The sequence below is a fragment of the Kiloniella spongiae genome (genome assembly GCF_001026905.1).
GTDB lineage: Bacteria > Pseudomonadota > Alphaproteobacteria > Kiloniellales > Kiloniellaceae > Kiloniella > Kiloniella spongiae.
Window position 1 is genome coordinate 1 of sequence record NZ_LAQL01000020.1, and the last position, 52049, is coordinate 52049.

The window sequence follows — 52049 nt, forward strand, 5'->3', positions numbered from 1 at the left end:
AACGGATTAAAGGGCGCTCATCGCGAAAAATCCAGATGAAGTATCCTGAACTTGGAAAACGATATTGGGGACGACGTTTCAGGGCACGTGGGTACTTTTCTACAACAACCGGCAATGTAACGGATGATGTGATACTGCAATATCTGGAGCTACACTCCTCACGTAAACCTACCGACATCAGTCGGTAGTGGTTTAGTTTTATACACTAGTTACAATCATATGTAATACTTATGGAAACACAACACCTCTGGGTAGTATAATAAGGATAGGGGGTGTTATGCAGATACGTATAAAGGCACAGGTCCTAGCCACAGAATGGCTCTGGACTTACAACAACGAACGCCCCGACATGGGGATCGGCGGTATCACGCCAGCAATGAAACTAAAAATGGCTGCCTAGATTCTACTGCAGAATCCCATTAAAAATGGGGGTATTACCTTATGAAGAGAGAAATAATTATCGACTTTTCACACAGTCTGGGTCGAGTGCGGAAATTCATCCTTGATCGGACTCACAAATATTTTGTACTGAGCTTCATGCTGGATTTAACATTGAATAATGAAAATATGCGATATTTAGGTGTTATAAAAATCATTTCTAAAAACAACTAGAATGGATTAGGTATCGTCACCTAGAATACGTGAGATACCATATCGCTTGATCTTCATTGATGGAACAACAAGAGGAAAAAATCTGACGCGATTGCGTGGTCGAGGCCTTGTAGGAGATCGTGTGTTTGGTGTGGCTCTATTTGAAAATGGAATACTTGGACCTTTATCTTAAATTTAGCCAGTGATGCGTTGATTACTACGAAGGTAGTTACTGGACCAATGAGTCGGACATTGTCATAATACTCGACAATCTTTGCCTTCCACAAAAGTTCGAAAACAGCAGAAATTCTGAAACAGACAGGATGTTGGCTCCTTATTCCTATAACATTGGTAAGGCAACGATCTCTCCTCTGCATATTTGATTGTCAGGCATTTCAATTTGAATATTTTGCCCAATATCCCAGTATCCACGATCAATAAAAGACAGACCAACGTTGGTTTCAAGTCTCGGTGACCAAATGCATGATGTTATCTGTCCTACTTGATGACCTCCGACTGTGACGGGCCATGGTACAGAGCATGTTGGGGCGCGAGGACCATCAAACTGAAGGCCACGAATGCTTCGATCAACACCTTTGGCGTCAATAACTTGCAAAGCCCTTTGACCAATAAAATCAATGCTGCCGTCGAGTGTGCAGAACTTCTCGAGGCCAAGCTCAAGAGGATTATTTTCACGAGTCATTTCATTGCCGTATGAAAAAAGTCCCCCTTCAATTCGCTCAATCAGATTGGGGCAACCTGGTGTAATGTTGAAGGTCTGGCCAGCTTCCCAGATAGTGTCCCAAAGATCATGACCGAGTAATCCATCGTCGAGGTAAATCTCAAACCCGCCTTGCCGTGAATAGCCAGAACGCGCAATAACCTGTTGGGTACCTTTGAATTCAAAACGTGCGTACTTAAAGAAACCTACGTCGCGAATGCCCTCACCAAACACGCTGACCATAAGATCTTCAGCTTTGGGTCCTTGAACAGCAAGCGGGGATACATCTGGTTCGGCAATTTCGACGTCCAGGTTAGCACCTATAGCTAGCCCCATTGCATAAAGCAGGACGTCGCTATCGGCAATGGAAAGCCAGAATTGATCATCTGCTATCTTGAGCATTACCGGATCGTTGATCATACCGCCTTGCTGATCGACGATTGGGATGTAGTAACAATCACCGACCTTGGCTTTTGCGATGCTGCGGGGTGTCATCGATTGAACAAGGCGCTCTGCATCTAGCCCTGTAATTTGGACTTGCCGTTGGCATGACACATCCCAAACTTGAACGTGTTCGCGTAAGTGCCAGTAATCTTCTTCGATAGTTGATTGAAAAGCCTTAGGCAAAAGCATGTGATTGACCACCGAGAAGCCCCGGACACCGACTTGTTCAACCCGATCTGTATATGGAGTACGACGAATGCGTCGGGACATGTTGAGGCCGTCTGTCATTTTGAGAATTCCTGTGCTTAGCTTGAAGCCCAAGTTGAGTAACTATTTGGACTCAAGATGATGGGCATGTGATATTTACCGTACGGATCAGGCATCCGAAATCGTAAAACAATATCAAAAATGATTTGATTATTTTCCGTTGGCAGGTTTCGGGTTAACCAATAAGGTGCCGTTGCAAAAACAAGTTCATATATCATGGCTGGATCACTATCCGCGATATCTACTTCTTGAGATAGGCGTCCAGCTGAGTCCATTCGGGTTGTAAAAAGTGGAGCTTTTTCGCCAAGGCGTGTCAGCGTTACAAGGATATCACTCGCGTGAGTGCCATCTACCCCGTTAAGTGTATGCGAACTGATAAATGCCATTATTCGATCGAAGCCTTATCTCTTTTATCAGAGGTCGCAGCAACTATCGGACTGATTACACCACGACATTTAACATTGATACATGCCGTTTTTCCACTTGCTATAGCGCGTTCCAACGCCCCTGGTAATTCAGCGCGTTTGGTGACCAGTTCGCTATGGCCGCCAAGGCCCTCGAACATGGCGTGAAAGGGAATGTCGCGGAAATCTGTGGCGTAATGCTGTCCATTATTGAAAAGTCGTTCCTGCTGCTGGCTAATACAATCAAGCCCGCCGTTGTTATCAATAACGACAATGATTGGAATGTTTTCCTGAAAGCAAGCCTCAATTGACAAACCACCAGATAAGAACGCTCCATCGCCGGTAACCAGAACGGCCGTTTTATCTGGATTGATATTCTTGGCTGCAAGGGCGAAAGAAACCCCAACGCCCAGTAAACTGTAGTTTCCAGGGTGTAATATGCCTCCCAGAGTGCGGCCGCGCGCAGCGGAAATATTAGTGGCGATCTCATTCCAAAAATGTGTATTGCCGCCGTCAAAAACCAACCAATCGTCATCTTTCATCGCAGCCTGTACATCAAGCGCTAGTTGCAGCGGATGCATTTTGCGACCTTGTGCTTCGTCCTCTGCAGTCTCGACGGCAATGTGATCTGACCATTCTTTGACCCAATCTGCACGTCGCTGTCGCTGTAGATCCAACCAATCTTCCCAAGTTTTATCAACGCGGGTTAGAGCGTCCAGAAATGCGCCTGGATCAGATAAAAGCTGTAAATCGGCCCCAATATTGTACTCAAGTTCTTCATGGCTACCGTTGACGCAGACGAGTTTAGTATTGGATTGGATAAACGGCGGGTTGCCAAAATTCATCTGATTGTCCAGGCGACAGCCTACCATCAAAACCAGATCTGCTTCGTGAATTGCAGGCTTCGAGGGATGATATTGGTGAAAATCAGCCAAGCCCATATAAGCATCACACTTTTCACCTAACATTTTTGTGTGATATGGCACGTTGAAGATAGGCATACGAAGTTTAGTGCCTGCGGCTCCCAGCTTGGCTTCGCCGCCTGACCACCAGATGCCATGGCCTCCGATTATAACTGGTCGTTTCGCCGCTCTGACTAATGACAAAACATCATCTAACCGTGTGGGGTCAGGCCAAGCACGGGGGGTAAGACGATCCGAACGGTCGAAAGGGCGTTCGTCGCGACCTGCCGCCTCGTCATAGGACGAGAACATGATATCAACTGGTAGTGCCAGATGCACTGGACCAGGATACCCAGTGGTAGCGGCATGCCAAGCTCGATCAACAAATTCACTTATGCGGGCGCCGTCAGTGATCTGCACAGAATATTTGGTGAGTGGGGCGGCGATGGCTACATCGTCGATCTCTTTGAACCCGCCTGCACCTTGCCGTTTAATCGTAGAGGAGCCTGTGATGAAAATCACTGGACTACGCTCACCCCAAGCTTCCAACATGGCTGGCACTGCATTGGCAAATCCCTCGGGACCCACCAGACAAACTGATGGTTTGCGGGTGATCCGGGTATGGCCATCTGCTAGATGACCGGCGATCTGTTCGTGGGGGCAGTTGATCACCGGCATTTCGCATTCCATGAACCCCTCAAGTGCGGGATTACAAAATCCCCCCGCCAGTGTGAAGGAATGCTCAACACCTTTTTCCTTAAGTGCCCGGGCCAATATCGCACCACCGCGAATCTTTGTTTGAATAGTCATGTGTGAATTTGCCTCCTGAGGGCGTGGAATTTAACTGGTTGCGGTTTTAAGCAAGGGCTGCTGCAACTGTTCAACAGCTGAGGTGTTGTTTGATAAAATATCAGGCGAAACAGCGGTAATGTCGTTCAATCCGGTTTGAGCAAGTGTAAGGCTGGTGTCCTCGGCAAAGATCTTTATTAGAGAGTTTAGTCCTTTAGCACCATCTGCACCCATAGCAAAAAGCATGGGGCGTCCTATCATTACAAAATCTGCGCCCATTGCTAGAGCTTTGACAATGTCTTCGCCATTTCTGACACCACTGTCAAACAACAGTGGGTAATCGGCTCCAACAGCATTACGAATTTTTGGTAGAGCGTCGATGGCAGCGGGAGCACTATCAAGTTGTCGTCCACCATGGTTTGAGACGTAAATTGCATCAGCACCTGCTTGTTTAATGCGTATAGCATCTCGTGCAGATGTAACCCCTTTTATTACCAAGTTTCCTGTCCAGGAAGCTCGTAATTTCTCTAAAAAATTCCAATTTGCGCCGGCACGACTTGCATTGCGGTCAAAGTGGGTTCCGTTTTTTCCAAGCTTAAAGTTTTTCGGAGATGGTGCACCGTGCCAAATTGATGTAAGTGACCATCTTGGATGTGTCGCAAAATCCCAAAGAAGTCTTGGGCCGAGACGAAAGGGCATCGTAAATCCGTTCCGTAGATCGCGCAGACGCCGCGATACCTGTGGTACATCTACGGTAAGAACCAAGGTCTTATAGCCTTCTGTACGGGCTCGTTCGACCAATTCGAGTGATAGTTCCATCGACCCGCCAACATAGAGCTGGAACCAGGCGTTTTCCCCAGCCCAATCCCGCATTTCTTTGATTGTGCTTGAAGCTGCTGATGACAGACAGATCGGAATGTTATAGTTGGTCGCGGCCTGTGCCAAGGCTGAATCTGTGTCTGGCCAGGCCAGATTACACATGCCCATTGGAGCAATCCCAAATGGTAAATTATATTTTTGCCCCAGGAACGTTTTACTCAGATTTCGACGGTCAACATTTTCCATAACCCGCTGTTGTAATGTTATCTCATCAAACCTGGACTGGTTGCGGGTTGCGGCAACTTCACGACCAGAAGCGCCTTCGATAAAATCAAAGATAACTTTTGGCTGTCGTTGCCCGGCTATACGCACTGCATCTTCAGTGCAGAAGATGCGTTTACTAGCGCTAAAGGATGTGTCACTGTCGTGCAAAATCTTATCCTTGTGATAACTCGGGTAATACAAAAGCAATGTATCTTAAATAGATTTTTGAACTCAAATCGAAATAAGTGAGCAATTCATTCGAAAAATCTATGGAAACAACTTGTTCCATAACTTTTCCGAAAATCTAGATTAAGACGCAATCTGATTGTCTATAGTAAAGAAAGTTTTGGCTTTTTAAGCGCTCGCAGGCTCGATATTGATCTCTTCAAATTGCATTGATTCCAATTGCTCAATAGCAATATGACAACAGATAGAATGGCCATTTTCTTTTTGTTGCCAAGGCGGATTTTCTGTATCGCAGATTTTTCCAAGTTTACGTGGGCAGCGCCGTTGGAAAGGGCAGCCCTGTGTAGGTGGGGCGAGTTCAACAACATCATCTGTTGTCAGTTTTGGACGAATATCTGGATCAGGTTCGAGAACAGCGTTTAATAATACTTCGGTATAGGGGTGTGAAGGGGTAGAGTAAACGTCTGCGGCCGGTCCGATTTCGCACAACCGCCCTTGATAGAGTACAGCTACCCGATCTGACAGTGCGCGTACGACTGCGAGATCGTGCGAGACAAATACATAAGTGGTTCCTTGCTTTTGTTTTAGCTCATTAAGCAAATTCAAAACCGCAGCTTGTACAGATACATCGAGTGCTGAGGTGACTTCGTCACACAGAATCAGATCTGGTTCCGCAGCAAAAGCGCGTGCAATAGCCACACGTTGTTTTTCACCACCTGATAGTTGACTGGGCAGGCGATCAAGGTAATGAGCCCCAAGTCGTACGAGCTCTAATAATTCTGTGCTTCGCTCCAACAGCGCTTGACCTGTTAAACTAAAATAGAGTTTTAGCGGTTGTTCTAGAATTTCAGCAATTGTATGACGAGGATTCAAACTGTCGTCAGGGTTTTGAAAAACAAGCTGGATCCGGCGTAGATGGTTGGGGCAGCGCTGTTCAACCTCCCGAGGGAGGTTTTCGCCGTCGCCAAACACTATGCTACCGTTTGCGGGAGGCAACAAGCCTGCCACTGTTTTTAGTATTGTGGATTTGCCACTGCCGCTTTCTCCGACCAATCCCAATGTTTCGCCCTTTGTGAGAGTAATCGATATATTGTCAACGGTTGCAGGGCTTATATCCTTCTTACCACATAGCCTGTTAATTAGACTCTGTTTGGAGTATCGGATCGACAAATTGTCAAGATAAATTGCTGGTTCTGCATTCGGATCAGCATTACACACTTTTTTTCCGTCAGGTGTCATCGACAACCGGTTCGATAGATTGGCATGATGGCAGCGGACCAATGCGTTGCCGGGTCCTGAGGCAAGTGATGGACGGGTGCTTCTGCAAATCTCACTAGCAATCCCGCAGCGTTCGACAAAGGCGCAGCCGTTGCCAGCACCACCGGGTGCAGGGGGGCGTCCTTTTAAGGCAGAGGGTAAATGTGGGTCGCTCAATTTCGGGATTGAAGCTAGCAAACCGCGTGCGTAAGGATGCGATGGTGCTTTAAGAACTTGTCGGGTTGTGCCTTCCAGTACAACCTCACCGGCATACATGACCATTACTCGGTCACAGACCTGTGCAATCGCCCCAAGATCGTGGCTGACATAAAGCATAGCCATGCCAGTGTCGGCAGCCAAATCGCGTAGCAATTCCAGGATATGCGCTTGTGTGGTCACATCAAGGCCGGTAGTGGGTTCATCCAGCAGTAAAGCATCAGGTTCCCCAGCCAGTGCCATGGCGATGGCAACGCGCTGCTGTTGCCCCCCTGATAATTCGTGCGGAAAACGGACAACAACTGTTTCCGGATCAGGTAAACGTACTTGCGTGAGCAACTCAAGAACCCGGCGGTGATATTGTTCTGATTTCAGCTTGCTATGAAGCCGTAGTGCCTCTGTCAGTTGTTGGCCGATGCGCAAGGTCGGTGTTAGTGATTGACCCGAATTTTGAGGAACTAGACCGAGTTTACCTCCGCGTATCTTTTCCAATTCTGTTCGCCCCAGGGTAAACATATTTTGATCTTTGAAATGACAAGTTCCTTCCAGAATACGAAGACCGCGTTTGAGATATCCCATGGCGGCTAGAGCTAAGGTGCTTTTACCAGAGCCACTTTCGCCGACGAGTCCAACGGTTTCGCCACGTTTCACCGTGAGGTTAATGTTTCTGAGAACTGGTAACGTATGCCCTGAACGCCCTGTGAAGCCAATCGAAATATCGCGAATTTCTATAATTGAAGATTTATTCATTCTACACTGTCGCTTTCTGAGCTCGATCAATACCAAGTGATTTTGCTAAGGCATCAGCTGTTAGATTGATCCCAATAATTAACGAAGACAGTGCGATGACTGGCCCAAGGACCCCCCAAGGCGCAAAGGACATGAACCCCCGTGCATCGGATATCATCAACCCCCAGTCCGGCGTTGGCGGAGAAACGCCAAAGCCAAGGAAGGAAAGTGATGAAAATGCAAGTAACATCCAGGACCAACGCATGGCGCCCTCTACCATAAGGCTATCGAGAACATTTGGTAGTAGCTCACGTCGCATGATTGTTGCTCGACTGTTCCCTCGGGCTCGTGCAGCTGAAACAAAGTCGCGGGCCACAACGTCCTGGGTTGCCGCGCGTGCAATCCGGATAACTGGAATGCCATAGATGAAAGCTAAGGTTGGGACGAGAACCAGAATGCTCGTACCGAAGGTCACGATCAGCAACAGCATTTTCAAAATCCATGGCAAAGATAGAAATGCATCCACAAGACGCATCATGACCTCATCCAAGCGTCCACCGACAAGGCCAAAAAAGATGCCAACCATCCCCCCCCAGATTACTGCAACAGGTGTTGCAATTCCGGTCACTAACATCGCCTCGCGTCCGCCCTGAATTGTACGGCTAAAGACATCCCGGCCGAGGTGATCTGTGCCTAACCAATGATTAATCCCAGGGTCAGCCAGCATCATGGTCGAATTCATTTCTTTGAAGTCGTAGGGCGCTATATAAGGGCTGATCAGGGCAAGGATAATGTGGAACACAACAAGAAACAGTCCAACGGCACCTGATGGCCGTGAAAGAACATCGCGTAATATGCTGGAAAAGTGATCCAGTGTGGAATTTTGTGGAATAGCAGTCGCGGATACAGTCACGGCAGTTACTTCCTTGTATATAGTGTCCGCAAACGCGGATTAGCAATCATTGTGAGCATGTCAGCCGAAAGGTTTACGAAGACGTAGACAGTGGCCACAATTAGGGCGAGGGCCTGCACAACAGGAAGATCGCGATCAGATATTGAGTCAATCATCATTCGACCTAATCCAGGATAATTGAACACAACCTCAACGACAACGACACCGCCCAAAAGCCAAGCTATGGTTAATGCAATGATGTTTATTGCAGGTAATAGTGCATTGGGTAATGCGTGTAGAAACACCATGCGCCAATATGGGACACCTTTCAGTGTGGCCATTTGAATATAATCGCTACCCATGACTTCAATAACAGAAGAGCGAACCATGCGTAGAATATGAGCGGTCATTACCATGGAAAGCACAACAACTGGCAGGATGATTTCGGGGAAAAACTCGCTAATCGGAGCACTAGCGGATGTCAGCACAATGCCGGGTAACCAGCCTAACCAAGCAGAGAAAACAAGAATTAAAACGGTTGATGAGACAAATTCAGGAATGGTCATCGCAAAAATTACTGAGGTCGATATAAGTAGATCAATTGGTTTGTCGCGCCAAAGACCGGTTACAATTCCTAGAATGATCGCTAGAGGAACACCTATAGAAAGAGCGCAAACGGCCAACAATAATGAATTACCTAAACGAGCGCCGACTAAAGATGCAATACTATCCTTGCCGTTTGCAGATATACCGAGATCGCCCTGTAGGGCATTCCAGGCCCAATCGAAATAACGCTCAACGGCAGGCCGGTTGAGGCCAAGATCTTCGCGGCAACTTTCAAGGATTAAGCCTTTCGCTTCGCGTTCCAGAAAAGCGGTACAAGCGTCACCGGGTAAGATTTCTACACCGGCGAAGATGATCATTGAAACGACCACTACGGTCACAAACCCTAAAAAGAGGCGTCGAAAAAGTATTTGCAACATGAGAACTGCTACCTTGGAAGTATTAAGTAGTGCCCTGCCTACAAAGAGTAAGGGCAGGGCGCCGTAATCTTTTATTTACTCAACAGTTATTAAGTTCCAACGCACAGCATCGTTTTTTACATTGTCCAAGTTCGAGACGCGAGAGGACACGCCCACGAACCGGGTCACGTGATAAGGAATCAGCGTTCCTGCATTCTCCCACAGATACTCTTGAGCAGCCACATAAAGCGCGCGTCGTTTCTCAAACTCTAGTTCGCGTCGAGCATCGGACAACATTTTATCAAACACCTCATCCTTGAAATAAGATTCATTCCATTTTGCTGTGCTCAGATAAACTTCGTGCAGAACTTGATCCGCTGGGCGTTCGTTCCAACGAGTGGCGTAGATGTCTTTCTTCATCCAAACCTCGTTCCAAAACCCGTCGGTAGGGGTTTGGACAACATTGACCCGGATGCCAGCTTTTTCAGCTTGCGCTTGATAGGCAACAGCTAATATAGGCCAGGTCGGCTCCAGAGTTGCGACATGGACGTTGATTTCCAAACCATCGGGATATCCTGCTTCCGCTAAAAGGGCTTTTGCGCCTTCAATATTCTGTGGACAGGATATACTTGCACGATACTGATCGTTTGGTTCAACTGGTGTATCACAAGAAACAACACCTCCACCGCCAAGAACCAAATCAACAAGAGCGCGACGATCTGCAACCAACCGCAGTGCTTTACGCACACGAGGATCGCTGTATGGTTCCACATCAGTACGGAATACCAGACCTTGCCAGTTTCCTGTGGGAATCTCTTGAATTGTAAACTTGTCGCTACCTGAGATCATAACCCTTTGTTGAGGGGTAATACCACGCTCCATATCAATCTGCCCTCCCAAGAGAGCTTGTAGTCTTGCCTGGCCATCAGGTATCGCAATGATTTCCATACGTGCGACACCAGGCGCACCTTCCCAATAGTTCTCATTTGCTGCAAGGATAGTGGTTCCCTCCGCATCAAATTTTTCAACTTTGAACGGCCCAGTTCCTATGCCGCTGGTTGCAATGGTATCTCCAGAATTCTCTGGGATCATCCGCAGTCGGTAATCCATAAGTTGGAGTGGCATGTCCGCGAATGGAGTGTTTAAAATGATTTTTACCGTTTGAGCGTCAATTGCTTCAAGGGATTGGATCATTTTTACGGCTGAGCGTGCGGGTGAATCAGCCTCGGGATCCAAAACACGGTTTAGAGAGTATAAGACGTCCATTGCATCAAAGGAGCTGCCATCGTGGAATGTCACGCCTTTGCGTAACTTGAAAGTCCAAACGGTGGCATCTTCATTCGTTGACCAATCCACAGCCAAATCCGGTGATGGCTTTCCATCCAAACCTGGTCGAACCAATCGATTCATGATTTTTTCAGTGATTTGAAAGACCCGAGCGTTTGAGATTGGATCAAGGTTTGACTTTGCCCCATATCCATACTCATAAGCTTGGCGAAATGTTCCACTAGACTCTGCAAACGCAACTGATGTGGTTAGCAGGGCTGCTGCACCTATCGCACTAATTATTTTCTTCATGATTTACCTCCCGTTGGTAAAAGTTGCCCGGTTTTTTATTGGGCTTCTTCGTGTACACGGAAAAAATCAGACTGATGTCGGGATTTAATTATCCAATTTGAACAGCGGCACTTTGACAAGTGTCATGACTGAGTCCATGTCTCCGCTTCCAGTATTCTGAGGATATTGCCTAGTGACAAATACATATTATTACATCATTCATGCAAAAAGTGGATGAATTCGATTGTTACTTTAATTAACAGCTATGAGATTCCTTATAATATTTGGTCATAAGAAGTGCGGATTGATATTGTTCTGGTGAAGAATTTTGTGTTAAAATGAGCCGATCAGTTGTGAAAGTTTTTCACAACTGTGATTCTTTTAGAAAGTTGGTCTGCTAGGAATTCTACAAATTCTAACGCATAACGCGACAAATGCTCTCGGCCCAACGTGACGATTGCGACATTATATGTCAAATCTTGTAAAATAGGACGGAATGCGACGCCTCCGATTCTAACAGCTTGTTCCGCGGAAAATGGATCAGCGATTGCAAGAACCCCTGTTTCTCGTACTAATGACGCCGCGGCCGGCATGTTCGTGGCAGAAAGCCTGGATGATTGTTGCAATCGTTCGGACAATTTGCTGTCGATCGACATCATGTCGTCAGGAAAAGCGCCTCCGAACGTAACAAATGTTTCTTTGCTCGCCAGCTCTTCCAGGTCAACGGGACCTGCCTTACCGATAAGTGGATGATCCTCTGGCATCAGGCAGACATAAGGAACTGTTCGCTGATATAAGGTCTCGACCCCTTCGTAAGGAGGTTGTCGCCCGACCACTCCGAGATCAAGTTGGCGCAATTGAATCGCATTTAAAATTGCGGGTGTATTGCGTGAATGAATCATAAATCGAATATCGTCGTAACGTTTATATAACGCGTTTACGGCCTTTGGCAGTTCAAGGCTTGCGATAGACTGAATAGTTCCGATGGAAATTACACCACCACTAGCTGTTCTGATCGAATCAGCTAAGTCCTGGAGCCTGTCGATACCAATAAACATTCCCTCAACACCATGATAAAAAGTGCTCGCTTCAATCGTGGGTGTTAGGCCCCGGCCTATCCGTAAAAATAAGGAGAATCCTACTGACCGTTCCAGATCAGCAATTAACCGGCTGACGCTGGGTTGCGAGATATGCATCATTTCGGCTGCTTCTGTGATGGACCCATATCTCATAGTTGCCCTAAAGGCTTCAAGCTGGCGTAAATTCATCTGGGGTACTTTCCATTCAAAACGTATCATCAAGCTTAACAGAATGCGCATCAAACTCAACCATGTAGTAAATGAATGGTGCTTACATATTTGGTTTTCGGATGAATTGCGAGTGAAATTGAATTTGTCCACCTGATGGGATCTTAATAACTTGGTTTATGAAAGTGAGAACCGTCAAATGCCCGCATTGAATTTCCCAGAGTCTGCCTGGATGAATGGCGAGTTGCGCATGTTAGAGGACATGTGCCGTAAATTTTACGAGCGTGAATGTGCCCCGCATTATGAAGAATGGGAAGCGCAAGGAGCTTTCAGTCGTGAACTTTGGGAAAAAGCGGGTGAGATGGGGTTTTTGGGGGCAGAAGTTCCTGAGGAGTTTGGAGGTTTGGGCGGCAGTTTTGCTCATGATGCAGTGATTGCTTATCAAGGCAATCTGGCGGGGATTGATGGCTGGGGCGGCGGGTTGCATAACTCAATCGTGATCCCTTACATCATTCATTATGGATCGGACGAACAAAAACACAATCTCTTACCCCGGATGATATCCGGAGAGCTGATCGGCGCGATTGCAATGACTGAGCCTGGGGCGGGATCGGATTTGCAAAACATCAGAACTACAGCGGTTAAGGATGGTAATTTTTATAGGATTTCCGGGTCTAAGACCTTCATAACTAATGGTGCCTTGGCGAATATGATTATCGTTGCTGCCAAGACCGATCCCAAGGCTGGAGGGAAGGGAATCTCTTTATATTTGGTCGAAACTGACCAGGTCGATGGATTTCGACGGGGCCGTAATCTAGACAAACTTGGCATGAAATCAAATGACACTTCAGAGTTGTTTTTCGATGACATGCGAGTGCCTGTGTCGGCGCTTCTTGGTCAGGAAGAAGGGCAAGGTTTTGTGCAAATGATGGAGCAGTTGCCACAGGAACGACTTCTGATCGGTGTTTATGCCGTAGCTCGAATAGAGCGAGCTCTTCGCGTTACGCTGGGTTATGTCAAGGAGCGTACAGCCTTTGGCAAAAAGATCGCGGATTTTCAAAACACGCAGTTCGTGTTGGCTGAATGCGTAACGGAGGCGACTATTGCCAAGACTTTTCTCGATGCTTGCATCGTCGAGCATCTCGATGGACGACTTACCACGGAAAAGGCCTCAATGGCAAAATATTGGCTGACCGACTTACAAGGGGCGATTATTGATCGTTGCCTGCAACTTTTTGGCGGTTACGGCGTTATGGCTGAGTATCCGATAGAACGTATGTATCGTGACAATCGAATAGAACGAATTTATGCGGGTACAAACGAGATCATGAAGGTGGTTATAGCGCGTGACCTTTTAAAGGATTGATCATGGATACCACAGAGATGCTACTTGAAACCCATGTCGGCAGTGTTGCCAAGTTAACAATGAATCGGCCTGGCGCACGTAACAGTCTGTCTCTGGAAATGCTGGAATGTATGTTTCGGGCAATACAGGATCTTAGCGTTAACAGCAACATACATGTTATCATACTTGCAGCCAACGGCCCTGGGTTTTGTGCAGGCCATGATCTAAAAGAACTAAAGATGATGCGTACGCAACCTGACAAAGGGCGTACATTTTATGAAGAGACGATGGACAAATGTGCGCGCCTGATGCAGGCCATTGTTACTTGTCCAAAGCCTGTGATTGCTCAAGTTCATGGAATCGCGACTGCCGCTGGTTGTCAATTAGTGGCGAGCTGTGATCTGGCGATCGCGACAGATACTGCCCGCTTTGCCACTCCGGGGGTGAATATAGGACTGTTTTGTTCAACACCCATGGTGGCACTTTCGCGTAATGTAGGGCGCAAATCGTCGATGAAAATGTTGTTGACCGGGGATCTGATCAGCGCGGATGAGGCACGGGCGATCGGTTTGATCAACGATATTGTTCCTGAGAACCGCCTGGCAGTGGAAACCGAGGCTTTGGCCCAACAAATCGCAGGTAAAGCCCCGACTACACTCAAAATTGGGAAAGAGGCATTTTATAAACAAATCGAAATGACGTTGTCGGAAGCCTATCATTATACTTCTGAGGTGATGGTGACCAATATGTTGGAATCCGATGCAGAGGAAGGCATCGCGGCGTTTATTGAAAAGCGCACGCCTAACTGGCAACCTCTTAAGGGAGAATGACAATGAAAGATCACTGTTGTGGGCCGGGTTATGCATCACCTGCGGAGGCCATGATGGCCCCACGGGAGAAGTTGCTTTATACTATTGCGATTTACACAGGTACCGGTATTCAAAAGCCTGATTATCTGGCAACGATCGACAATGACCCTGACAGTCCGAGCTATTCTCAAGTTATTTCACGTTGCGAGATGTCTGGGATTGGGGATGAATTGCATCATATGGGGTGGAATGCCTGTTCGTCGTGCTTTGACGATGCTTCAATTAGCCGAAAATATTTACTCGTACCGGGTGTGAGGACTTCCAATATTCACGTTATTGATTGTGCCACTGATCCCCAAAACCCATCGTTATACAAAGTGATCAAGGGATCAGAGATCAAGGCGAAAACTAATCTCTCAGCACCTCACACGATCCATTGTTTGGGGGCGGAGATTATTATCTCGATGCTTGGCGATGCCAAGGGGGAGGCGCCCGGTGGATATTTACATCTGAACAAAGACTTTGATATTATCGGTCGCTGGGAAAGCTCTATGGGTGACATCCCCTTCGGATATGATTTCTGGTATCAGCCACGCCACAACGTAATGGTGTCGTCTGAATGGGCTGCGCCAAATACCTTCATGCCAGGCTTTGACCTTGAAGAGGTTGGTCATTTGAAATATGGACGACGCATCCATTTATGGGACTTTAAGAAGAAAGAACCCAAACAGACCTTTTATTTGGGAGAAGATGGACTGATCCCACTGGAGGTTCGCTTCCATCATAACCCCGACAGCACGCACGGATTTTGTGGTGCAGCACTCAGCGCCAACATCATCCATTGGTGGAAGGATACTGATGGCGAATGGAAATGGGAAAAGGTTGTGGATGTGGATAACGAGCCGCATCCTGATTGGCCTATTCCTGTACCGGGCGTGATCTCGGTAATCTTACTCTCCATGGATGATCGATTTCTTTATCTGTGTAACTGGTTGCATGGCGATATCCGACAATACGATATTTCCGATCCACATAATCCAGTATTGACTGGTCAAGTCTGGATGGGTGGACTTCTGGGGTGTGCGCCTGAGGTTAATGGTGTGAAGATCACTGGCGGACCCCAGATGATTCAACTGAGTCTCGATGGTACGCGGCTTTACGTTACAACTAGTTTGTTCAGCACTTGGGATAACCAGTTTTATCCTGAGATCCGCACCAATGGGGGCTGCATGCTGATGGTTAACTGCGATACAGAACAGGGCGGTATGAAAATTGACCCTGATTTTCTCGTTGATTTTGGCAAAGAACCCAATGGTCCGTCGCGTTGCCATGAAACCCGCTATCCTGGGGGAGACTGTACGAGCGATATCTGGATATGAATACGTACACTGTTACTATATCCAATCGCGATAATGCGACTTATAAGGTTGCAGCACATCGACCGTTGCTGAGCTCACTTTGTGCGCAAGGTGTTGATTTGCCTTATGGCTGCAAATATGGCGGCTGCATTACCTGTGCTGGCAAGTTGATTGCAGGTAACGTTGAGCAACACCGCCAAGTGGCCCTTAATAACCGTCAACTAGAGAACGGCTACGTTATTCTTTGCGTGGCTGTACCTATATCTGACATCACACTCGAGATCGGGGTGGAAAGTCACGATAAACTCTATCGTAATCCTTTTCTTGATCCTCTTGAACCTCATGAACTCAAGGCGAATATCGCCACACCCAAAGAGATTTGATATGGACCACACACAACCTTATTCTGAAGAATATCTGCAAGATATCCTCAAATCCGTTAAAACTATCGCAATGGTGGGCGCGAGCCCTGACAAAACCAAATTCAGCTATGGTGTCCTTCGCGTGTTGGACGAAACTGGATATGACATGATCCCGGTCAATCCACGCCCAGGCTTGAAAGAAATCCGAGGTATCAAGGTCTATCCGTCACTTGACGCTATAGGACGTCGTGTTGATATGGTTGAGGTTTTTCGTCGATCCGAAGATTTAATGGGGGTGACCACAGAGGCAATCGCTATCGGTGCCAAAGTACTTTGGGCCCAGATCGGTGTTGTCGATCACGACGCAGCCAAGTTGGCCGAAGAAGCTGGATTAAGGGTCGTTATGAATCGGTGCCCTAAAATCGAACTCTTTAGGCCATTTTGGAAACCAAAATTGCATTTAGCGATATGACGGCCCACCCATATGATCCTGCTGTTGTTCTGAAACAATGTCTCTTGATTGGTTACTGGTCGTAGCGCTGGTAAAGTTGGAATTCAAACAAAAAAGGATGCTGCTGTGGCACAGAATATTATAAAAAATCGAAAGAGATTGTTGAGGAAGCCATGGTCACTGTACCCGCTGTGAGTATTGAGGAAGGGCTATCTCTTGCTGACGCTGCTGCTTATGTTTTTGTCGATTTACGAGATAGCAATGAACAGGCAAAAACGGGCCTGATTCCTGGAGCTGTGGCGTCTTCTCGCGGCATGATGGAGTTCCATCTTGACCCTGAAAGTCCGCTACACAAGCCTGCGTTTAATCAGGATAAAACTTATATTTTTTACTGCGCTTCAGGGGGGTATTCTGCGTTTGCTGCAAAGATTGCGATGGACATGGGTTTGTGTCCGGTCATGAACCTCACAGACGGCATGAATGCTTGGATAAAAGCGGGCGGGCCTGTTGCTCGCTCAGAACAGGACAAACTATTATGAAAACTGTAGTCATCGCATCTGGTGTTCGCACCGCGATAGGAACATTTGGTGGAGCACTCGCTGTAACACCTCCTTGCGAACTGGCAACCATGGTTGCAGCCGAGGCAATCAAGCGTGCAGGGATTGATGCCTCTGGAATCGACCAGTCGGTCTTTGGTAATGTGATCCACAATGAACCGCGAGACATGTATTTGTCGCGCGTTGCAGCAATGGGGGCAGGGGTATCGGAAACGGCCCCCGCGCTGACGTTGAACCGACTTTGTGGCAGTGGTTTACAGGCGGTAGTTAGTGGCGCGGAACAAATCATGCTGGGAAATGCTGATATTGTGCTTGCTGGAGGTGCTGAAAATATGAGCCGTGTCGGTCATATGATGAATGCCGCTCGGTTTGGTGCAAAGATGGGTGATATTACCGCCATAGATATGATGATTGGTGCGCTGACCGATCCGTTTGGTAATGGTCATATGGGGGTGACGGCCGAAAATGTTGCGGTTGCTAGCAGCATTGATAGAGATCAACAGGACGCGCTGGCTCTCGAAAGTCATCGCCGGGCCTCCGTCGCGATTGATGCGGGCCATTTTAAGGATCAAATTTTACCGATTGCCACCAAACGGGGCCGTAAAGAGGTGATGTTTGACAAGGATGAACATGTGCGAACAGATGTGACGGCAAGTGATTTGGAAAAACTGCGCCCGGCGTTTAAAAAAGATGGGTCAGTAACTGCAGGCAATGCGTCGGGTATCAACGATGGTGCTGCTGCACTTGTTCTGGCTGGCGAGGACGAGGCGTCGGCTAGGAATATGCCTAAGTTAGCTTTGATCCGTGCTTCTGCTGTTAGTGGTGTTGCGCCAGAGGTAATGGGAATGGGGCCCGTTCCTGCCGTGAAACTTGCGTTGAATCGCGCAGGATTAGATATATCTGACATGTCCTGTATCGAATCAAATGAGGCATTTGCGGCACAAGCCTGTGCGGTATCGAACGAACTGGACTTTTCATCGGATATTACTAACCCCAATGGTGGTGCTATAGCTCTTGGCCATCCCGTCGGGGCTTCGGGCGCAATTATCCTGATCAAATTGGTTTACGAACTTCGTCGTAGCGGAGGTCGATTTGGTTTAGCGACTATGTGTATAGGTGGTGGTCAAGGGATCGCTATGGTTATAGAAAATCCGGAGGCTATCGCATGACGAGCTTTACACAAGTTGCAATTATCGGAGCTGGTACTATGGGGGGCGGCATCGCAATTTCGGCGATCTGTAATGGTATAGAGGTGACGTTGATTGATACTAGTGAAGAGGCATTGTCCAGAGTGAAACAACGGGTTGCGAAATATCTTGAACGCCAAGTTGAAAAAGGCAGAATGTCTATGGAGATCGCGTCTATAGCTGGATCTCGTTTGCATGTCTCAACCGATTTTGCCTCGGCCGCTGATGCAGATTTGGTGATCGAAGCAGTATTCGAAGATCTTGAGGTCAAGAAATCTGTTTTCTCCCAACTGGAATTGATCGTTTCCGAGGCCTGTCATTTGGCGACTAATACTAGTGGCCTGAAGGTTTCTGATATTGGACGTACACTGACCTATCCGGATCGGCTTTGCGGATTGCACTATTTTAGTCCTGCCGAGTTGAATCCAATCGTCGAAGTGGTGTTAAGCGATACTTCGCTAGATAGTACAATAGATGCTGCACTTTCCTTTTTGGAACAGTGCCGAAAAACACCAATTAAGTGCAATGATCAAAGTGGCTTCGCGCTAAATCGGTTTTTTTGCCCCTATACGAATGAAGCCGCACGCTGTTTGGATGACGGGCTGGGTACTCCCGCTCAGATTGACGCAGTTGCAAAAGACGCTTTTGGCGTTCCAGTAGGTCCCTTCTTTGTTATGAATATCGTCAAGCCCCGCATTAATCTGGCAGCCGTTCGTAATCTTGCCCATCTGGGACCTTTTTACACTCCTGCTAACAGTTTGAGTGTCACTGGCGATGCCGACGAAAATTGGGAGATTGAGAAGAACCCGGCCGCGCTTAACCCACAATCGCACAAAGTAGTGGCTGATCGATTGAGAGGTGCAGTATTCTTTGCTGTTCAGGAAGAACTTAACGAAAATATCGCAAAACCTGAGGACATTGATCTTGGCGCACGTAGTGCATTTGGTTTTAATAAAGGGCCTGTCAAAATGATGGACGAGTTATCAAATGAAGAGGTCGTCCGTTTGATTCGAATACCAAAGCAATAGCGATAGAATAAGTTAGTAAGAAAAGGCCTTCTGCGTAATAATGAGCTGAAAATTATAAGTAACTGCATTTAATGTGAATTGAGTATGGCTTATTCCTTCGAAATCTTTTGTTTGTTGGAGTTTATTTGTAAATCTTGATATGTTACATCTCAAAAAGTCTGCTAAAGGTGTTGCGTGCCCTCGCAACCAATACTTATACACAAAACTCCGTAACCTTAATCGGTTACGGGGTTTTGCGGTTCTAGGTGTATTTCACTACCTAGTGAAATCAATTACTTAATTGTGTAGGTTCAAATCAACACGTAACCAAGATTATAATATTATCAATGAAAAGCATGGATTTATAAATTTGATACTTTAAGCGATTCAAACTTAGAGCTAACTTAGACGTGAGGGACCAAGATCCGAAATTCCCACGCCTGAGGAAGCAAAGTCGTCTGGTAAGCTTCCGTTATGACAGAGGCCTGCGACAGCCCGTGCAAGGCTTGGGGCCATCATGATACCATATCCACCTTGGCCTGCATGCCAGACGAAATTGTCGACGGTTTGATCATAACCGATTACAGGGCTTTCGTCGGATACAAAAGAACGTAATCCAGCCCAGCTGTGTTCAATTCGTCCAACCTTAATCAGCGTTTCGCGCTGGATCCAATCAGCAAGAACGGCGACGTCCATTTCATCAGGTTGTGCGTCTTGTGGGGCAGTGGGGGTTGCATCCCCTGGAGACGCCATTAGTTTGCCCGCCTCGGGTTTGATGTAGGCGTCGCTACCTGCAAAATCCACACATGGCAACTGTGTCACGTCAATCCCGGGCAGGACATTAGCAATGATGGCATCAACAATGATCGCAGTACGGCGTTTGGCGATCAGTCCTATGGGTGTCGATTTCGCCATCTGGCCGATCTGTTCAGCCCACGCTCCTGCAGCATTGATGATGGTTTTACCCATAAACGTTGTTTTGCCAGCGCAGACTGTCCATGTGCCTTTGCTGTAAGAAAGCGCAGTTACCGGCGCGCGGAGGTTGGTGATACCCCCACGAGATTTAAATCCCTTTAGATAAGCCTGTAACATTGATGACACATCAATATCGGTGACACCTGCTTCATAGACAGCACGAACCACGCACTCAGGCCGCAGGAACGGCACCAACTTCAACGCCGTTTCTACCGGCATTTCTATAACCGGGTTGTTGTCTGTGGAGGCAGCCAGTACAGGATCTAGTAGCGCTTCATTACCTGGTGCCGCAACAGCCAATGCCCCTCGGGGATGTAGTAATGGATGATCTGTGAAGCCTTCGGGCGGGCAATGAAAGAAAGGCTCGCTCAGGGCGTTAATAGTACGTACCAGTGGCGTTCCGTAGTTGCGCGTAAACAAGGCCGCTGATCTGCCAGTGCTGTGATAGCCCGGTTGCGCCTCTGCCTCAGTTAATAGGACAGTGCTTTGGTCTGCAAGTTCATAGGCGGCAGAAACACCGGCTATTCCTGCGCCAATTACGATGAAATCATAGATCATGGGGCGCAACCTTTATCTTTCCATATGCTGAATGCGACGAGTTTGATCACAAGGCACTTAAAAAACTACGAATGCAAGTTTTAATAATATAATTGACTCTATGTAAGTTATATTACATTGTTTGTAAAAGAACCTTGGGAGGGGTCATGTCAAAACCGCTGCGACAGCGCCTTACAGAGGTCAGCGCATCTACCTTTAAGGCTGAGCGCGCATTGGCCAGTTATATGCTGGCCGAACTGGCCACTCTACCATTTGAAACCGCCGCCAGCCTTGCTACAAAAGTATCTGTGAGCGAGCCTACGGTGGGGCGATTTTGTCGTTCCATTGGGTATGCCAGTTTTAAGGATCTCAAGGCACACCTGCGAAGCGACATGGGTGATCAACCCTGGTTGATCGGCGACAGATTACGTGACTTACAAGTCCGTAATCGTGCTGGCGAAGACCAGTTGATGCGCGGGCTTGAACTTGAAATGGCTGCACTTGTTGCAGTCTACGAAATAGCGCATTCGCCTTCATGGGCGGCGGTGGTAAAACGATTGGCCACGGCACGTTCAGTTTTTGCTGTCGGGTTTCAGACTGAACGCGGTATGGCACAGATTTTTGTAAATCAGCTGCAATACCTCCGCGACGGGGTTGAATTACTGGACCTTGCTGGCGGTAATTTTTCTCAGGTTTTGGCGCGAAACGACAAGGATGCGGCCCTTGTGATATTTGAGGCGCGACGCTATTCGCGGTTGGCCCGTGAATTGGCAACCGAAGCAAAAGCCGCGGGCATTCCCGTCACGCTGATCACAGATCCGTTTTGCGATTGGGGGCATGAGGTCGCGGATGAGATTTTTGTGGTGCCCACACAATTTAATCTTTTTTGGGAATCCACCGCACAAATGGCGAGCCTGGCCAATCTGCTGGTCAATGGTGTGTTCATGGAATTGGGCCCGGAAGTGGAGGGGCGTATGAACAAGATCGCAGACCTTTATGGTCGTTTCACTGGTCATGTAGGGAGCGCAGAAGCAAAACCGAGCAAAGTCAAAACCACGGAGAGTAAAGACAAAAACTAAGATATTTTTCATCACAAAAAGGACGAACCCAATGCGTTATGTGACCAAGACTAAATTTCTGTCAGGAACGGCGCTCATTGCAGCCGGGTTCCTGTCCTGCGCCGCGATGGCACAAGATGTTTCTATTGCCTTTTCATCGGACGAATTGGGGGCCACTTCTTACAATCCGGTGACCTCAAGTAACCTCAATTCTGCGACGGGACTAATTTATGATCGGTTGGTTGAGCAAGATGCCGACCAATCCTATCACCCTCATCTGGCCACCTCGTGGGTGGAAAGCGCCGATGGTATGTCATGGACATTCCAACTCAAAGACGGCGTGACCTTTCACGACGGTACCGCGTTTAACGCGCAATCAGTCGCGGACTGGATCCCCGATTTTGCCGATACTGAAAACGCCTATCTGGTAGCCGCCATTGCGTCAGTCGAAGTGATTGATGATCTGACCGTCAAATTTGTCATGTCCCGTCCCGAGCCGAATTTACTCTACAATCTGGCATCATCCTTTATGGGCATACCGGGATCGGCTTCTTATGATAGTTTGGGTGAAGACTTTGGCGTTACCGGGGCGGTTGGTACCGGCCCGTTTAAGTTGGAAAGCTTCTCAATCGGGTTAGAGACAGTTCTTGTGCGTAATGACGATTACGCCTGGGCGTCGGACCTGTCCGAAAATCAGGGGACTGCGCATCTTGAGCGGGTTACGTTCCGCGAAATTCCAGACCAGTCCACAGCATTTTTGGAATTGAAAACGGGTGGTGTCGACTTGTTACTGGGTGTGCCGACGGATTTTCTGCAAATTCTCAAGGCAGAAAGCAATGTATCGGTCATTCAGATGCCCGGCACTGGTATTCACTATATGCCGATCAACGTAACAGCACCGCCCTTTGACAATATCAAAGTGCGCGAGGCGACAGGGTTGGCTGTCAACCAAGAGGCAATCGTTGCATCCATCTACAACGGTGTGGGCGCTCCTGCACATAACTTCCTGATCGGATCCTTACCCGAAGCGCAAGTCGATCCTGCGCTTAATGTCAACTACGGCCCGGACAAAGCCAAAACCTTGCTGGACGAGGCAGGCTGGATGATGGGCGAGGGCAAAGTGCGTATGAAAGATGGCGTGCCGCTAACAGTGAAACTGTTTACTCAGAACGGAACCGAGTTTACTTCGCTCACCCAGGTGGTTCAAGCGCAATTGGCCGAAATCGGGATGGAGGCGGAGATCACTGTATTCGACAGTTCGACCATCCGTGACGAGTACAAGAACAACCGCCATCAGCTTGCAGTGCGTGGGTATGATTGGAATAATTCAGATATTCTGGATTGGTTCTTTTCCGGCAAACGATTGGGATATCCCAATGTATCCATGTGGAACGATGTCGAAGGTCAACGTCTGAATGATGTGGCAATGGAAGACAGCAAGAACTCCGATGAGCGGATTGCTAATTTCAAGGCATACCACGAATACGTTCTGTCACAGCACCTCTTTGTGCCGATCTACCAGCCGACCAAAAACATCGCCTACAACTCAGACCGGGTGAGTGTTCCCAAAATAGTGCGCGGTACTCGGTTCAGGTCACAGACTATCGTGGACATCAAAGTAACCGAATAGACGATAAACATTGATCCTACCCATCCCCGCTCCTGGGGGTGGGTGCCATTTGCCCCCTGAAAGGGGTCACTCCAATGCTTTTGCGATATATCTTCTATCGGTCGCTGATGCTGATCCCAGTATCGATTTCTATCTCGGTGGTGATCTTTTTGATCGTGCACCTGTTGCCTGGTGACCCTATTGATAATCTGATTCGCGTGGGCTCGTCCCCAGATGATCGCTTGGCTTTGATCACTAAATACGGCTTGGATCAACCCCTTTTTGTCCAATATTATCGTTGGATCAGCGCGATGTTTCAGGGTGATTTCGGGGAAGCTATTGTCCTGCGTCGGCCCGTCGCCGACCTGATTTCACAAAACCTGCCTTACAGCTTGACACTGGGGGGACTGGCATTCGCCTTTTCCTCCATCGTGGGTATAATTCTGGGCACTATTTCTGCCACCACCCGGTCGGCCATAGTTAAACAATTCATGCGCGGCTTTATCTTGTTGGGCTCCACCGTCCCGGGGTTTTGGCTGGCATTGCTGATGATTCTTTTCTTTGCTGTGCAATTGCAGTGGTTTCCGGTTTCTGGTGCCAAGGGGTGGGACAGCCTTGTGCTTCCAGTACTGACCATTGGCTTTGGTGGCGTGGCGCTTGTGGCACGGGTCACTCGGGTGGCATTGCTGGATGTTAGACGTGAGGATTTTGTGACGCTCTTACATGCTAAAGGTCTGTCAATGCGCACCATCTTGGTTCGCCACCTGATGCCACACGCTATGTTGCCTGTCGTGACTATTCTGGCCTTGCGTATTGGTTGGATCTTGGGTGGAGCGGTAACAGTTGAGTTTGTCTTTGGCCGCCCCGGTCTAGGGTTGCTGTTGATCCGTGCGCTAGGACAACGTGACTACCCCGTTGTTCAAGGTTGTTTGTTGATGCTGGCCCTTGCCGTGATGCTTGGCACCTTAATTGGTGATGTGGCACAGGCCGCGATGGATCCCCGTATTCGGGAGGAGAAGACATGACTTCCAACATAGGCACTGTCGCTCGCGCGATGACTGGTTTCGGCAACTCCGCAATCGGGAGCGCTTTTGGTTCTTGGCTTGGTAAGATTGCGGGCGGATTTTTGGTTCTGCTTGTGTTAACCGCGATCTTTGCGCCCTGGATTACACCGTTCGATTATGCGGCTCAGAACCTGATGAACTCCAACGCAGCTCCAGGCTGGCCGCATCTGTTGGGCACTGATCAATTTGGTCGTGATGTCTTGAGCCGGGTGATTTATGGTGCGCGCACATCGCTGTCGGTGAGCGCCACGGCTATAGCCATATCCATCAGCGTCGGTATGACGCTTGGTGCTGCGGCGGGGTATTTCGGCGGCTTCTTTGAACGCGCTGTCATGACGGTGGTGGACCTGACCTGGTCCTTCCCTGATATCTTGATTGCGCTAATTTTTGTGGCCACCATTGGTCCTGGCTTAACTTCTACGACTTTTGCTATTGCCATCGCCTATTTGGCGCAGTTCACTCGACTGACCCGGGCACAGATCGTGAGGCTGAAGCGTGAAACTTTCATCGAGGCCACTATCAATCTCGGTGCCAAGCCACGTCATATTCTTCAATATCACTTGCTTCCAAATGCCATCGCACCAGTGATCGTGGTGGGCATGCTGGCCATCGGCGACGGTATCGTGCTGGAGGCAACACTTGGCTTTTTCGGACTTGGTGCACAACCACCCACCCCCAGTTGGGGTGCGATGATGTCTAGTGGAACGGCACAACTTTTTCTATCACCCTGGGTAATTATTTTTCCCGGTGTTGTGGTTGCTGTGACGGTGGTCGCGGTCAACCTGTTTGGCGATGAGCTAATCCGCGCGCTAAACATCCGGGACCGGATCAGGGGAGCATGAGCATGCTGGAAGTTCGCGATCTTGAAGTTGCTTTTGGCCCAGTCGCGCCTCTCTCGGGTGTTAGCTTCTCGCTCGCCAAAGGCGAAAAGTTAGGCATTGTCGGCGAAAGCGGGTCCGGAAAGTCCCTGACCGCGATGAGTGTGATGGGCTTACTACCGCTCTCTGGCGGACGGATTACTGGGGGATCCATTGTATTTGATGGACAAGAACTGACTACGTTGGCAGAATCTGCGTATCGTAAGCTACGCGGCAGGCGACTGGGTCTCATCACGCAAAATCCGATGACCTCGCTTGATCCTCTGCAAAAGATCGGGCCGCAGGTTGATGCGGTGGCGGTATTGCATTTGAGTATGAATGCATCGGAGGCGCGGACCAGGACAGTTGAAATTCTTGGCACGTTGCGCATTCCCGAACCCGCACTGATCTGTGACCGCTATCCACACCAGATGTCTGGTGGTATGAAGCAGCGCATAGTCATCGCCATGGCGTTGGCCGCCGATCCGGATGTTTTGGTGGCGGACGAACCAACGACCGCACTGGATGTAACGGTACAAGCGCAGATCATCCGTCTACTCGACGATTTGGTCAAAGAACGTGATCTGGCACTGGTATTGATCACCCATGACATGAGTGTCGTCGCACAAACCTGTGACAAGGTCGTGGTGATGTATGCGGGCCGTGCCATAGAATACGGGCCAGTCGAGGCGATATTTGACGCCCCGCAGCACCCTTACACACAGGCGTTGATCAATTGTATTCCAAAAGGCCTGAGCACAGATGAACATCTCTCTGGTATTTCTGGTACGGTGCCAACGGTGTCGAACTATCCGAAGGGCTGCGCGTTCCATCCCCGTTGCGATCGTGCAAAAAATATCTGCACCAGCGAACGGCCGGCGTTTATCACGTATGGTAACAATGCCGCCGCCTGCCATTTTGCCGGAGATGACAGATGACCAACCTTTTGGAAGTTCGCAATCTATCCAAAAAATTCGTTACTCCCGGCGGCCCATTTCGCAAGGCACGCGCCATGCATGCGGTTAACGATGTGTCCTTTGACTTGGCGAAAGGACGGGTGATTGGCGTTGTTGGAGAGTCCGGATGTGGTAAGTCAACTTTGGCACGGTTGATCCTTCGGTTGATCGAGCCCAGCGCGGGCGAACTGCGATTCGAGGGTGAAGATCTTCGTGCGAAAACGTCGTCTCAGATGCGTAAACTACGCGCCGACATGCAAATGGTGTTTCAGGATCCCTATTCTGCGATTGACCCACGCTATACTGTCGCACGTGCAGTGATGGAACCGTTCGTGGTTCAAGGCCGCAGCCCGGAAGGTAGTGTGGATAAGGAAGTTGCATCCTTACTGACCATGGTTGGTCTTAATGCAGGCCTTGCTAGCAGCTTTCCACATCAAATATCGGGGGGACAAAAACAGCGTGTGGGTATTGCGCGCGCTCTTGCTCTGCGTCCCTCGCTTCTGGTCTTGGATGAACCCACTGCCTCGCTCGATGTCTCGGTACAGGCTCAGATCATCAGTCTGCTTGAACAACTGCGTGACGATCTGGGGCTAACCTATCTATTCATCAGCCATGATCTGAGCCTGGTACGTTATTTTTGTGATGAGATTCTTGTAATGTACCTGGGTCGTGTGGTTGAGGCACTGCCCGACACCGACTTGCCCGCGCGTCACCCCTACACCAAAACGCTGATGGACAGCACTTTTACTCCTGACCCGAAACAGCGTCGCGTCATCGCCCCGCTGGAAGGTGAGGTCCCCAGTCCTTTCAATCTGCCGCCGGGCTGTGCCTTTGCTGATCGCTGCCCTTATACAACTGCTATTTGCCGGACCGAAACGCCGATTTTAACGTCTGGGACGACCCATCCGGTTGCCTGTCATCACCCACTTTAAAGGAGGTTTTATTGGCCGCCCAAATCCTTACCGCCGAGATTTCGCACGAGACGAACACGTTTAATATCCGCCCGACTGATATTCAGGATTTCAAGGACAGGTATTTACTGGACGGTCCGGCAGCCTTAGCCGCCAAAAGTCAAGCCAATACCGAATTGGCAGGGGTGCTGGACACGGCCCGCTTTCATGACTGGGATGTAACTCATGTGATCAGCGCCGCCGCGGGCCCTGGCGGGCGTGTAACCGACAAGGCTTTTGACCATCTATGCGAACCACTTATGGCCGCAGCTGAGACTGGTAAGTGGGATGGTATCTTGCTAATGCTGCACGGCGCGATGGTAACTGTGTCGCATGACGACGGTGAGGGAGAAATATTGCGCCGCCTGCGCGCGATCATCGGCCCTGATGTACCCATCGCCGTAACACTGGACCCACATGCAAATGTTAGCACAGCGATGTGCGAGCTAGCACAGATACTTGTATCCTTCACCACCTATCCGCATGTAGATATTCGTGTGACGGGGTGTCGGACGGCAGAATTGCTGCATCGGACAATTAGCGGCGATATTCGTCCGCAGACGTTGCGCGCACACCGCCCCATGCTAGAAGAGGCAAATGGCGGGCGAACTGATGTTGGTCCGATGATAGAACGCCAGGCAATGGCACGTGCATTTGAGGCGCGTAAAGGCGTCTATGCGGTCAGTATAAATGGTGCATTTCCCTGTGCCGATGTGGCAGAGATTGGACCAACTGTACTGGTCACCTCAGAGGTCGGATTGCAAGGGGCGCAAGATATCGGTGAAGAAATTGCCGACGATATCTGGCAGCGACGTGACGAGAAACTTAATAGCTATTTAAATGTGACCGAGGCAGCTGATCTTGCCAGTAGTTGGAAGACAGGTAGCGGACCCTTGGTCATTGCTGATTATGCCGACAATCCAGGATCGGGTGCATATGGTGATTCTACGGCTCTGCTTGGTGCAATGCTGGATGCACGGGTTACTGACGCATGCTTTGGCCCCATGATCGATGCGCAAGCGGCCGAAATGCTTCAAGATCAGGCTATTGGGTCGATCTTGAGTTTACCTTTGGGTGGCAAGACAGCCAAAGAATTTGGCGGTGGTCCAATAGATGTAACGGGCACCTTGAAATGGCGCGGGGAAGGCCTGTTTACAGGTAGCGGCCCCATTCTGGGCGGTCAGCAGCGAAATTTTGGTGCCACAGCTGTTTTACATGTTGAGGGTATAGACATACTGATTGTCAGCGTCGCACAACAGCTTCTTGATTTACGACAGTTCGAAGCTTTTGGAATCAATCCATCGAACCTTCGAGTTGTCGCCCTGAAATCCATGCAGCATTTCCGAGCTGCGTTTACGCCAATTGCTGGACGGATTGTCGTATGCGACAGCGGGGCGTTATGTACAACCAATTATGCCACGATGAAGTACAACGTTGTACCTCGGCCTATACATCCACTGGATTGCGAAGACTGACCTTATCGTATGTGTTTGCTTAAAAGTTATATATTCTGCCGGTGATGGAATGGTCACCTTATTACCAATCAATTTAGAGGTATAAGCAAGCTTATACGACGAATAGCGGTCTTAATTTTTACAGAAACCTTGACATAATTCACCTGTTAACAAAAGGAATGCTCTGTAACACCTCGGTGGTTGCGTGCCCCCCGCAACTTACGAAATCAACGCTTTAGACTGAAAAGTCTGAGGCGGTTTTTGTTGTGTGGAAGCGTATAAGAAGCATGAGTAAGTAATAGGTCTTCAAGTAATTTGTGAAAGATGTAGTGCCTAATCTAAATCTTTTAGTTCAGCTCCTTTGATATCAGATCCTCTGGGAATACTTTCTGCAGGCCTTATTAATTTTTAAATGATTTCTGCTGCTTGTGATTTGGTATCCTCCTGAGGAGAATTTTTTCCAGAATTTTATGTTCAATTTACAAGTGAGATAGATATAAATATTGACTGTATGTAATAAATATTTCCTAATATGAATATTGATTGTTGATAGTTAAGCCCTATTTTATAATCAGAAAGATAATAACTTGGCTTTAATTAAAGGTTTTATAGGGGATTAGGAATGTCGTACAAAAGTGATATCGAAATTGCTCGGGAAGCTCAAAAACGCCCTATCCAAGAAATTGGTGAAAAATTGGGTATTAAAAGTGAGCATCTTTTACCCTATGGACACGATAAAGCGAAAGTAAGTCAAGAATTTATCAATTCTGTTCAAAGCAACACCAATGGTAAACTTATTCTTGTAACGGCAATTAATCCAACACCAGCAGGAGAAGGTAAAACAACAACAACAGTTGGATTGGGCGATGGCTTGAACCGTATTGGTAAAAAAGCTGCAATATGTATCCGAGAAGCATCTCTTGGACCATGCTTTGGTATGAAAGGCGGTGCGGCAGGGGGGGGGTATGCGCAAGTCGTTCCTATGGAAGACATGAATTTACATTTTACGGGGGATTTTCATGCAATTACCAGTGCCCACAATCTTCTAAGTGCAATGATTGATAATCATATTTACTGGGGGAATGAGTTTAAAATAGACGAACGCCGCGTAACTTGGCGCAGAGTTCTGGATATGAATGATCGGGTATTAAGAGATGTTGTGACCAGTCTTGGTGGGGTTGCAAATGGATTTCCTAGACAGACGGGGTTTGACATTACAGTTGCATCAGAAGTCATGGCAATTCTATGCCTAGCCACTAATCTTGAAGATTTGCAGGAACGTTTAGGAAACATAATAGTCGCTTATCGAAGAGATCGAACACCAGTGTACTGTCGGGATGTAAAAGCAGACGGTGCCATGACTGTATTACTTAAAGATGCAATGCAACCAAATCTTGTTCAGACTTTAGAAAACAATCCAGCTTTTGTCCATGGAGGACCCTTTGCCAACATTGCACATGGTTGTAACAGTGTTATTGCTACATCAACGGCTCTTAAGCTTGCAGATTATGTGGTAACCGAGGCAGGGTTCGGTGCTGACCTTGGTGCAGAGAAATTCATGAATATCAAGTGCCGGAAAGCGGGTATTTCCCCTGATTGCGTTGTTTTGGTTGCGACTGTTCGTGCTATGAAAATGAACGGGGGTGTTACAAAAGCTGATTTGGCGGCAGAAAATGTTGATGCAGTTAAAGAGGGATGTGCAAACCTTGGGCGTCATATTGGAAACCTTAAATCTTTTGATGTTCCAGTCGTCGTGGCTATTAATCACTTTGTGACAGATACTAGTGCTGAAGTTCAGGCCGTGAAAGATTACGTCGCAACACAAGGCTCTGAAGCAATTCTTTGTCGTCATTGGGAGCTAGGATCAGCAGGTGTCGAGGAATTGGCGAGACGTGTTGCTGAGATTGCTGATAGCGATGTATCTCAATTCAGTCCACTGTATTCAGATGATTTACCTTTATTTGAAAAAATTGATGCAATAGCCAAGCGAATTTATCGTGCGGATGAAGTTATCGCAGACAAGAAAATTCGCGACCAGTTACATCAATGGGAAGAAGCTGGTTTTGGCCGCTTACCTATTTGCATGGCTAAAACACAATACAGTTTTTCTACCGATCCTAATTTAAGAGGTGCGCCAACAGGACATAGTGTTCCTGTAAGAGAGGTGAGGTTATCTGCAGGTGCTGGTTTTATCGTTGTTATTTGTGGAGAGATTATGACAATGCCTGGCTTGCCAAGAGCACCGAGTGCCGAAGCAATAATGTTGAATGATATGGGAAATATTGAAGGATTGTTTTAATTTAACGTGATTAATTCTCAAAAAATAAGCGGGATTGGTTTTGACTAATCCCGCTTTGATTACGTATGGAAAATTTTATTATATGATAAGTTTTTGTTTTTTTGTACCAAATTAATACCCTAAAATACCAACCCCTACGAAAACAAGTATAACGCTAGACCATTGAGAAAGTGTCATTGTTTCTTTTAGAAATGCCCAAGCCAAAATAACAGTCAACATACCAAAAAGAGAGGAAGTCACTGCTGCATACTCAGGGTTTGGTAATGTACCTGCTGCTGTAACTAGCCCAAGAGCAAGAGCATCAAGAATTCCCATGGAAGAAAGAATAGGGAGTTGCTTAAACTGGAAGTTCAAATTTTTCCGCATTATAAATACTAAAAATAGTATTCCAATAATAGAGGCAAAACGAGCAATTAGGATTACGGGAATCTCTCCACCATAACGGGTGGCCGTATGTCCAGCAGCAAAGGTTGCGGCAAAGGAGAAACAGGATAAGATTGACCAAATTATCTGCTGTCTTTGAACGCTCTCTTTATTTGTCTTGTCTGATAATTTTGTTACCATAGATATGCCAATGACTATTACTAATACTGCCCCCCATTCTTGAAATGAAACAGTCTCGCCAGTTAAAGATGCCCATCCAATTGATATTATTGGATATGCCCCTATTATTGGTGCCGCGATTCGTACCGGGCCAATTGAAAAAGCTAGATACAGGCTTATTCCTCCAATTGCATAAAATAGGCCAGATGCAATGCTGAAATAATATCCAAGATCTGTCATGGCTTGCCAATCTCCCATAGTCAATGCAATGGGAGCTGTAAAAAAAGTTCCAACGATCAAAACAGTTAAAAAAGCGGTGAAAATATCTGATTTTTGGCTAATATAGCGAACGCATACATCATGTATGCCCCAAGAAAATGCAGCTAATAAACCAAGTATGAGGGACAAAGAGTTAACCTTTTTAATCGTGGTGTGTTTTTAGCTTTGATATCGACAATGAAATATAGTTAATCAAGATAGCATATTCTTTTTAATTAAAAAATATTCTTATGGTGAATATTTTTCTTGTTTTTAAGCGTACACAGTGGTGTCATTAAGTTGAGTGTTATTAATAAGATACTTAAAGGCTTAAATACATGACGAAAAAAATGATTGATCATATTGGAGGGGAAAAATTATTACGCAAATTGGTAGAGGATTTCTATGATTTAATTGAAACTATCCCTGAAGGTAAGGCTTTACGTAAATTGCATTTGCGTGGGCATGGTTTGGATCATGTTCGTACCGAACAATTTAATTTTCTGTCCGGGTTTTTGGGAGGGCGGCGATATTATGAAGAAAAGTATGGGCATATGGATATTAAGTTAATGCATGCACATATCCCCATATCTGAACAAGACGCTGAAGACTGGCTTATGTGTATGGATTATGCCTTGGTTAAAAATAAATTAGATGGCGTTGAAATTGACAAGTTACGCAAGATTTTTCGACGCATTTGTTTGTTGTTAGTTAACGATCTTGAGGGCTGGGGGCACCATAAAAATTAAATAATTAAAAAAAATACAAATGATTATATAAACAGTGCAGTCTTTAATTTCAGAAAAGCCTCCATATTCATAGTAAAGCATTATGAATATGGAGGCTTTTTTAGTATTTATACATCAAGTGTATTGTCTTTCTCCCATTTGGAAAAATGAGAGACAAAAGAGTTCCATTCTTGATGTTTTAACTTCAGATAGGCATTTGAAAACTCTATCCCCATCATTTCTTTCAATGCTTTATCTTTATCGTATTCTCTAAGGGCATCAAGCATGTTCAAGGGTAGCTTAGGTGCATCAGTGACTTTGTGACCTTCAGCGTACATGTCAATATCCCACCGTTTTCCAGGATCAGCATTTGTACGTACACCATCTAGGCCTGCAGCTATGATTATAGCTTGTAATAAATAAGGATTTACAGCTCCGTCAGGAAGGCGAAGTTCAAATCGACCCGGACCAGGAACGCGGACCATGTGCGTCCGATTATTTCCTGTCCAAGTAACAGTATTGGGTGCCCAAGTTGCGCCGGAAATAGTTCGGGGTGCGTTTATTCGTTTGTAGCTGTTAACGGTAGGGTTTGTAATAGCTGCCAAGGCACTCGCATGTTTCATTATGCCACCAAGGAAAGCTCGACCTTTATCCGATAAACCAAGCTCTTTGTTGCTATCCGCAAAAACGTTTGTATTTGAATCTGCACCAGGTGCATCCCAAACGGACACGTGCGCATGACAGCCATTTCCGGTAAGACCCTCTATTGGTTTGGGCATAAATGTTGCCCTGAAACCATGTTTTTCAGCCACAGATCTTGTCATGAATTTAAAGAAGCTATGCTTGTCGGCCGTAATGAGAGCATCATCAAAATCCCAATTCATTTCGAATTGGCCGTTTGCATCTTCGTGATCGTTTTGATAGGGCCCCCATCCCATATCTAACATATAATCACAAATTTCTTTTACAACATCATATCTGCGCATAACGGCTTGTTGATCATAACAAGGTTTTGCTGCTGTATCGAAAGGATCAGATATTTCATCTCCCTCTGGTGTTAATAGGAAAAATTCTGCTTCTATTCCCGTTTTGATGTGCATGCCTTCTTTTGCAGCCTCATCAATAAGTCGTCTGAGAACATTCCTTGGTGCCTGAGCAACATCTTGTTCTTCCATCACGCAATTTCCGGCAACCCAAGCAACTTCAGGGTTCCAAGGGAGTTGTATTACTGAAGAGGGATCAGGAACTGCTAACATATCGGGGTGAGCAGGAGTCAGGTCTAACCAAGTTGCAAAACCAGCAAATCCGGCACCATCCTTTTGCATGTCTGAGATTGCTTGTGTTGGCACCAATTTGGCTCTTTGTCCGCCAAAAAGGTCGGTAAATGAAATCATAAAGTATTTTACATTTTTTTCTTTGGCGAAAGCAGCCAGATCTATCGTCATGGTCCGTTTTCCCTTTCCCTGTTGTTATAAATGTAAGTAGGCGCAGCTTGCGATGAAGCTGCGCCAAAAGATTTTTAAAATCCTGCCTTTCCTGGATACCATTCAGTTCCGGCTAGTGGTACGCGTGCCATTGCAGCCGCTTCCATTGTTAAAGCACAAAGGTCTTCCGGTTCTAGGTTATGCAGATGATTTTTACCGCAGGCACGGGCAATAGTTTGCGCTTCTAATGTTAACACTTTTAGATAATTTTTTAATTTACGCCCACCTTCTACGGGGTCAAATCGCGCCATTAGTTCTGGATCTTGTGTGGTGATTCCTGCCGGGTCTTGTCCTTCGTGCCAATCGTCATAAGCGCCAGTAGTTGTGCCCAATTTTTGATATTCACTCTCCCATTTTGGATCGTTATCACCAAGAGCAATCAAAGCAGCAGTACCAATTGCAACTGCATCTGCACCGAGTGCCATTGCTTTTGCAACATCAGCACCAGAACGAATGCCTCCAGAAACGATTAGCTGAACTTCTCTATGCATTCCAAGATCTTGCAAAGCCTGAACTGCAGGACGGATACAAGCTAATGTAGGCAAGCCAACATGTTCTATAAACACATCTTGGGTAGCTGCTGTCCCGCCTTGCATTCCGTCTAAAACAACGACATCTGCACCAGCTTTAATTGCCAGAGTTGTATCAAAATAAGGGCGTGTACCACCGATTTTTACATAAATAGGTTTCTCCCAACCCGTGATCTCACGTAACTCCAAGATCTTAATTTCTAAATCATCAGGACCTGTCCAGTCCGGATGTCGGCATGCTGAACGTTGGTCTATACCCTTGGGTAAATTTCGCATTTCAGCGACACGGTCGCTAATTTTTTGACCAAGAAGCATACCACCGCCACCTGGTTTAGCGCCTTGCCCAATGACAATTTCAATCGCATCGGCTTTTCGAAGATCATCAGGATTCATTCCATAACGAGATGGCAAATATTGATAGACGAGCTTATCTGAATGGCCTCGCTCTTCCGGGGTCATTCCTCCGTCACCTGTTGTTGTTGAGGTTCCTGCCGCAGAAGCTCCTCGGCCAAGTGCTTCTTTTGCTGGTCCTGATAAAGCGCCAAAGCTCATTCCTGCGATTGTAACCGGTGTCTCTAGTTCGATGGGTTTTTTTGCAAAACGAGTTCCTAATGTAACTTTTGTTTCACATTTCTCACGATAACCTTCGAGTGGGTACCGTGAGATTGATGCCCCTAGAAAGAGTAGGTCGTCAAAGTGTGGCACACGCCGTTTGGCACCGCCACCACGGATATCATAAATTCCAGTAGCTGCAGCTCGACGAATTTCTGCGTTAATTGGATTTGTAAAAGTCGCAGATTGGATCGGGTCTGTACGCGGGATGGGTGTATCGTTTATATCTTTCATGACCATATCCTCAATAGGCTGCTGCATTATCGACATCAAAATTATATAACTGCCGTGCAGATCCGTATCTTTTGAATTCTTCAGGTTTTGCGTCAGCACCTGACCGCATTAATAAATCATTTAAAATCTCAAGATGTTCTGGTCGCATTTCTTTTTCTATGCAATCAGCTCCCAGGCTTTTTACGGATCCACGAACAAAAAGACGCGCTTCGTAAAGACTGTCACCCAGCGCATCGCCTGCATCACCACAAACGACAAGATTACCTGATTGAGCCATAAATGCTGACATGTGCCCAATATTTCCATGAACGACAATGTCGATACCTTTCATGGATATTCCACAACGAGATGACGCATTTCCTTTGATTACGAGTAACCCTCCATGGCCTGTCGCACCAGCATATTGACTGGCATCGCCTTCAATAACGACAGTGCCGGACATCATGTTTTCTGCAACACCTGGACCAGCAGAACCATGAACATTAATTGTAGCCTGCTTGTTCATTCCGCCGCAGTAATAGCCTGTGGATCCTTTGATGGTTACTTCTATTGGAGCATCCAATCCAACAGCAATAGCATGGCTACCTCTGGCATTGATAACTTCCCAAGAGGTTTGATTGGTATCATCTTTTTGCGCGTGCAATATCGAATTTAATTCTCTTAAGCTATGAGATTCTAGGTCAAATGTTTGCATATCAGTGATTCCAAAAATAAACGGTGGCTGGCTCTGGTTCCCATACTCTTGCGTCACTAATTCCGGGAAGGTTTACCAATGCTCTGTATTCAGATCCGAACGCGACATATTGATCTGTTTCAGCCATGACGGCTGGTTTGCAAGCTATTGGGTCTCGTACGACGCCAAAGCCGTCTTTTGTTCCAACGACAAATGTAAAAAAGCCATCCAGATCTTCTAAGCTGCTTTCCAAGGCTTCTCCTAATGAGCTTCCTTGTTGCATTTTCCATGTAAGATATGCAGCACCTACTTCGGTATCATTAAGTGTCTCAATATGAATTCCTTCGCGGATAAGTTTTCTTCGAAGGCTGTTATGATTAGAAAGTGATCCATTATGGACAAGGCATTGATCTGCGCCGGTTGAGAATGGATGCGCCCCCATCGTTGTGACCGCAGATTCGGTTGCCATTCGAGTATGTCCAATACCATGACTGCCACTCATATTTGAAATCTCAAAGCGGTTGGCCACATCTTTTGGTAACCCGACTTCTTTGTATATTTCAATAGAATCTCCAGCGCTCATGACGCAAATATTAGGTCGAATGTCACTTAATATTTGGCGTGCTTCAGCTATTTTAGCTGCAGGAATTTCTATAACAGCATGTGTATCTTTTTGTCGTGTTGAGACAGTTACACCGATTGCTTCACTGAGATCAGTATCGAGTGTTGCAAAATCATCTGATGCGTTATCGGATTGTACCGTTAATTTTGCTAGTTGATTGGTGTTATTGCCATATACAGCAATACCTGCGCTGTCAGGTCCGCGATCAGTCATCGTTACCAGCATATCAGTTAGTAACGCACCTAATTCTGGTTCTAGTGACTTATCTTTTATAAATAGGCCAACGATACCGCACATTGGTATTTATCCTTTTTTAGAGAGATTAGATGCAAACGCTATCATTGAATTAAAATTAATTCAACTGAGAAGAAACATATTTTATTATTAGGAAATATGGGCGATGAATATTTCATCGCCCATAGACAGTTTTTGCTAATATCTCTCAAGTGCTTTAGCTATTTTTTCCTTGTCACCGATGTCTCGAACATTTTTTAAATGCTCATTTTCGCGTAGATACTGAATGCGATGCCAGCCTAACCAAAACACTACACCGACAATTGTCATGGCCACTTCCCATCCCTGAAAGGGATACACAGGGCCAACTTCAGCTAAATCGACTGCCCAACTTTCAAGACCAATAGTTGACATTTTTCTCTCCCTATTTGTTGGCTAAATAAGCCTTGTCGGCTTCTATGATCTCGCTTTTCGCATCTTCATATGTGTGATGTTCAGCATAATCGAGTCCCTGCAATTCAACTTCTTCGGGAATTCGTAATGCTCCGGCTGCATTTTGCATTTTCGCGACAATCCAGCCCGGTAAGAAACCCAATACAAAGAACATGATGACGGCACCAAGTGTCTGACCAATAGGATTAATTGTAGCATATCCTTCGAACGGAGATGATGGTGCTCCCCAAAGAACAAATCCTGAAATTATAAGTCCAACAACACCTGAGTAACCGTGAACAGCTACGGCCCCAACAGCATCATCAAGTTTGAAACGACGTTCGACCCAATAGTGGAGCTTGTAAACAATGACAACGCCTATTGCGCCAATAATCATAGCCTGAATAGGGTGATAGAGATCATTCCCTGCTGATGCTGTGATTATACCCGCCAATCCGCCGGAAAAAGTCCAAAATGCATCGCCCTTTGACACGACATAAGCAGCCATCAAACCACCTGATAATGACATCAGGAAATTAAATGTAATCGCGGAAAGCGAAGTTGGTGCTAGATAAATATTTGTTGCTGTCCATGTCGTTCCGGTAATTTCTCCGCCAATGGCTTCTGGTGAAATAGCCGGTACATTGCACGCTGCATAAAATCCCCAAAACCCTGTATAAATCAGAAATATTCCAATTGTAACCATCCAAGGGTTGTGTGGAGGTATATCACGAGGTGTTCCATTTTTAGCAAATTTACCTAGTCGAGGACCTAACACCATCAAAACACCAAGTGCATAACCGCCTGCAATAGCATGAATCACGCCAGAAGCGTATGCATCGTGATACCCGAGATATTTAACCATCCAACCTTCGTAGTGCCATCCCCAGGCTGCATCTATTATCCAGAAAACGGATCCAATTAAAACGGCATGAACCCATAAGGCACTTGAACGAATCCTTTCGATAACTGAACCGGAAACAATAGATGCGGCAGTCCAGGAAAAAAGAAGAAAGGCGGCCCAAAAAACCCCTGTGATTCTATCACTTAGATTGGTCCCCATTGTTTCTGACCATGGTAAATTAGGGTCTCCCATTTCGTGATTAAGTCCGCCAAAAAACGGAAAGTTAGGAAAAGCCCAATATATCCACCAGCCAAAGAAAAAGAAGGTAACTGTTACCAAAGGAATGATCATAATGTTCTTCATCAATGTGTGCATGTGATTACGCCGTCGACTTACGCCGACTTCATACATACAAAACCCCACATGAATTAAGAACATGAACACTACTGTTACCCAGTAGTAGAATTCTGTGAAAATAGTTGTTAACGCATTTAGATTTCCATCCAATTTTCAAACTCCCCATTTACTTTTTTGATTTAGAAAAGTTGCCTGGTAGTGAAATTTTTTTCTTTTAGTATTGCGTTCAAAGGGGGCATTCTGTCAACCTGTCTCTTGAAACTGATCAGAAATCGATTCTAATTATAAGGTATCAGGGAGAAGAAAATGACTGCATCTTGGAGGTTTTCAACATTAGGTGATCGGCATAGGGCAATGGGTTCTCAGCTCGAAGATTGGAGTGGAATGGGAACCGCTTGGACCTATGACAAAGATCAAGAAGAAGAATATTTAGCTATTAGAACTAAGGCCGGATTCATGGATGTGTCCGGTTTAAAAAAAGTACATGTTATTGGGCCACATGCTAGTCATGTCATCGATAGAGCTACAACGCGTAATGTTGAAAAAATTAAGCCCGGTAGATCAACTTATGCCTGTATGTTAAATGACGATGGCAAATTTATTGATGATTGCGTGATTTATCGAATGGGGCCTAACAGCTTTATGGTCGTGCATGGTTCTGGGCAAGGTCATGAACAATTGACACAAGCCGCTATTGGACGAGATGTCGATATTCGATTTGATGATAATCTACACGATATCTCATTGCAGGGACCTCTTGCCGTTGATTTTTTACAAGATTATGTCCCAGGTATTCGTGATGTTATTTACTTTAGTCATATCCATACAACGCTTTTTGACAAGCCTGTAACTATTTCTCGTACTGGATATACCGGGGAACGAGGGTATGAAATCTTTTGTCGTGGGCAAGATGCACCTGAAATATGGGACACGTTAGTTCAAAAAGGTGCACCTATGGGTATCATTCCTACACGCTTTACAACATTGGATTGGTTGCGTGCTGAAAGCTACCTTTTATTTTTCCCTTATGATAATTCTGAAATGTATCCATTTGAAAATGAGAAACATGGCGATACCTTATGGGAATTGGGGTTAGATTTTACAGTATCCCCAGGAAAGATCGGGTTTAAAGGTGCTGAAGAACACTATCGTCTGAAGGGCAACGAAAGATTCAAAATTTATGGTGTGAAACTCGATGGTAATGAACCTGCTGAAGAGGGAGCACCTTTGTTAAAAGATGGTCAACAAGTGGGTGTTGTAACTATCGGAATGTACTCTTCTTTAAACAAACACAATGTTGGTATCGCTCGTATGCCGGTTGATTGCGCTGTTGATGGCACAGTATTGTCGGTAAAAAATGAGAGCGGAGAAATAAGATGTATTGCCCATTCAATGCCATTTTATGATGTTGATAAAAAACGCCGTACAGCAAAAGGCTAATCGAGTAGGGGGTGCATGCCACTAAATTCTATGTGGGATGCATCCTCTATGATTAATAACTTTGTCGTTAGGGAGATGTTGATAGCATGTCCAAGTTTAAATTCCCAAATTCGATTATCAGCCGTCCAGTTTATGGTGTTCTTAAGCCCAGAAATGGAAAATCACACCTAATGATTGCTGATGCAGAAGGGGCAGAAGCTCTTTTTGAAATTGCAGCGAGTAACACCGCGATTATGGCCAAGAGTCACATACTGTATTTCCCCAAAAACACAGGCCAATCTTATATTAAGAAGTTGGAAAAACTTAATGCAGCCCAACTGTATATTGGCCCTAGTTATGAAGCATCAGTTTCTCGGTTAAGGAGAGTTTTAGAGGATGCTCATGTTGGCTTGCAGGTTTATTTAACAGGAACTGAAAGTTTAATTGGCCAAGCGATGCAAGAAATTGTGGCTGCAGGAATTCCCCATACAGCAATACAAACAGAACATCGAGGGTCTGTCGCAAGACGAATGCAATGTGTTCATTGTAAAGGAATTACAGAAGATGTCGTGACTGATCCCTTTGTTTGTTCTCACTGTGGATTACATCTGTTTGTACGTGATCATTATTCACGCCGTCATGCTGCCTTTCAGGGGGTATGTGTTGATGCGGAAAATCCTGGCGATATACCTGATCCAGTGGAGCTATATTCATGAGTGCAGGGACCAATAAGATAGCTGTAACCGTAACTGATATCATTGAAGTAAATCAACTTGTGAAGAGGTTTAAGTTTGAACGAACAGGTGGCGGTGATTTACCTGTTTTTTCAGGAGGAGCTCATACTGTTGTAGAGATGTTGGATAAGGAAATAACGCGACTTAACCCTTATTCCATAATGTCAGATCCAATGGATCAAAATGCATATACCATATCTGTGCGGCGTGATGATAAAGGGAGAGGTGGATCATTATTTATGCACCATCAAGTTAGAGTTGGCGATGAAATGGTGATCAGTTACCCTGTTAATCTCTTCGCACTTGATCTTAGGGCAAAAAAACATCTGATGATAGCAGGTGGTATTGGTATCACGCCTTTTCTTGCGCAAATAAAACAGCTGACGACCTTACAGTATCATTTTGAGCTTCATTACTCTGTCAGAAATAATACGGTTGGATCTTACGTTGATGAGTTAACCAGCTTTTACCCTAAAAATACTCATATTTATTATAGCGATGACGGACAATCAATCGATCTTGAACAATTGTTAGATGGTCAACCTTTGGGGACGCATGTCTATATTTGCGGGCCAAAAGATATGATAACATGGGTCTATGAAACCGCAGAATCAATGGGGTGGCCACGTGAAGTTATTCATTATGAAGAGTTCTTGGCTCCACAATCCGGTAAACCTTTTGAAGTCTTATTAGAACAATCAAATAAAACAATTCAGGTAGGTGAACATCAAAGCCTTCTGGAAGCTATGGAGGCTGCGGATGTGGATGCTCCTTACTTATGTCGGGGTGGTGCCTGCGGGCAATGTGAAACTAATGTGATCAGCTCGGAAGGGCAATTTATTCATAGAGATCACTGGTTGGATGATGAACAGAGGAAAAGCGGCAAAAAGATTATGCCATGTGTTAGTCGGTTCGAGGGTAAATCCCTTGTTTTGGATCGTTGAGGAGAGACAAAATGAGTATACAGTTTAAAAAAGAAACATTCCGTAATGACTATACTTTTAAAAACTCTCAATGGGCGATTGACCGGTTTCCTTTTCCTTTCCATGAAGACAGTTACATGTATTCGGTAAACATGGAACAACATCAAGGCGGACCTGCTGGCTCAGTTTTTGAAAAAAGATTTGATGTTGATGAACATTATCTTGCTGAAATGGAAGACCGGGCGCTTGTATTAGCAGAAGATCCTTTGCGGTGCCAATCCTTACCACATATGACGCTTGCTGGATGGGATTTGTTAGAATTAATTATGGTTTCTAAATCAGAAGATTATCCTGATTTATTTCAATTGCATCGCGAAGGTAATAATTGGCGTTGGATCAATAAACCCATGAAAATTGATGATCAATTTGTTTTTATGGACGAAACGACACTGCCTTATGGACCAATGGAATATATTACGCGCCAAACGCAGGGTGATTTTGCCGTTCTGGATCAAAGAGACGATAATCTCTGGATGGATGCGGGTATGGTTACAACACAGGCGGATTGGTCATTAGATTTTGATATTGGGATGAACTTTTTTGAATGGCATGCTCCTGTGCCAAAAGCACATGAAATGGGTATATTCGTTCGTGCATTAAAATTCCTTTTAAATATTCAACAAGGTTCCCCCGCACGTCGATTGAATTGGACTATGACAGTTAATCCCTTACTGGACACCAGTCCTGAAAACTACCATAAATGGGGCGTCGAAAAGTCAACACTAACTGTAGAGAATGTTGGGGAAAAGCAACATCTACGAGTTGAACTGCAAACCTTCTTCCGATTACCACGATCGAATGCTCTGGTGTTTCCGATACGGTGTTATCTAATCAGGTTAGAGGAATTGGTTACTGTCCCCAAATGGGGACGTCGTTTACACCGGATTATTCGTGATTTACCTGAAGAGTTGGCAACCTATAAAGGGTTTATCAGTAACCGCCCAATGATTCAGGAATACCTTTCCGGGTTTGATGATGGACAGCCTACTTCGGATGGAATTTGGCCTGATTAAATAATCAACGATTGATTATTGTTAACAAACGAGGGTGTTCTTATAGAATATCCTCGTTTGCATGAATTCTAAGTTTAATGAATTATGCCTGTGAATAAGAAATAACAGACAGATAACGAGCGGGTAACTTTGTTAGAACTTCGGGGCCATGAGGTGCATCAGCATCAAAAAAGAGCGTGTCCCCTGATTTAAGCGTATAGATGTTGTTACCGTGTCTATAGTCCACTTCACCTTCCAGCATATAAAGCATTTCTATTCCTTCGTGTTGAAAGGTTGGGAAAACATCAGATTTTTCTGTCAAAGTAATTAAATACGGTTCTACAATGACCCCACTTGCATTTGAACCAATGTGACCGAGCAAATTGTATTGATGTCCTGCTCGAGTTCCATCTCGTTCCATTTCAACACCTTCACCAGATTTAGTGTGAACAGCGTCACGAGTTTCTTCAAATCGTCTAAAAAAAGATGTCAAAGGAACGCTTAAGACATTTGATAGTGTTTGGAGGGTTGTTAAAGATGGCGAAGTATTTCCATTTTCAATTTTTGACAGCATGCCAATGGAAAGACCTGTTAACTTTGAAAGATCCGCAACTGTAATGCCTTTTTGACGACGGAATGCACGAACCTCACGACCAATGGCAACTTCAAGGATTTTTTCTCGCTCATCTCTGACACGATGAGGATCTTGTGATAACGCGATCGCAGGAGATTCATTTTCCAACGTTTTAGCGTTCATTTTTATATCCTTTTTGATCTTGTTCAATTTGTAGGTGCTATCTATGAATGACAGTATAGTAATGTGCTAAAATTACACTAATTTTGTTTCTTGATAGTGTAATAAATCTATTAAAATGAAAATTAGATGTTTGTACAGAATCATTGATTAGTGACTTTTAAATCTCGATACCTTTTACGTTTTGCACTGATGCTCAATAACCAATTCTCAACAATTTGAGATGCAGGTACTGTAAAAGATTTTTCTGGCGATAATAAATAATATCCATGTTTCGTACGTATATCTATTGAACCAAGTGGTCGAACTAATTTACCTTCTTCAAGTAAATGATCTACAAGATGTCCCCAGCCTAATGCTATTCCTAAGCCATCTACAGCAGCTTGGATTGAAAGAGGGTATGTGTTAAATAATGCTACTTGATGGTACTTAGTACTGCTCACCTGTTTATGAGATAACCAGGTAGCCCAATTCATCCATTCAGAATGATTACTAGAAACATCAATAAGTGCTAATTTATTTAAATTAGATATTTTAGAAGCTTGTGGATTAGCTTTTAAAAAATCGGGTGAACAAACTGGAAAAATCGTTTCGCCAAACAACAATTTAGCTTGATATCCAGGCCAATTGCCATCGCCTCTCAAGATGGATAAATCAACTGTTTCCGCAAGACATTCTTCGTCGCTGTCAGAAGCAACAAGCATAATTTTAAGATGTTTGTGAGCACGATTAAAAATACGTAATTTTGGCATTAGCCACAGAGAAGCAACTGAATTTGTAGCAGCAAGAGTTACTGATTGATCTTCCTCTCCTACGATTGTTTGGGCTGATACATCTCGTAAAATTTCTAAAGCAGGAGAGACTTTATCCAAAAAAGACTGTCCTTGTGACGTTAATTTTATTAATTTATGCCGCCTTAAAAAAAAAGATGTATTGTAGTGTAATTCCAATAATTTTACTTTTCTGCTAATGGCTGTTTCGCTGATATTTAACAGTTTAGAAGCTCCCACAAAACTTTCACAGTTCGCTGTCGCCTCAAAAGCAAGTATATAATCAAGAGGGGGGAGAGGATTCTTTTTCTTTTGCATTGGTTATTAAATCTAACCTTATCAAAAATTACCGACTTTATTGGCTCAAAGAATAACATCTTTGTGAAAGTTATAGGATTAAAAATATTGGCTATGCTTTTATTTATACACAAATAATTAACTTTGGCACTAATTTTTTGAGCCATAGCCAATTAAAAATATATGCTGAAAATATCAACTTTATTGTCAGAATGATTTCACAACACTGGGCGTTGAATTCCAGAAGAAAATAAGAACAACAAATCGACAGGGAGTTATCATGAAATTTAAATACATGCTGTCTGCTACTGCAATGACTATGGCTGTGGTATCAGGCGCTTTTGCTGAAGACAGTAGTGACCCTATTATTATTCCGATCCATAACTGGTCTTCTCAAATTGTTATGAGTCATGTTGTCGGACAAATTTTTGAAAACATGGGGAATAATGTTGAGTTTGTTACAACTGATAGCCAAGCTGTATATGAATCAGTTCGGTTAGGCGATGTTTCTTTAGAAGTTGAAGTCTGGGAAGGAGCATTTGGAGCATCCTTTAATGCTGCCAAGGAAAAAGGTGGCATCCATGCCGCATCTGAACATAGCGCTGTTACACGTGAAGATTGGTGGTACCCACTGTGGACAAAAGAAGCGTGCCCCGGATTACCAAGTTGGGAAGCTTTGAATGCTTGTGCTGCTGTCTTTGCAACACCTGAAACCGGCGATAAGGGACGTTTCCTAGGCGGGCCTGTGGATTGGCTCAAGCACGATCAAGAACGTGTTGATGCGCTGGGGATGAATTTTACTGTTGTGAACGCTGGTTCAGCAGCTGCTTTATGGGCAGAAATAGGGGCTGCCGAAAAAAATAAAAGACCAATTGTTTTGTTTAATTGGACCCCGAATTTTGCAGAAGCTGTGTGGGAAGGTGAATTTGTTGAATTCCCAACTTGGGTTGCCTCATGCAATGAAGATCCAAGTGTAGGTCCTAATCCAAATGCAACATATGATTGTGGTAATCCGGCAGATGGTTACCTTAAAATTGCAGCTTGGGATGGGATGAAAGAAAAGTGGCCAGATGCCTATAATACTCTAACTCAAATCTCTTTTACGAACCCTCAAATCGCTCAAATGGCAAAATTTGTGGATGTTGATGAAATGGAACCAGAAGACGCAGCAACTGCTTGGCTTGATGCGAATAAAAACATTTGGGAAAATTGGACTAAATAATCCCATCATCAACCTTATCGATTTTTGTCTTGCTTGGCGAACTACATTCCCCTGTCATATTACAAATTGGCAGGGGAAATTATGAAAATTAGAGATTTAGTATGAACGATATAAATCCAGTTATTTCTTGCAAAAGTGTGTGGAAGCTTTTTGGTGGAAATGCTGAAAAATACCTAGCCTCAATGAAAAAGGGGCAATCGTTCGAACAAATACGACAGGCAGGCTACATTGCTGCTGTACGCGATGTTTCTTTGGATATCGCTCGCGGTGAAATGCTCGTAATTATGGGGTTATCAGGATCTGGTAAATCGACCTTAGTTCGATGTTTATCTCGATTGATTGATATAACTGGCGGTGAAGTCAAGGTTGATGGCCAGGACATTATGGATTTGAATGAAAGAGAATTGATAGACCTTCGCCGTAAAAAAATGGGTATGGTTTTTCAAAGCTTTGGATTGCTACCACACAGAACTGTATTAGAAAATGTAGCTTTTCCGTTAGAAATGCGTGGACAAGATCGTCATGATCGACGTGAGCGCGCTATGGAAGTTATCAAATTAGTTGGCCTGGAAGGACGTGAAGAGTATTTCCCAAGAGAATTATCTGGTGGGCAACAACAAAGAGTTGGTATTGCCCGAAGTCTAGCGATTGAGCCTGATATCTGGTTTCTTGATGAACCTTTTTCCGCACTAGATCCACTAATTCGCCGTGAAATGCAGGATGAATTCCTTCGACTGCAAGAAATTCTGGGCAAAACAATTGTTTTTATCACGCATGATTTTGATGAAGCATTACGTTTGGCCGATCGTATAGCTATTATGAAAGATGGTGCTGTCGAACAATGCGATACTCCTGATAAAATCGTATTGAATCCTGCGACAGAATATGTTGCTAAATTTACTGAAGAAATTGAGAAATCACGCGTAATTCATGCTGAGGTTTTAACTAAACCGATTAATGGATATAAATTAGAAGGGGCGTCAATTTCAGCAGATGCAACTATTTTACAGCTTTCTCGCCAACTCATAGGGGATAATAGAGATATTCTCCCGGTAACAAATAAGGATGGTGTCTTAATCGGGGGTATGAATCGCCAAGAAGCTCTCAATGTTTTATTGGGGGAGAATTAATGGCGATTGTTGAAACGCGGCTTACTGGAAAAATAGGAAGCCTTACGCGCCTCCAAATAACGCAGTTCCTTTTTGGTTTAGCGATTATTTTTGCAATTATAAAGCCTCTGTTACCGGAGTTTCTTGTCCGAATTCCTGTTGAGATGATTTTACCCTATGATATTTGGCTGCAAACATTATTCGATTTTATTAAAGATGATCTTGGCCTTTTAACAGTAACTCGTGGGATTTCGTCTGTTTTAGAATGGTTTCTCGATATTACAGCAAACCTTCTTTACGGGAAAAGACGCTGGCCAAATATTGGCCCTGTTCCCTGGGTTGCTATAGCAGTTGTAGCAGCCGTCATAGGGTTTTGGTTAAAGGGATGGAAAATGGCCCTCTTGGCGGGAGGGACGTTTGTTTGGGTTGCATTAATTGGGCAATGGAAATTGGCCATGCAAACAATGTCCGTTATCGCTGTTGCCGCACCAATGGCCTTTCTTATTGGGTTGTTACTTGGGATTTGTGCATGGAAATATCCTAGATTTCAGCGCGCTATTATGCCCGTGCTGAGTATCTTACAAACCTTACCCTTTTTTACGTATCTCTTACCTGCAGTAATTTTTTTCAAAGTGGGACCTACTGCGGGGTGTATTGCGACGATTATTTATGCAATTCCTCCGATGGTTTTAATGACAACTTTGGGATTGAAAAAGGTTTCTCATGAAGTTGTTGAAGCAGGACATATGAGTGGTTCGACCAGGTGGCAAATGTTGCGGTATGTTTATTTACCTGCAGCCCGGACAGAAATTCTTGTTGGCGTCAATCAAGTAATTATGCTGTGTCTGGCGATGGTTGTTTTGACTGCATTTATCGGGATGCCAGGTCTAGGTGCAAAATTACTGTCTTTGATGAATTCCCTGAAACTTGGCCGAAGTTTTGAAATTGGCATCACGATCGTTTTGATAGCTGTTACGCTTGATCGATTGTCAAAGGCGTGGGTTGTCAAACAACCAGAACATTTTGAGCGTGGAACATCTTGGTTCGTGCGACACAAACTTTTAATTATTGGAATTATTGCCTTTATCGTATCAATTATTCTCGCTCAATTTGTGCAGGTAGCAGACCATATTACCCGAAAGCAAGATCTATCAATGGGCAAGGATATTGACAATGTGATCCGGGCCATTTTGGCCAATGATATTATTACGGGAGTAACTGATTGGTTACGTTGGTTTTTAATTACCTGGGTTTTGATTCCATTTCGAAATGCATTGTTATGGTTACCAACGGGTAGCGTAATATTAGCAATGGCTGCGTTTGGCTATTTTGTTGGCGGTCGAAAGTCGGCTTTACTTGTTGTTATTTTCTTTGGTGTGATTGCTTTGACTGGTTGGTGGGATCGCTCAATGATCACATTATATGCCGTTATTTCAGCCGTTATACTTGCAACATTAATTGGTATTCCTTTGGGAATTGCCGCTGCGCGTAATCCCAAATGGTCTGAACCCATTCTTTTGGTTTGCGATACAGCGCAAACATTCCCAAGCTTCATTTATCTGATACCAGCAATCATGTTGTTTAGTGTAAACGATGTTGCTGTTGTCTTTGCAATATTGATCTTTGCGACAGTACCTTTGATGCGATACACGATTGAGGGTATCCGTGCTGTACCAAGTGAATTGTTGGAAGCAGCAGATATGGCTGGAGCAACCAGAAATCAAAAACTACTTAAAGTACAACTGCCTTTGGCATTACCAACTATGGCCGTTGGGTTTAATCAAGCGATTATGTTTGCGTTTTTTATGGTAATCATTGCTGCTTTTATCGGAACACAAGATTTAGGACAAGAGTTACAAAAAACCTTGGCCGGTAACAATCTTGGGAAGAACTTTGTTTTAGGTATGTGTGTTTCTCTAATGGCTTTGGCATTCAACCATATCATTATGCGTTGGTCTAACGATCGGCGAAAAGCGCTAGGAGTTGGATAAATCATATGCAGAGCCTTGAAATATATAAATTTACAAAATTTTTTATTGGGAAAAGTGAAGAGTTTAGTTCCATATTTCCTAATGGATTTGGTGTTGTTTTTTGTGGTCAAAAAAATAGATTTTATCCCTCTAGCGAAAGAAGCATTTCGCCATGAATATTCAATCTGTAAAAATTAAACCTTCTTTTCCTGTGCCTTTCGAAAGAGCAGGAGTAATCGTGCCAGGATTACCTATTTTACCCCAAGGGGTAGAACGACACCCAATTCCTGGTGGGGGAAGTCGTGCATTAAAAATTTCTAAGGGTGATGAAATTACAATCCAAGATCGTGAAGGACTTCAACCTGTTGAAGTTGTTTTCTTTGCATCAGATGGTACTTCCGATGCAAGCATGATTGGAGCAAAAGGTGGGCACGATCCCAAGGGGCTTAAAGCGACTTTGTTGCATGATACTTCAGGGGCGAAAGTAATGCAAACACTTGAACTCTCTGGCTTTAATTTGGGTAATGCGGATGGCACTTTGATCTTTGCGTCAGATTCCCATGCCGGTGATTATGAAAGTTTCTTTGCATCATGTGATGGATTGTTAATTGTTTGTGCAATTGGCAGGGCTATGGAACCATATGAGCAATGTCCTTCGACCGAGGTTGCTCTTTACATACGGCGGGCTAACCCGGGCTATCCCAAAAATATATTGCTTCCTCCTGATCCTCTAGCAGACCCATTACGAGATCTAAATATTCAACCAGGCGAAGCGAAACCTTATGTCGTGAAGGCTGGGCAGTTTATACAGGTTTTGGATGTCCAAGGGCGCGAGTGTTCGGATTTTCAGGCATTCTCTCTCAGAGCTTTAGATAAGGGAATAGAAAGAGAAATTGATCCTACAACAACTCGGTCGCTTATGGGCGCGCTTTACCCTGTGCCGGGGATTATGTCTAAATTTTTCTCTGTTGATCAAGAACCACTTGTTGAAGTTATACAAGATACTGTCGGACGACATGATACTTTTGGATTAGCGTGTACTGCTCGTTATTACGAAGATTTGGGTTATCCGGGGCATATAAATTGTTCTGATAATATGAACAGAGAATTGTCGAGGTATAATATCCAACCAAGAGGCGGGTGGCCTGCGGTTAATTTCTTTTTTAATACGATACTTGATGAAACTAATGCCATCGGAATGGATGAACCATATTCACGTCCGGGTGATTATATCTTGTTGCGTGCTTTAACTGACATCGTTTGTATATCGACAGCTTGTCCATGCGATATAGATCCTGCAAATGGTTGGAATCCAACAGATATACAAGTTCGTGTTTATGATCAAAAAGAATACTTCAAGCGCTCTATTGGCTGGCGCAAAACTCCGGGGGCTGATTTGGAAGAAACAAAAAAAACTGGATTTCATGATTGCTTTGCTCGCCACACGCGCGATTTTGTTGAATATGCGGGCTATTGGTTACCTAATCAGATGACCAATCATGGAGCTATCGCTGAATATTGGGCTGCCCGAGAAAAAGCTGTAGTGATGGATTTATCACCTTTGAGAAAATACGAAGTAACAGGTCCCGATGCGGAAGAATTGATGCAACTTTGTGTTACCCGGAATATCAAAAAACTGGCAATTGGCAGCATTGTTTATACGGCTATGTGTTATGATCATGGTGGAATGATTGATGATGGTACTGTTTATCGCCTTGGTGAAACCAACTTTCGTTGGATTGGTGGAAATGATCAATCAGGTCTTTGGTTAAGAAAACAGGCGAAAGAACATAACTTAAATGTCTGGGTTCGTTGCTCTACGGATCAACATTGTAATATTGCAATTCAAGGACCGTTATCTCGAGATATTTTAAAACAAGTGATCTGGGCGCCTCCCCAACAGTCGACAGTCGAAGAACTACCTTGGTTTCGTTTAACAATTGGACGTATTGGTGATTTTCATGGCCCATCTGTTGTCGTTAGCAGAACCGGATATTCAGGAGAACTTGGTTACGAGGTATTTTGCCATCCAAAGGATGCAGAACAGGTTTTTGATGCAATATGGGCCGCGGGAGAACCTTTAGGCATGATCCCTCTGGGATTATCAGCATTGGATATGTTGCGGATTGAAGCTGGACTTATTTTTGCGGGCTCTGAATTTGATGACCAAACAGACCCTATGGAGGCAGGTATTAGTTTCACTGTACCGCTAAAATCAAAGAGCGATAATTTTATTGGGCGTTCGGCTTTGGAGCAGCGAAAAGCACATCCTCAAAAGAAGCTTATTGGTCTTGATCTAGAGGGAGGGGTCATACCTGTTCCGGGTGATTGTATTCATGTCGGCAAAGCCCAAATAGGCATTATTACATCTGCGATGAAATCTCCTATTCTTGGAAAGGTTATTGCTTTAGCCCGTGTTGATGTAATGCATTCAGAGCTAGGAACTGAACTTGAAATTGGACAATTAGATGGCGACCAGAAAAGATTAAGAGCTAAGGTGGTATCATTTCCACATTTCGACCCTCAAAAAGAAAGAGTTAAGGGGAATTATTAAAGAGTCTGCCAAAGGTGTTGCGTGCCCCCGCAACCAATACTTATACACAAAACCCCGTAACCGATTAAGGTTACGGGGTTTTGCGATTCTAGGTGTATTTCACTATCTAGGCTCAGGACTCATTCTTTGAGATAGAAGATAACGGCAGCAGCAATGCAAATAGCAGAGAAGAAAGTGTGCGCGCATCTGTCATATCGTGTTGCAATTCTTCTCCAATCTTTGAGTTTAGCAAACATATTTTCGACTTTATGTCTTTGTTTATAAAGCTTCTTTGAATAGCGATGTTTGGTCTTCCTATTGGAGCGCGGCGGGATACAGGGTGTTATTTTCTTTGTCCTGAGAGCTTCCCGGAACTCATCACTGTCATAGCCCCGATCCCCGATCAATCTCTTTGCTTTAGGGAGCAAGGGATAGAGAAGTTTGGCACCAATGTGATCACTGAGTTGCCCTTCACTCAAGCACAGGATAATGGGCCTGCCCTGACCATCAGTGACAGCGTGGAGCTTTGAGTTCAGCCCCCCTTTTGTTCGGCCAATACGCCGGGGAACATCCCCTTTTTTAGCAAACTGGCTGCGGTGCGGTGAGCTCTGAGGTGTGTTGCATCAATCATGA

General features: G+C 45.3%; 46 protein-coding genes and 1 pseudogene. 27 read left to right on the top strand and 20 right to left on the bottom strand.

Annotation, left to right across the window (positions count from 1 at the left end; translation table 11 throughout):
- Both WH96_RS21800 and WH96_RS22450 read left to right on the top strand, forming a co-directional pair.
- Positions 1 to 188, top strand: a 188-nt coding sequence (locus WH96_RS21800) for a transposase (protein ID WP_047765919.1), incomplete at its 5' end; no start/stop codon positions are given.
- Positions 189 to 277: 89 nt separating this feature from the next.
- Positions 278 to 400 (top strand): transposase, encoded by a 123-nt coding sequence (locus WH96_RS22450; RefSeq protein WP_218045101.1) that lies wholly within the window; start codon positions 278 to 280, stop codon positions 398 to 400.
- Positions 401 to 931: 531 nt separating this feature from the next.
- On the opposite strand, the gene WH96_RS19490 is transcribed toward WH96_RS22450, so the two are convergent.
- From WH96_RS19490 to WH96_RS21620, 9 genes are all read right to left on the bottom strand, one after another.
- Positions 932 to 2044 carry a dimethylsulfoniopropionate demethylase gene (locus WH96_RS19490; protein ID WP_047765921.1) on the bottom strand — a complete coding sequence of 371 codons (1113 nt, stop codon included), beginning with the start codon at positions 2042 to 2044 and terminating at the stop codon, positions 932 to 934.
- Between the two features lie 17 nt (positions 2045 to 2061).
- Positions 2062 to 2409 carry a hydroxyisourate hydrolase gene (locus WH96_RS19495; RefSeq protein ID WP_047765922.1) on the bottom strand — a complete coding sequence of 116 codons (348 nt, stop codon included), beginning with the start codon at positions 2407 to 2409 and terminating at the stop codon, positions 2062 to 2064.
- Positions 2409 to 4139, bottom strand: a complete 1731-nt coding sequence (locus tag WH96_RS19500) for a thiamine pyrophosphate-binding protein (protein WP_047765923.1) — start codon at positions 4137 to 4139, stop codon at positions 2409 to 2411. The genes WH96_RS19495 and WH96_RS19500 overlap by 1 nt, the downstream gene beginning before the upstream one ends.
- Before the next feature lie 30 nt (positions 4140 to 4169).
- Positions 4170 to 5369, bottom strand: a complete 1200-nt coding sequence (locus WH96_RS19505) for an alpha-hydroxy acid oxidase (RefSeq protein ID WP_204248262.1) — start codon at positions 5367 to 5369, stop codon at positions 4170 to 4172.
- A 186-nt stretch (positions 5370 to 5555) separates the two neighbouring features.
- Positions 5556 to 7610: an ABC transporter ATP-binding protein gene (locus tag WH96_RS19510; RefSeq protein ID WP_047765924.1), complete on the bottom strand. Its 2055-nt coding sequence runs from the start codon at positions 7608 to 7610 to the stop codon at positions 5556 to 5558.
- Between the two features lies 1 nt (position 7611).
- Positions 7612 to 8502, bottom strand: a complete 891-nt coding sequence (locus WH96_RS19515) for an ABC transporter permease (RefSeq protein WP_047765925.1) — start codon at positions 8500 to 8502, stop codon at positions 7612 to 7614.
- Positions 8503 to 8507: 5 nt separating this feature from the next.
- Entirely contained in the window at positions 8508 to 9464 is a 957-nt protein-coding gene (locus WH96_RS19520) for an ABC transporter permease (RefSeq protein WP_047765926.1), read from the bottom strand.
- Positions 9465 to 9539: 75 nt separating this feature from the next.
- A complete protein-coding gene (locus tag WH96_RS19525; RefSeq protein WP_047765927.1) occupies positions 9540 to 11021 on the bottom strand; it encodes an ABC transporter substrate-binding protein in 1482 nt (493 codons plus the stop codon).
- A 326-nt stretch (positions 11022 to 11347) separates the two neighbouring features.
- On the bottom strand, positions 11348 to 12268 hold the full coding sequence (locus tag WH96_RS21620; RefSeq protein WP_053006157.1) for a LysR family transcriptional regulator: 921 nt from the start codon (positions 12266 to 12268) through the stop codon (positions 11348 to 11350).
- Between the two features lie 178 nt (positions 12269 to 12446).
- Between WH96_RS21620 and WH96_RS19535 the strand changes: the two genes are divergently transcribed.
- The 8 genes from WH96_RS19535 (at position 12447) to WH96_RS19570 (ending at position 19344) form a co-directional block, all read left to right on the top strand.
- Positions 12447 to 13613: an acyl-CoA dehydrogenase family protein gene (locus WH96_RS19535; RefSeq protein ID WP_047765961.1), complete on the top strand. Its 1167-nt coding sequence runs from the start codon at positions 12447 to 12449 to the stop codon at positions 13611 to 13613.
- A 2-nt stretch (positions 13614 to 13615) separates the two neighbouring features.
- The gene (locus tag WH96_RS19540; protein WP_047765928.1) at positions 13616 to 14422 is read left to right on the top strand and encodes an enoyl-CoA hydratase; all 807 of its coding nucleotides are present in this window, start codon (positions 13616 to 13618) and stop codon (positions 14420 to 14422) included.
- A 2-nt stretch (positions 14423 to 14424) separates the two neighbouring features.
- A complete protein-coding gene (locus tag WH96_RS19545) occupies positions 14425 to 15780 on the top strand; it encodes a selenium-binding family protein (RefSeq protein ID WP_047765929.1) in 1356 nt (451 codons plus the stop codon).
- The gene (locus WH96_RS19550) at positions 15777 to 16142 is read left to right on the top strand and encodes a 2Fe-2S iron-sulfur cluster-binding protein (RefSeq protein ID WP_047765930.1); all 366 of its coding nucleotides are present in this window, start codon (positions 15777 to 15779) and stop codon (positions 16140 to 16142) included. The genes WH96_RS19545 and WH96_RS19550 overlap by 4 nt, the downstream gene beginning before the upstream one ends.
- A 1-nt stretch (position 16143) precedes the next feature.
- Complete coding sequence (locus WH96_RS19555) at positions 16144 to 16593, top strand: CoA-binding protein (RefSeq protein ID WP_047765931.1); 450 nt, start codon at positions 16144 to 16146, stop codon at positions 16591 to 16593.
- A 152-nt stretch (positions 16594 to 16745) separates the two neighbouring features.
- On the top strand, positions 16746 to 17111 hold the full coding sequence (locus tag WH96_RS19560; protein ID WP_047765932.1) for a rhodanese-like domain-containing protein: 366 nt from the start codon (positions 16746 to 16748) through the stop codon (positions 17109 to 17111).
- Entirely contained in the window at positions 17108 to 18298 is a 1191-nt protein-coding gene (gene bktB / locus WH96_RS19565) for a beta-ketothiolase BktB (RefSeq protein ID WP_204248263.1), read from the top strand. The genes WH96_RS19560 and bktB overlap by 4 nt, the downstream gene beginning before the upstream one ends.
- A complete protein-coding gene (locus WH96_RS19570; protein WP_053006158.1) occupies positions 18295 to 19344 on the top strand; it encodes a 3-hydroxyacyl-CoA dehydrogenase in 1050 nt (349 codons plus the stop codon). Before bktB ends, WH96_RS19570 begins: the two co-directional genes overlap by 4 nt.
- 378 nt (positions 19345 to 19722) lie before the next feature.
- On the opposite strand, the gene WH96_RS19575 is transcribed toward WH96_RS19570, so the two are convergent.
- The gene (locus tag WH96_RS19575) at positions 19723 to 20856 is read right to left on the bottom strand and encodes an NAD(P)/FAD-dependent oxidoreductase (RefSeq protein ID WP_047765933.1); all 1134 of its coding nucleotides are present in this window, start codon (positions 20854 to 20856) and stop codon (positions 19723 to 19725) included.
- Positions 20857 to 20948: 92 nt separating this feature from the next.
- Here WH96_RS19575 and WH96_RS19580 point away from each other — a divergent pair, with 92 nt between their 5' ends.
- The 8 genes from WH96_RS19580 (at position 20949) to WH96_RS19615 (ending at position 31082) form a co-directional block, all read left to right on the top strand.
- The gene (locus tag WH96_RS19580; RefSeq protein WP_204248264.1) at positions 20949 to 21914 is read left to right on the top strand and encodes a MurR/RpiR family transcriptional regulator; all 966 of its coding nucleotides are present in this window, start codon (positions 20949 to 20951) and stop codon (positions 21912 to 21914) included.
- 31 nt (positions 21915 to 21945) lie between these two features.
- Positions 21946 to 23523 (top strand): ABC transporter substrate-binding protein, encoded by a 1578-nt coding sequence (locus tag WH96_RS19585; protein WP_047765935.1) that lies wholly within the window; start codon positions 21946 to 21948, stop codon positions 23521 to 23523.
- 74 nt (positions 23524 to 23597) lie between these two features.
- Entirely contained in the window at positions 23598 to 24527 is a 930-nt protein-coding gene (locus WH96_RS19590; protein WP_047765936.1) for an ABC transporter permease, read from the top strand.
- Complete coding sequence (locus WH96_RS19595; protein WP_082130605.1) at positions 24524 to 25408, top strand: ABC transporter permease; 885 nt, start codon at positions 24524 to 24526, stop codon at positions 25406 to 25408. Before WH96_RS19590 ends, WH96_RS19595 begins: the two co-directional genes overlap by 4 nt.
- Before the next feature lie 2 nt (positions 25409 to 25410).
- Positions 25411 to 26361 carry an ABC transporter ATP-binding protein gene (locus WH96_RS19600; RefSeq protein WP_053006159.1) on the top strand — a complete coding sequence of 317 codons (951 nt, stop codon included), beginning with the start codon at positions 25411 to 25413 and terminating at the stop codon, positions 26359 to 26361.
- Positions 26358 to 27311, top strand: coding sequence for an ABC transporter ATP-binding protein (locus WH96_RS19605; protein WP_047765938.1), 954 nt, complete (start codon positions 26358 to 26360; stop codon positions 27309 to 27311). Before WH96_RS19600 ends, WH96_RS19605 begins: the two co-directional genes overlap by 4 nt.
- Positions 27312 to 27322: 11 nt before the next feature.
- Positions 27323 to 28804, top strand: coding sequence for a M81 family metallopeptidase (locus tag WH96_RS19610; protein ID WP_047765939.1), 1482 nt, complete (start codon positions 27323 to 27325; stop codon positions 28802 to 28804).
- Between the two features lie 601 nt (positions 28805 to 29405).
- Positions 29406 to 31082, top strand: a complete 1677-nt coding sequence (locus WH96_RS19615) for a formate--tetrahydrofolate ligase (RefSeq protein ID WP_047765940.1) — start codon at positions 29406 to 29408, stop codon at positions 31080 to 31082.
- Between the two features lie 111 nt (positions 31083 to 31193).
- On the opposite strand, the gene WH96_RS19620 is transcribed toward WH96_RS19615, so the two are convergent.
- Entirely contained in the window at positions 31194 to 32033 is an 840-nt protein-coding gene (locus tag WH96_RS19620) for a DMT family transporter (RefSeq protein WP_047765941.1), read from the bottom strand.
- Between the two features lie 188 nt (positions 32034 to 32221).
- Here WH96_RS19620 and WH96_RS19625 point away from each other — a divergent pair, with 188 nt between their 5' ends.
- Entirely contained in the window at positions 32222 to 32632 is a 411-nt protein-coding gene (locus tag WH96_RS19625) for a group II truncated hemoglobin (protein WP_047765942.1), read from the top strand.
- A 107-nt stretch (positions 32633 to 32739) separates the two neighbouring features.
- Here WH96_RS19625 and glnT read toward each other — a convergent pair whose 3' ends face one another.
- The 6 genes from glnT to WH96_RS19655 all read right to left on the bottom strand — a co-directional run bounded on the left by glnT (position 32740) and on the right by WH96_RS19655 (position 38714).
- A complete protein-coding gene (glnT, locus tag WH96_RS19630; RefSeq protein WP_047765943.1) occupies positions 32740 to 34056 on the bottom strand; it encodes a type III glutamate--ammonia ligase in 1317 nt (438 codons plus the stop codon).
- Positions 34057 to 34130: 74 nt separating this feature from the next.
- Positions 34131 to 35471 carry an FMN-binding glutamate synthase family protein gene (locus WH96_RS19635; RefSeq protein ID WP_047765965.1) on the bottom strand — a complete coding sequence of 447 codons (1341 nt, stop codon included), beginning with the start codon at positions 35469 to 35471 and terminating at the stop codon, positions 34131 to 34133.
- Positions 35472 to 35481: 10 nt separating this feature from the next.
- Positions 35482 to 36165, bottom strand: coding sequence for a GltB/FmdC/FwdC-like GXGXG domain-containing protein (locus tag WH96_RS19640; protein ID WP_047765944.1), 684 nt, complete (start codon positions 36163 to 36165; stop codon positions 35482 to 35484).
- 1 nt (position 36166) lies between these two features.
- Complete coding sequence (locus tag WH96_RS19645) at positions 36167 to 37063, bottom strand: class II glutamine amidotransferase (RefSeq protein WP_047765945.1); 897 nt, start codon at positions 37061 to 37063, stop codon at positions 36167 to 36169.
- Between the two features lie 135 nt (positions 37064 to 37198).
- Complete coding sequence (locus WH96_RS19650; RefSeq protein WP_047765946.1) at positions 37199 to 37414, bottom strand: hypothetical protein; 216 nt, start codon at positions 37412 to 37414, stop codon at positions 37199 to 37201.
- A gap of 10 nt (positions 37415 to 37424) precedes the next feature.
- Complete coding sequence (locus WH96_RS19655) at positions 37425 to 38714, bottom strand: ammonium transporter (protein ID WP_281175866.1); 1290 nt, start codon at positions 38712 to 38714, stop codon at positions 37425 to 37427.
- Positions 38715 to 38939: 225 nt separating this feature from the next.
- Here WH96_RS19655 and WH96_RS19660 point away from each other — a divergent pair, with 225 nt between their 5' ends.
- From WH96_RS19660 to WH96_RS19675, 4 genes are all read left to right on the top strand, one after another.
- Positions 38940 to 40073 (top strand): aminomethyltransferase family protein, encoded by a 1134-nt coding sequence (locus tag WH96_RS19660; protein WP_047765948.1) that lies wholly within the window; start codon positions 38940 to 38942, stop codon positions 40071 to 40073.
- Positions 40074 to 40159: 86 nt separating this feature from the next.
- The gene (locus WH96_RS19665) at positions 40160 to 40768 is read left to right on the top strand and encodes a dimethylamine monooxygenase subunit DmmA family protein (protein WP_047765949.1); all 609 of its coding nucleotides are present in this window, start codon (positions 40160 to 40162) and stop codon (positions 40766 to 40768) included.
- Entirely contained in the window at positions 40765 to 41730 is a 966-nt protein-coding gene (locus WH96_RS19670) for a PDR/VanB family oxidoreductase (protein WP_047765950.1), read from the top strand. Before WH96_RS19665 ends, WH96_RS19670 begins: the two co-directional genes overlap by 4 nt.
- A gap of 11 nt (positions 41731 to 41741) precedes the next feature.
- Positions 41742 to 42782, top strand: coding sequence for a heme-dependent oxidative N-demethylase family protein (locus WH96_RS19675; RefSeq protein ID WP_047765951.1), 1041 nt, complete (start codon positions 41742 to 41744; stop codon positions 42780 to 42782).
- Positions 42783 to 42864: 82 nt separating this feature from the next.
- Here the strand turns inward: WH96_RS19675 and WH96_RS19680 are convergent, their stop codons facing one another.
- Together WH96_RS19680 and WH96_RS19685 are read right to left on the bottom strand one after the other, a co-directional pair.
- A complete protein-coding gene (locus WH96_RS19680) occupies positions 42865 to 43518 on the bottom strand; it encodes a helix-turn-helix domain-containing protein (RefSeq protein WP_047765952.1) in 654 nt (217 codons plus the stop codon).
- A 140-nt stretch (positions 43519 to 43658) separates the two neighbouring features.
- A complete protein-coding gene (locus tag WH96_RS19685; RefSeq protein WP_047765953.1) occupies positions 43659 to 44603 on the bottom strand; it encodes a LysR substrate-binding domain-containing protein in 945 nt (314 codons plus the stop codon).
- 259 nt (positions 44604 to 44862) lie between these two features.
- Here WH96_RS19685 and WH96_RS19690 point away from each other — a divergent pair, with 259 nt between their 5' ends.
- The 4 genes from WH96_RS19690 (at position 44863) to WH96_RS19705 (ending at position 51437) form a co-directional block, all read left to right on the top strand.
- Entirely contained in the window at positions 44863 to 45804 is a 942-nt protein-coding gene (locus WH96_RS19690; protein ID WP_047765954.1) for an ABC transporter substrate-binding protein, read from the top strand.
- A gap of 101 nt (positions 45805 to 45905) precedes the next feature.
- Complete coding sequence (locus WH96_RS19695) at positions 45906 to 46934, top strand: quaternary amine ABC transporter ATP-binding protein (protein WP_047765955.1); 1029 nt, start codon at positions 45906 to 45908, stop codon at positions 46932 to 46934.
- Positions 46934 to 48904: an ABC transporter permease gene (locus WH96_RS19700; RefSeq protein ID WP_047765956.1), complete on the top strand. Its 1971-nt coding sequence runs from the start codon at positions 46934 to 46936 to the stop codon at positions 48902 to 48904. Before WH96_RS19695 ends, WH96_RS19700 begins: the two co-directional genes overlap by 1 nt.
- 217 nt (positions 48905 to 49121) lie before the next feature.
- Positions 49122 to 51437 carry a DUF1989 domain-containing protein gene (locus WH96_RS19705; protein ID WP_245629516.1) on the top strand — a complete coding sequence of 772 codons (2316 nt, stop codon included), beginning with the start codon at positions 49122 to 49124 and terminating at the stop codon, positions 51435 to 51437.
- 119 nt (positions 51438 to 51556) lie between these two features.
- On the opposite strand, the pseudogene WH96_RS19710 reads toward WH96_RS19705, so the two are convergent.
- Positions 51557 to 52049, bottom strand: a pseudogene (locus WH96_RS19710) (IS5 family transposase); the annotation flags it as partial.

Bases quoted from the DNA above. Each gene is read 5' to 3' on its own strand.
- WH96_RS22450 (WP_218045101.1), top strand. From the start codon at position 278: ATGCAGATACGTATAAAGGCACAGGTCCTAGCCACAGAATGGCTCTGG.
- WH96_RS19490 (WP_047765921.1), bottom strand. From the start codon at position 2,044: ATGACAGACGGCCTCAACATGTCCCGACGCATTCGTCGTACTCCATAT.
- WH96_RS19495 (WP_047765922.1), bottom strand. From the start codon at position 2,409: ATGGCATTTATCAGTTCGCATACACTTAACGGGGTAGATGGCACTCAC.
- WH96_RS19500 (WP_047765923.1), bottom strand. From the start codon at position 4,139: ATGACTATTCAAACAAAGATTCGCGGTGGTGCGATATTGGCCCGGGCA.
- WH96_RS19510 (WP_047765924.1), bottom strand. From the start codon at position 7,610: ATGAATAAATCTTCAATTATAGAAATTCGCGATATTTCGATTGGCTTC.
- WH96_RS19520 (WP_047765926.1), bottom strand. From the start codon at position 9,464: ATGTTGCAAATACTTTTTCGACGCCTCTTTTTAGGGTTTGTGACCGTA.
- WH96_RS19525 (WP_047765927.1), bottom strand. From the start codon at position 11,021: ATGAAGAAAATAATTAGTGCGATAGGTGCAGCAGCCCTGCTAACCACA.
- WH96_RS21620 (WP_053006157.1), bottom strand. From the start codon at position 12,268: ATGAATTTACGCCAGCTTGAAGCCTTTAGGGCAACTATGAGATATGGG.
- WH96_RS19535 (WP_047765961.1), top strand. From the start codon at position 12,447: ATGCCCGCATTGAATTTCCCAGAGTCTGCCTGGATGAATGGCGAGTTG.
- WH96_RS19540 (WP_047765928.1), top strand. From the start codon at position 13,616: ATGGATACCACAGAGATGCTACTTGAAACCCATGTCGGCAGTGTTGCC.
- WH96_RS19545 (WP_047765929.1), top strand. From the start codon at position 14,425: ATGAAAGATCACTGTTGTGGGCCGGGTTATGCATCACCTGCGGAGGCC.
- WH96_RS19550 (WP_047765930.1), top strand. From the start codon at position 15,777: ATGAATACGTACACTGTTACTATATCCAATCGCGATAATGCGACTTAT.
- WH96_RS19555 (WP_047765931.1), top strand. From the start codon at position 16,144: ATGGACCACACACAACCTTATTCTGAAGAATATCTGCAAGATATCCTC.
- WH96_RS19560 (WP_047765932.1), top strand. From the start codon at position 16,746: ATGGTCACTGTACCCGCTGTGAGTATTGAGGAAGGGCTATCTCTTGCT.
- bktB (WP_204248263.1), top strand. From the start codon at position 17,108: ATGAAAACTGTAGTCATCGCATCTGGTGTTCGCACCGCGATAGGAACA.
- WH96_RS19570 (WP_053006158.1), top strand. From the start codon at position 18,295: ATGACGAGCTTTACACAAGTTGCAATTATCGGAGCTGGTACTATGGGG.
- WH96_RS19575 (WP_047765933.1), bottom strand. From the start codon at position 20,856: ATGATCTATGATTTCATCGTAATTGGCGCAGGAATAGCCGGTGTTTCT.
- WH96_RS19585 (WP_047765935.1), top strand. From the start codon at position 21,946: ATGCGTTATGTGACCAAGACTAAATTTCTGTCAGGAACGGCGCTCATT.
- WH96_RS19590 (WP_047765936.1), top strand. From the start codon at position 23,598: ATGCTTTTGCGATATATCTTCTATCGGTCGCTGATGCTGATCCCAGTA.
- WH96_RS19595 (WP_082130605.1), top strand. From the start codon at position 24,524: ATGACTTCCAACATAGGCACTGTCGCTCGCGCGATGACTGGTTTCGGC.
- WH96_RS19600 (WP_053006159.1), top strand. From the start codon at position 25,411: ATGCTGGAAGTTCGCGATCTTGAAGTTGCTTTTGGCCCAGTCGCGCCT.
- WH96_RS19605 (WP_047765938.1), top strand. From the start codon at position 26,358: ATGACCAACCTTTTGGAAGTTCGCAATCTATCCAAAAAATTCGTTACT.
- WH96_RS19615 (WP_047765940.1), top strand. From the start codon at position 29,406: ATGTCGTACAAAAGTGATATCGAAATTGCTCGGGAAGCTCAAAAACGC.
- WH96_RS19625 (WP_047765942.1), top strand. From the start codon at position 32,222: ATGACGAAAAAAATGATTGATCATATTGGAGGGGAAAAATTATTACGC.
- glnT (WP_047765943.1), bottom strand. From the start codon at position 34,056: ATGACGATAGATCTGGCTGCTTTCGCCAAAGAAAAAAATGTAAAATAC.
- WH96_RS19635 (WP_047765965.1), bottom strand. From the start codon at position 35,471: ATGAAAGATATAAACGATACACCCATCCCGCGTACAGACCCGATCCAA.
- WH96_RS19640 (WP_047765944.1), bottom strand. From the start codon at position 36,165: ATGCAAACATTTGACCTAGAATCTCATAGCTTAAGAGAATTAAATTCG.
- WH96_RS19645 (WP_047765945.1), bottom strand. From the start codon at position 37,063: ATGTGCGGTATCGTTGGCCTATTTATAAAAGATAAGTCACTAGAACCA.
- WH96_RS19650 (WP_047765946.1), bottom strand. From the start codon at position 37,414: ATGTCAACTATTGGTCTTGAAAGTTGGGCAGTCGATTTAGCTGAAGTT.
- WH96_RS19655 (WP_281175866.1), bottom strand. From the start codon at position 38,714: ATGTTCTTAATTCATGTGGGGTTTTGTATGTATGAAGTCGGCGTAAGT.
- WH96_RS19660 (WP_047765948.1), top strand. From the start codon at position 38,940: ATGACTGCATCTTGGAGGTTTTCAACATTAGGTGATCGGCATAGGGCA.
- WH96_RS19665 (WP_047765949.1), top strand. From the start codon at position 40,160: ATGTCCAAGTTTAAATTCCCAAATTCGATTATCAGCCGTCCAGTTTAT.
- WH96_RS19670 (WP_047765950.1), top strand. From the start codon at position 40,765: ATGAGTGCAGGGACCAATAAGATAGCTGTAACCGTAACTGATATCATT.
- WH96_RS19675 (WP_047765951.1), top strand. From the start codon at position 41,742: ATGAGTATACAGTTTAAAAAAGAAACATTCCGTAATGACTATACTTTT.
- WH96_RS19680 (WP_047765952.1), bottom strand. From the start codon at position 43,518: ATGAACGCTAAAACGTTGGAAAATGAATCTCCTGCGATCGCGTTATCA.
- WH96_RS19685 (WP_047765953.1), bottom strand. From the start codon at position 44,603: ATGCAAAAGAAAAAGAATCCTCTCCCCCCTCTTGATTATATACTTGCT.
- WH96_RS19690 (WP_047765954.1), top strand. From the start codon at position 44,863: ATGAAATTTAAATACATGCTGTCTGCTACTGCAATGACTATGGCTGTG.
- WH96_RS19695 (WP_047765955.1), top strand. From the start codon at position 45,906: ATGAACGATATAAATCCAGTTATTTCTTGCAAAAGTGTGTGGAAGCTT.
- WH96_RS19700 (WP_047765956.1), top strand. From the start codon at position 46,934: ATGGCGATTGTTGAAACGCGGCTTACTGGAAAAATAGGAAGCCTTACG.